Raw genomic sequence first — 44,294 nt, 5'->3', positions numbered from 1 at the left:
ACCTGAACATTCAACGTTGAGTCTTTGGGAATGAATTTTCATTCTTTTTGTATGAATCTTTACTCTCCAACACTAAAAGTTAACTCCGCTTTTCAAGATTTTTAATCCTAAACCAATTTCATTGGATTTTCAATCCTAGTAAACAGAGAAACAGATTAATTAAGAAGATTGTAAATCTTCAGATAAAGCTTCGAGATTATTAATCTAGAAAAGCAGATATTCCTATTTTCAATCAAGCCGAATGGTCTTTTAAAATTCTAAAATGTTATTTTCCAGAAAATTAACTCCTTTTAAAAACCTATTCTTATACCCTCAACCACCTTTCCATGGAATTAGAAAAAATTGTCCAGGTTTTAATTTACCTCCATGCTGGGTTAGGTGGCATTGCCTTAATGGCCGGAGCGATTGCACTATCAGTCAAAAAAGGATTTCGGACACATCGGAAATCAGGAATTATCTTTTACTATTCCATGCTGATTTCCGCCTTGATTTCTTTAAGCATCGCCATCCTACCAAACCATGAAAACCCATTTCTGTTCTCTATTGGTCTATTTAGCATCTATTTTATTTTGATGGGAAAAAGAAGTCTTTCCTTCAAAAAGCAGTCTTTCGATCTCAGAATAGATAAGCTCATTTCTACCCTGATTATATTCATAGGGTTGACAATGATCCTATACCCTCTCCTACTTGAAAAGAATTTGAATATCGTTTTGGCCGTTTTCGGGGCCGCCGGAATAGTATTTGGATTGCGGGATCTAAAACTTTTCCGTGATCCTGCTCAGCTAAAAGAAAAATGGCTTAAACTTCACCTTGGTAAAATGACAGGTGGATACATTGCGGCAGTCAGCGCATTTTTGGTAGTGAATCAGGTTTTGCCGGGAGTTTGGAATTGGTTTGTGCCAAGCTTTTTTGGGAGCCTTTTAATCGCTTTTTGGATTAGAAAAGTAAATTCCAGTAAAAAGCTGTCAAAGCTCTGAGTTTTTGAAATGAACTTTTGCTTGGTTAAGATCGCAATACACCATCCGCTGTTCAGGATTTGTAATCCTGAACAAATCTCATTGGATTTCTGATCTTGGAAAAAAGAGAAACATTTAAATTTTGAAGATTGAAAATCTTCAGATAAAGCTTCAAGATTATATATCTAGAAGAGCAGGTTCAGAATATGTGAACTTTTATTTTTCAGTCAAGAAGGATTTCAAAAGCATCCGAAAATCTACTAAAGCATTGACGGTATTGTAAGCGTGTGTACGGGTTTTTAATAGAGGTGGGAAAAATCTCTGAATGAATTCATGTTGATGAATGATTAGTGTGGGCTTGCCCAAAGCCATTGCAACTGCTAATTCCAAGCAGGCATTGGGATTGAGTAATGTGATATCAGCCACGATGAAATGAGAAGCGGTAAGATCTTTCCAGATTGCAGGAATAATTTCAGGGTCTAGGCTGTCATACCCCACTCGGTAATACACATCTAATTCCTGGCAGACAGATTTAAGTGTATTCTCAGTGTCCTTGCTCCAAGCTCTAAATGCAGTCACATGGAACAGTTGTTTTCTCCCTGTACTAGTAGGATAAGTACCCGCAAAAGGCGGAAAAAAAATCATATGTTTTTCTCCAGTATCTAGGTTAAACAATGATTTGGCAGCCAGCTTAAGTAGCGTGGCATCTTCACTATTTGCTTCAATCGTTTGAAAGATGTCTTTGGTTTTATCGGACGGTAAGCTAGTAGCAATTAGCTTTAAATTTTCAAAAGATTTGGGGAGCAAATTTTCTTTTGAAATTCTTGGCTTTCCGAACATCGCTATTTGAATAGCCTCAATCAACCGATAAAAGTCGTCTTCATCGTTCTTGAGAATGCAGGGGTGGACATCAATGTCGAAGGGAGGAATTTGTCCTTCTGTCAAGAGAATAACCATAGGTTTTCCTAAGGTTAGTGCCCATCCGCATTCGAAGGCTGTGACGGCCGTTTGCGAAGCTGCCAGCAGAGCATCAATTTCGACTTCTTTTGCACCTTGTTTCCAATCTTTTGGATCGGATATACTGGGATTAAAACTGCTGAAATCAAAAATGCTTAGCCCAGATTCACGCAGCTGAATCCATCTGTCCTCCAGACTAGTGGTATTAGACTTTTGAGTGGCTAAATGTAGTCCACATTCGGCACAGGAATTTTCCAGAATACTTTTCACCAATTCGCTTCCGCTGAAAAATACTTGATTTACCTGCAAGATAACATTGTGAGTAGGAAGAGAACTTTGCGAGAAATAAAGCAACTTTCTTCGCTCAAATTGCCCAATGTCATAAGCAATCTGGCGTAAGCCGAATTGTTGATGCTGAATAAGCTGCTTGATTGTGGTAGCTGTCCGAAGCAGATTCATTGTATCTTCTCTAGCCGCCTGAATTCGATCAAACTCTTTTTCGTCCTTTCCTTTCAGATTTTCATTGAGAGCCATCATGCGTGTCGCCAATTGCGGGAAGAGGTCAATGAACTGTTTTATCATCCTATTCTTTTCGAATTCGGGAGAAATTGGTAGCAGATTCGCTGGACTGATGAATCGCTGACTAACTTCTTCAAGGCTTTGCATTTCAAGATCACTTTGCCATTCCGGATTGTCAATCTGATCCATGAATGTTGTAATCTGAGAATAGAACTGCTGAAGTTGAGGGTAAAAAGGGCGCATTTCTTCTGTTACATGTTTTTCTATCACACGTAAAAATGCTGGGATAAATAGTTTGAAAATTTCCGCGATAGGAGCTTCCTCATTTTCGGACATGTTTTCGAATTTAAGAGCAAGCAAATTAAACTTATTGAAAAACCGAGTGAGCACAACACTGATAGATTGACCTGATTCCAATTGAAGATCCATTTCGGAAATGCTGTTTTCCATTTCCTTTTTCAGATCCTCAGCAACCACAGAGGCTTGCGGATTTTCTACATACTGTTTCATCTCATGAAGCCCATTGACAACTTCTTCAAGAGATTCGTTAATCTCTTTTGTTGCATTGTTTCGTGAACAACTAACTAATTCTTGAACAAAATCAATATAGCCATCCAGATCGAGGGACTCGTCATCCAATTTTTTCCTAACCAAAGCGATCGCTTCATAGAAGGCATGCTCCGAAAAGCCCTCTTTCGCCATTCGTTTTTTATAGCGTTGAATTATTTCAGGAGCGTCTATTTCTTCGTTTGGCTGAATGGCTGGGGAATCTTCGGTTTGAATTGATGACAAATAAATTTGGATGGATAGCGCATGTTCTTCACCCATTTTTTCAAGTAGCGGGGTGTATTCTGGGTCAAAATATAGGACCAAGCCGACCAGCACATTGAAATAATAAGCATACTCCTGCTCAGAATACTTCGGCTTTAATACATTCAGTTCTTCCACGGTTTTGAGCCAGTCTGCATATTCAAACCCCTTTTCTTGAAATTGGATGAACCGATTTGCCAGAAGTTGTTCGGCCTCGTTTTTACCTGCATGATCTTCTGGATAAGTCTCCGCAAACTGGATCAGGATTTGCAAACTTTTCAGTTGAAGAATTAGTGTTTCAAAAGGGGCGTTGTTTTCTTCGTTGGCAGTAAATTCCCAACTTGCCAATGTGTGAAAGGAATCTACAATTGTTTGCAGTGACACCTCGTATTCTTGTTCGTGAATTCGCTGGGAGACATGCTGCAAAAATAAATGACAGCGCAAACCCATGGAGTCCGGCGCGTTTTGGTTTTGATAACTGTACTGAATGTTTTTTCTTATCTCCAGAACTTCAGCTTCATGTGGGTATCCGAGATAGTTTTTTAGGTATAAAGCAGTAATCTCTAAGAATGCCAGTTGGAGCTTATGCATTTCTTGTCGAGTGAGAACTTCATAATTACAGAGATAGGTGATGACCTGAACCAACAAAGGCTCATGCTCAGGCAGGGAGAAGTCGACCTGACGAGCTTGTTCCAATAAACTTTCGAGTGGTATAACTGGTTGATCCATAAGGGAAGATACAAGAAAGCGGTTTCAATTTCTAGCTTATATCGCAAGGAAATAAGGAGTCACTCCAATTAAATTTTTCCTCAGTAGGGATATAGTGCTTACTTAAATATAGTCCGCAATAAAAATCTGGAGAAACTAGTTCCACTCCTAAACCCTCTCTGGAAAGTGTTAATCACTTAACTTTTGCTCCTTAAGACTTAAAGCTAAGTGTACGTCACTATAAATTCACTCTTAAAGACCCAGGGTAATATGTCAAATACATTAATTAAAGTTTCCGCTGTTCAGGATTAGAAATCCTGAACTAATTTCATTGGATTTCTGATCTTGGAAAAAAGAGAAACTTATAAATTTTGAAGATTGAAAATCTTCAGATAAAGCTTCGAGATTATATCTCGAAGAGCATGAAACACTTTCTTCTTTTTTAGAATTTGAAACTCAATCCCTAATAAAATCTTCATCGCTATCAGCGTCGCCACTCAGACGGTCAGACTTAAGTCTGAGAGCAGTTTTTTCTACTTCAAATCGACACGAGATATTTTGCTAACCTATTTTTGAATTGGCACGTTGAAATGAATGAAATATTGACCTAATTAATTAATAGGCAAAAATCCTCAAAATTCTTAGAAATGAAAAAATTTAAGCTCTTTGTAACTTTACCTCTCCTTGTTGTATTTTTATTTATTAGCAACTATTCACCTGCTCAGGACTTTAACTATTCTTATGCATTAATTTCGATCACAGGCAAAACACTCTCCAATAAACTGATTGTGGAGGTGGATTTAGGAGACAGTCCAGATCAACTTATTGAAGGGGAAAATCTCTCGAAACTTTTGACAAATAAGGAATCACATGCCTCCATTTTAAATTATATGTCAGGCCTAGGGTTTGAACTTGTAGAAACGATGGTAACAACTAACCAACATAATGGGGATGGTGGTACATCAGGCTTTGTTTTTATTATGAGGAAAAAGGGTTAAAAGACTTATTTTAGGATGAATTTATTTAGAACTATAGAATTTGTTTGCTGTTCAGGATTTGTAATCCTGAACCATTTTCATTGGATTTTCAATCCTGGTGAAAAGAGAAACATTTAAATTTTGAAGATTGAAAATCTTCAGATAAACCTACGAGATTATTAATCTCGAAGAGCATGCATTCTATTAGAGAATCAAATCCTCATCGCCGTCAACGTAGCAACCCACACAATCAGGCAGGAAATCAAAATTCCAATCGCATTGGCGAAGAAGGCTTTTTTGCGATCCAGCCCAAAAAGATATCCGGCGATGGTTCCGGCATAGACTCCAGTTCCAGGTACAGGCATAGCCACAAAAACCATCAAACCCCAAAACCCATATTTCTTGACATTTTTTCCCGCTCCAGCCTTTGCCCTGCGCCCCACAAAAAGTGCGGCTTTTTTGTAGTAATACCACTTCAGGAAGTATCGGTTGGCCTTATCGAAAAAGAAATTCATAAAAGGGAAAACCAGCAGATTGGCCAAAAAGCTAAAAATCAAAGCCAGATAGATATTCACTCCATTTAATAAGGCATACGGAATTCCAACTTTGGCTTCTCCAAAAGGAGACATGCTCCAAAGCATGGCGGTAAGTAAATCTAAAAACATTTAGCAGGATTCAATGCGGCAAAAGTAACCAGATTAGGAACGTAAATAACGCTTCACTCAGGACTTATTATTTACTTGAATTATCTGTGCTAAAACGAGTCCTTCTCTGTTTGGGTTTTGCTCTTTTCAGTCTTATTTTTCTCAGGTTCTCATTTCCAGTCCTTTCCGATTTTCTTGAACTTTAGCTTTGAAAGAAAAAACCTTCCATTTCCCCAATTGAAAGAAGAAAATTCAGCCTTTGCAAACTAAAAATACCATCCTTTGGTTGATTAAATTCTAAAGTTCCTAAAACCGAACCGCCATGTCTATCAGCAATGACTCAGAATTAATCGGAATGAAAAAGGCCAGCGAAGCTGTTGCCTGTACCTTGAAAGAAATGACAGCATTTGCCCGTCCCGGAATTTCCACCAAGGAATTAGATGAATTTGGGGCAAAAGTAATGGCGGATTTCGGCGCAAAATCAGCACCCTATTTGACTTACGGTTTTCCAGGCTGGACTTGCATCAGCGTGAATCAGGAGTTTTGTCATGGCATTCCATCCCAAAAAAGAATCCTTCAGGAAGGTGATTTGGTGAATATTGACGTTTCCGCTGAGTTGGACGGTTTCTGGTCTGACAATGGAAATTCCTTTGTTTTGGGACCTGACATTCATGGGCATCAGGATTTGGTTGACGCTTCCAAAGACATTCTTCAAAAAGCCATTTCGGCCATCAAAGGAGGAATTCGAATTTCGGATGTAGGACATTTAATGGAGACAGAAGCCAAGAGACGTGGATACAAAGTGATCAAAAATCTTACTGGACATGGGGTGGGAAGAAGTCTGCATGAAGAGCCTTCCGAAATCGCCAATTACCGAGATAAGTTTAACCGAACCCGTTTTAAGAAAAACTCAGTGGTGGCGATCGAAACTTTTATTGCCACGGATTCCACTTTTGCAGATACCCTTTCGGATGGCTGGACGATGGTGGGAAATAAAGGCGGTTTTATGGCTCAGCACGAACATACCATTTTGATTACCGACCGCGAACCGGTGATTTTGACTGGAATGAATGGAATTTGGGATTAATGTGATTCTCTTTCCAATTCATTTTTAGGAGATCAAGGTTTGTAGAAAGGGCATTGGTGATTTAGGATTGACTTTTCCCAATATCGAACAAAATTGTCCGAAGAAATTTTTGAGAAAATCCAAAAAACCTTCCTGAATGCTTCCAAAGTGGATTTCAGGAAGGCATGCATTTTGGATTTTGCATAGCTCCAAAAGAAGAAAGATCTTTATTTCTTCGAATTTGAAATTTCTATGTGGAAGAATTACATCAAGACCTCTTTTCGAAATCTTAGAAGAAACTCCGGCTATACGCTCATCAATATTCTAGGTCTTACTTCGGGAATCGTAGCCAGCATTTTTATTTTTTTATGGATCCTGGACGAGGTCTCTTTTGACAAGTTTCATGCAAATGGCGACAGGATTTACAGCGTTATGATCAATAGCGAGCGGCCTGATGGCACTATCGATACTTATGCCGCCAATCCCTCCCGCTTAAAAGAGACGCTAGTCAATGAAATCCCGGAGATTAAGTTGGCGACGCAATACAGTTATGAAACGGCTCACTTGGTAAAATACAAGGAAGAAGGATTCAATGAAGTAGGGTTGTATGCCGATCCCAACTTTTTTCAGTTATTCAGCTTTCCCCTGGTCAAAGGAAGGATTGATCCTGTTCAGGATAGTAAAAACACGATCTACATTTCCGAGGAACTTGCACAAAAGCTTTTTCACGGAGAAGACCCGATAGAAAAAACCATTCAATTGGGAGAAGGTCAGGAAATGATCATCGCAGGTGTTTTTGCAACTATTCCTGAAAACTCCTCTTTACAATTTGATTTTATTGCTCCTTTTGCGCTTTATCTGGAGCAAAATCCTTGGATGCAAAACTGGGCAAGCGGCGCTTCCAGAACCACGGTTTTGCTGGGTGAAAACGCCGAAAATCCATCCGATAAAATAGGCGACCTGATCCAGAAAAACTGTTCTGAGTGTACAAGTCGACCCTTTCTTTATCCTTACCAAAAACTCAGACTTCAGGGAGAATTTGAAAACGGAATTCCGGCTGGAGGAAGAATTCAGCAGATTTATCTATTTGGTGTGATCGCCATATTGATTCTTGCGATGGCTTGCATCAATTTTATCAATTTAGCCACCGCAAGATCGGGCTCAAGAGGTAGAGAAGTTGGAATCCGTAAATCTATTGGTGCCAATAAATCCGAATTGGTTCTTCAGTTTATCACCGAATCCGTACTGCTCTCTTGGATGGCTTTGGGATTTGCATTGATTCTGGTCCAGCTGCTCCTACCCTTTTTTAATCAGCTGACAGAAAAGACACTTCAACTGGACTTGTCAAACCCTCTTTTCTTGCTGGGCATTTTCACCATTACTATTCTTACCGGAGTGCTTTCGGGAACTTATCCTGCATTTATTCTATCAAGATTCAACCCAATTACCGTACGCAAAGGCGACAGTCGCTCTATTCTCAAAGGGCAGGGTTTGCGTAGAATTTTGGTTATCACACAGTTTACGACTTCAGCAATATTGATTGTCAGCAGTATCGCCATTTACAAGCAAATCAGCTTTATCAGCGAGAGAAATCTAGGTTTCAATAAAGAAAATATCATTGTGGTAGATCAAAACGAGGGCATTGTCAAAAGCTATGATGGGATAAAAAATGAATTACTGCAGCTGTCAAGCGTAGAGAATATTGCCTTTGGGGGCAACAGTATATTTTCTGTACCTATCACCACCAATGATCCAATCTGGGCAGGAAAATCAGAACGATCAGACATCAATTTCAAGATTTTCCGATGTGATGAAGCATTTATTCCAACGCTGGATATCCCGCTGAGCAAAGGGAGAAATTTCCTAGGAACACAAGATGCTTCGAACTATATCATCAACAAAAAAGCTGCAGAGGCGATGGGCTTGGACCTTGAGACGGCGGTGGGAACAGAGTTGGAAATGTGGAATGGAAAAGGGCAGATTATTGGGGTCACAGAAGACTTCCATAATGACAATCTAAAATTTGATATTGAACCGATGATCTTTATGTTTTCAGAAAATCTGGGTTCGCACTATTTCATCAAACTATCCGATCAAAACTCCATGACTGCCTCGATCGATCAGGTCAAAGCAGTTTTCAAAAAATACAATTCGGACTATCCTTTTGAGTTCACCTTTTTGGAGGAGGTTTTTGAAAAAGAATACCAAAATGAGCAGGTCATCGGAAAACTGGCACTTTCCTTTACGTTGATTGCCATTTTAATTTCCGGACTTGGGCTTTTTGGTCTAGCCTCATTCACCGCAGAAAGAAGAACCAAAGAAATCGGCATCAGAAAAGTTCTTGGCGCCTCCTCAGGAAGCCTTTCGCTCTTGCTTTGCAGCGATTTCGCACTGTTGGTATTGGCTAGCTTGGTGCTTGGATTTCCTGTTGCCTGGTATATCATCCAGCAGTTCCTATCATCTTTCACTTTCCATACCGATATCAGTTGGACACTTTTCTTTTTCACCGCCTTGCTGATGCTAGGACTGACCTTCATATCTGTAGGCTATCATGCGATCAAAACTGCTTGGACCAATCCTGTCAATTCGCTTCAGAATGATGAATAGGAACTGGAAATTTAGATTCATGATTTAGGCTTGATAGAGGGCAACCTTCAAGACAGCACAGGACGATCTAAAGAAGTGGTTTTCATAACTACTATCCTGCAAATTCCTGTTATGAAAATTTCAAGTTGTTTTCCATTCCTGCTAATCACACTCCTCCTTTTTGAATTACAGCCTTTGCTTGCCCAGGTCACAACATCCAGCGGGAAAGGGAAAACTCGAGCAGTAGATCCAGATTCACCGGTAATAAGCTTTGCACCCACTCCTAAAGAAGCCTTACTCTTGGGAGAAAAGGATGCAGGACGTCTGGTGATAATCGATCCAGAGACACTTGAAATTGTTGCACGGATTCCGGCAGGAGGAAATCTCCATGAACTAGCTACAGATGGGCGATATGTTTACATCGGTTCGAATCTTCCCGGAATCACAGTGGTAGATGCGATTGCTCAAAAGCGAGTTGAGTCCATCGACATCAGTGCATTTGGAGACCGACATGCGATTACGTTCGCTGGCAGTCATCTTTACATAGGCCATGAGACCAACCGCCTGATCTCCCGCTACGACCCTGCTACCAAGAAATTTGACGAGGTCATCGGACTTCCGGGTGGATCACACATGCTTATTGTCAATCCTGATGAACAACGGATTTTCACTGCAAGCAGCAATGGCAGATTGATTACCATTGTTGATCGGGTAACAAATGATAGAGGCAGGAAAAATTTTGTTTTCACTAATTTCCCAGGCGACACCCGCATGGAAGGCATGGCACTTTCGCCCGACGGCACCGAGTTTTGGGTCCTTCATATGCATGCGAAAGAAATATCAATCATCAACGTACAAGAGAAGAAACTAATCGATAAAATTTCATTTGAAGGCGGATTAAACAACCGTATTAAGTTTACGAAAGACGGAAAATACGTATTGATGAATGAACTTCAGGGAAATGAACTTCGGGTATGGGATGTGGCAACTCGCAAAGAAGTTAAACGCATTGACGTTGGCGCTGGTGGGGAAGGCATTTTTATCGATCCGGTTCGTCCGCGGGTCTACTATGCTGTTAGCGCCGGCAACAAGCTTGTTGTGATCGACACAAACACATGGGATATAATTAAAGAAATAACCGACCTACAGAACCCCGATGGAATGGATTGGTTTATTGCGAAATAAACTTCTTGGCGCATACAGTCTGCCAAAACAGTAGAATGAAGTCCAATATTTTCTAATTTCTGCTAGTCAAGATTTTTAATTAAATGAATAATGAATTCAATTTTATCTAGTCAAAAGATAGAATTCTTAAATTGAAATTAATTGTATTGTTTGGTTCCGTGACTTTGAACCATAAATTGATTTTTGAACACTGCAAAAAAATATGAATGTGATAATATAATTCAATCTAAAAAATGGAAAACTACACCACTTTCATAGGTTTAATTGTTGCGATTCTAGGCCTTGCAGCTGTAATTCTGAACCTGATAGTCAACAATAAACAAATACGCAGAGAAAATTTACTGGAAAGAAGGAGGCTAGAAGAAGAAAATGCTAAGAAATTAGAACTGCTGAATATTGAAAAAGAGGAGGAGGAAAGGAAGAATGAGGTTCTTCAAATGTCAATGAATATTATTGCTGATTATGTGGAAAATGAATTGACCAAAAGATTAAGTTCATACGTGACTACAGATGAACTCAAAATCTTGGATAGTGATTTGAAGGAATACGTTTCAGAAAAATTGAAACTATTAGATGGAATAAATACTGAAACATCAGATTCCATAAAAGACAAAGTCCAGAAAACAATTGCAGAAGCATTTGGAATTCAACTTTTTGAAAATTCTATTGACACCAGTGGCTTTGAAAATTTCTTTTCGAATCGAGTAGAAAGAAGAATAAAGGAGTATTACAAAAGAAAAGATTCCTGACCCTAATTTGAAATAGTTTATAAATAGTTGCTTAAACAAGACCGCTGCACAGTGGATTCCTGAAATAAAATATCTCAATATTAATTAGCCTATTCAATTCATTGAGCCCACTCTTGAAGACTCCTTTAGTTTCTTCCCTCTTTAAAACCATGTTTAGAAGATTTTCATTTTGGCTCCTCAGCTTTATTTTTCCTCTGATCACATTTGCCCAAATCAGCATTCCTGATTTACAAATCCCTGAAAGAAAACCTGGTGCAGAAACTGGTTCTGCCTTTATGCAAAGGATAATGCCATTGGAATTGGAAGAACGTGAAGAGGAGATTTTTAAAGCTTTGGCTTCTGGAAATATGCCTGATTTTCTAAGAAATCCGATTAGCTTGGTTGACGCTTTTACCGATTCCCAAGGTCGATCACACGAGTTGATTTACGAAATCATGCCGGATTATTTGGCAGTAGGTAGTAATGTGGATTACTGTAGGATACCGATGAACCCATATACAGCCCAGCGATTGGCAGATTTATTTGGAGGTTCCCTGATTACAGCGAAAATCTCAGATCATATTTATGAAAATGCTGAGGTCAAACTGGATCCATTTTTCTACAAACCAGTAGGTAGGGAGAATGAAAGTGTGGAAAAGTTTATCCTCCACAATGCGCAAATAGAAAAGCAAAAGGAAGAAGCCAAGGGTAAGAATGGGCAGTTGATAGCAGGAATAAAAAAGGATGTGATTTTATCTAATCGGCTAGTGGAAGGAACCGATCGAGTGGTAATTTACGGTTGGCATAAACTAGATGGCAACCCGATTCAACCGGTCTATAGCGGACATGTGGATTGGTATGTAGATTACAGTCATGGCATTCGCCTGATGAATAAACATGTGATTTTGGATGGCGAGATCACCACAGTTTCAAAGATTCTAAGCGACCCCATATTATTTCAATTGTTTAGTAATGAAACAGCTCCGATGACACAAACTGGCTATCGTGTTCCAGAGAGATAAATTTTAATCAATCGCTATTTCTTTCTCTTCAAAGCCTTTCATTCCACAAAAAATCTCTAAATTTTTAGATTGAACCTTTTCATAAATGACCTTTCGCAAGTTTATCGCTTCTATCCATCTTTATTTAGGACTGATCACGGGCTTCTTATTTTTTATCATTGCCTTGTCAGGCGCCATTTACACCTGGCAACCTGAGTTCAGCAGGATAGCTTTCCACCAAGAAGTAAAACCAGAGGATCAGCCTTTTATCTCTATTTCGGATATTAAAAACACCTTGCAAAAAAACTTTCCGGAAGGGGATTTTCGGACGGCTTTGTATCGTGATCCAGCAAGTGCCATCGAAGTGTTGATTTACGTCCCTGGCACCTATTACCATGCCTATTTGAATCCTTATTCGGCAGAATTGATCCATTTACAGGATATGAATCAAGGCTGGATCAGTAAGCTAAAAAACCTACATCGAAACCTATTATTGGGCCCTCCCGGAAGGGAAATCGTGCATTGGGTGACCTTGATTGCCATGATCATGTTGATGACAGGATTGGTGATTTGGTGGCCCTATTCTGGAAAGCCGGGAAAGGAAAAGTTTACCGTAAAATGGTCTGCTTCTCCAAAAAAACTGAATTACGACCTGCATAATATCTTAGGCTTTTATGCCACCTGGATTCTGATCTTTACCATTGGTACGGGGATTTTCTGGGGATTTGAAGTGGTAAGGGAAAGTCTCAAAGAGGTAACTGGAGAGAATGCTTTAAAATGGGATTCTCCCCTATCGATTGTTCAAGCAGGCTCACTGAATTCTCAGGATGAAGTTTTAAACAAATTAATCAAAGACTATCACAGTCGATATCCAGAAGCAGAAGTCCGGATCAACATTCCTCATAAAGAAGATGAAGCCGTTCAGCTATCCGCCATCCAACCAAAGGCTGGGATCAATGCTGTTGATTTTTATTACCATGACCAATATACCGGCGCACTGATCGAAGGAAACTTTCAAAATGGAGCTTCCGAAAATCGAAGCACTTTCAGCAAAATCAATGGCCTGGTCTATGATATTCATTTTGGAAGTGTTTGGGGAATGCCTGGGAGAATTCTGGCCTGTTTGGCATCCTTGATCGGGGCTTCCCTACCTATTACAGGTTTTTTGGTGTGGTGGAATAAGAGAAAACTGAAGAGAAAAAAACGATAAGTTATTCTTGACAATCCTTTTGGAAGGTGTATATCAGAAATACTTTTTTCAAGCTTTGGAGATTTACACAGCATCACGTCAGAATAGATTTACACCAATTATTTCTTAGAACTGATTATTCCCAGCTGCTTTCAAAGAAATTCCTAAACCACATTTTTCAAAAAAAATCCATTAGGGTGTAATAAAATATGATCTGAGCCACTAACTAAGAAAAAAACTTGAGTAGCGATTTTTATTCAGCATCAATTTTACCCTATGCCCCGATTATCATCAAAATATGTCGAGCATATACTGATACGCAGGAAGATTTTGAGGATTATTATCAGGAAGTGTGTTTACAAATCTGGAAAAGCAGGCACAATTTCCAAGGTCAATCTGAATGGTCAACTTGGGTGTATCGATTGTCGCTGAATGTGAGTATGACTTTGCTTAAGAAAAAGAAAAGCAGCCCTCAGTATACCGGTTCAGAATTCATACCAGAGGAGTTGACAGAAGATTCAAAAGCATTTTCAGACGAATCCTTGGAGCAACTTTTCCATGCTATCAGGAAATTATCCGAAGTCGACAGAGGGATTATTTTACTGTATCTGGAAGAAAAATCCTATCAGGAAATCGCTGATATCATCGGAACAAACCCGAATAATATCGGGGTAAAAATCAAACGCATTAAAGAACGACTTAAAAAATTTTTAGATGGAAAGATCAATTGAAAATACATGGAAACAAGGATTCTTGAAAAGTGACGCACTTGTAGCACCCAAGATCAATGACATTTACAACAGAAAGTCTATGCACATGATCGAGAAATTCGAGAAAATGTTCAAGATTAACATCTGGGGAATTATTATTGGCTCTTCCCTTTTGTTTGTCGTAGCAACATTGGCTGGAGCTCTTTTGGCGGGTAGCCTCATGCTGATAATGATGTTTTATGTTGCTTATACAGCATATTTAGAGTTAAAATCACTTGAAAAGTTAGACAAAGGGCAAAGCAGTTATGCCTTTTTGAAATCCTTTAAAGACTGGATTGATCGATCTACCGAGCGCTATGGCAACATGTATCGATTTGTCTATCCTGCGATGATCCTGCTCTTTTATTTTGGGATGTGGTTCTCAGATATCTTTACACCCATGCGGGAAAAAGTCATGGAAAGTACCTCAGATTTGATATTTGGACTCCATACCTACACCACCTTGGTAATAATTATTTGTGCAGGCGCCATGAGTGTTTTTAGTAAAGCAATCCACAAAGAGGATGTGAAAACTATCTATGGTAAAATACTCGATAAGCTTGATCGTGCAATTGATGAAATGGAGGAATTGCAGAAATGAAATTCTGATTGAATTTGAAGAATGGCGGTAAAGGGGAATTAAATTCGCTTTACCGCCATTCATTTTTTCACTGACTTATTTCAATATTTTTTTTCAAAGATTCTTTACCAGCTCATCACCATTCCTCAAAAATAGGATGGTAGACTCCTCTCAACTGATTAAATTCCAGTTGATAAAGAAAACCACCCTTATGAAAACCAAATCCTTACTACTCTTGCTCTGCATGAGTCTCTCTTTTTTTGGCTTTGGCCAAAACCTCACCAGCGAACTTTTAGATGGCTTAACCTTACGGAATATTGGCCCAGCCAATATGAGCGGCCGTATTGTCGATTTGGCAGTCAATGAATCGGATCCCTATACATTTTATGCAGCAACTGCTACCGGAGGCATCTGGAAAACCACTGATAATGGTATTTCTTTCAAACCAGTTTTTGAAAAAGAAAACACGCATTCTATCGGTGCCATAGCACTGAATCAGGCACATCCCAACATCCTTTGGGTTGGCACAGGAGAAAGAGCCAACAGGCAAAGTAATTCTTGGGGAGACGGCGTTTACATCTCTCATGATAGTGGGAAGACCTGGAAAAATGTAGGATTGAAAGATTCTCATCATATCGGAAGAATTGTTCTTCACCCTACCGACACGGCAGTGGCTTATGTAGCGGCAATGGGACATTTATGGGGACCGAATGAGGAGCGTGGATTATACAAAACCAGCGATAGTGGAAAGACTTGGGAACGATTGATTTATGTAGATGAAGAAACTGGAGTAGTCGATGTGGCAATGGATCCATCTGACCCAAATATTCTTTATGCTGCTACCTACCAAAGAATGCGAAAACCTTACGGTTTCCATGGAGGAGGTCCTGGAAGTGGCATTCATAAATCCACCGATGGAGGCAAAACCTGGAAAGAATTGACTAATGGACTTCCGGAGGGAGATTATGGAAGAATCGGTATTTCGATTTATCGCAAAAATCCGAATGTGGTATTTATTTCCTTGGAACAAGGCTTTCAATACAATGCCTCCACGGCTTACAATGAAAGAAGAGCAGGACTATATCGAAGCAAAGACAAAGGCGAGAGTTGGGAACTGATGAGTGATTGGAACCCAAGACCGATGTATGCTTCACAACCTTTGGTGGATCCAAGTGATGAGTCTAGGATCTATATGATGAATCAATACAGCTATTCCAGTGATAGCGGAAGGACCTTCACTGCGCCGCGTCAAACCTTGCATGGCGATGATCGGATTCTTTGGGTAAACCCTGAAGATTCCAGACATGTGATTAAAGGTGATGATGGCGGTATTGGGATTTCGTATGACAGAGGATTAAAATGGCTTTTTGTTAGCAATCTTCCAGTGAGCCAGTATTATCGGGTCTCTGTAGACCATGCTAAACCTTACAACATTTATGGAGGACTTCAGGATAATGGAAGTTGGGTAGGCCCAAGTGAAACCTATAGAACTGCAGGAATTCTAAATGAAGATTGGAAACGCCTTGGCGGAGGTGATGGATTCTTGAATTTGGTGGATAGAAATGACCCAGATGTGGTCTACACTGAGTCTCAATATTTGGGATTGTCCAGACTGAATATGAAAACCGGACAAAGGCAGGATATCCGTCCAGGTGATCCGAAAGGAAATATCAGTGCCAGAAGAAATTGGGATGCTTGGGGCCCGGGAATTCCAGAACCGGAATTGGGAAATGCCATGGCTCCTGCCAACTGGGATGGACCGTTTTTCTTGTCACATCATGATGGAAACACCATTTATGCTGGCACGAATGTTCTTTGGAAAAGCACAGACAATGGAACTACTTGGTCTTCTTTAGGAGATTTGACTACCAAAGTAAATCGAAGAGAGCTTCTGATCATGGGGCAAAGACCGGATGAAAACACTGCTTCTTTGGATGATGGAATCCCATACTTCCCGACTTTGACAGCTATTGCTGAAGATCTATTTACACCGGGAATGCTCTATGCAGGAACGGATGATGGATTGCTGCAAGTTTCTTGGGACGATGGAAAAACCTGGAATGATGTCACTGCCGCATTGAATGGGCTGCCAAAAGAGACTTGGATCAATACCTTTGAACCTTCCAACCACTTTGCGGGAACCGCTTATGTGGCCATCAACAATTACAGAAATGATGATTTTAACAATTACATCTACCGCACGAAGGATTATGGTAAAACCTGGGAATCTGTAGAAGGTGATCTACCTGCCAATCGAGTTGCCAGAACTTTGAGAGAGGATCCAAAAAACCCGAATCTGCTTTATTTAGGAACTGAATTCGGGCTGTTTATCAGTAATGATAGCGGGAAACATTGGGTGGAGTTTAAAAGCAACATGCCTACCCTCCCTTTCAATGACCTTGTCATTCATCCAAGAGACAATGATTTGGTTTTGGGAACACATGGTAGAGGTGTTTGGATTTTGGATCATGTGAATGCCCTTCAGGAATTGACACCGGAAGTGTTGAAGCAAAAAGCAGCTTTGTTCTCCATAGCTGAAGCTGAAATCATCAATTACACCAATGATGGAGCCCATACTGGGGACATGTATTATCGAGGAGAAAACCCTGATTTTGGTGCTGCGATCGATTATTACCTCCAAGATTCTGTTGCCAAGAATTCGATCAAACTTTCCATTTATGATGCTGCCGGCAACTTTGTGAACGAGGTAAAAACCGCCAATAAAGCCGGACTTCACAGAGTGATGTGGAATTTGCGATATCAATTCGAATCCGAAGGGTCTGGAAGGTTTCGAATGAATGGACCATATGTAAATCCGGGTCTATACACTGCAAAACTAGAAGTAAATGGAGCGAGCTATGAACAACGATTCCAAGTAAGCGATGATCCGAGATTGGACATTGCCATCGGTGTCAGAAAAGAATGGACTACCTCCTTGAAGAAAATTCTTGACCTATATACTGTAGTTTCTAATGATCGAAGTCCAATCCAGAAACTCGAAGAGCAACTGGAAAAATTAGAAAAAGACAGTATAAGCTATGACAAGAATAGTGCAGCTCCTCTGAAAGAAATAATCAGAAAATACGGCGAATTGAATAACAGAATAAGATCACTTTATTCACAGGTTGGTGATTATATCGGTCCATGGACCAATGACCAGAAAGAGCAATACCAATATTTTGAATCAGTTGCTCCAAAACTGAAGACCGAAAGCGAAGCGGTAATCAAAAGTGCCCTTCCAAAAATCAACAAGAGTTTGAAAAAAGAGCATCAGTTGAAAATAGAAAAAGACTAGATTTCTGATTAAAAGAAAAGAGCCTGATAAAAATTTATCAGGCTCTTTTTCCCTATTACTGTAACGCGTTATTTTTCCGAACTTCTTTCCAAGTATCCTAATATCTTTCGATCCAAGGTCCACAGTTCTAAACCAAATTGATTTGCAGCATAAATAATAACAGCATCTATTAAGCCTATCCCTCTATCCAAAAGCTTATTTGACCCAGCAAACTCTCCAGCATTCACTATCATTCTTGGATAATCCAAAACCCTCATTTGTTGGTAAAAATTAATGATTAAAGTCCTTTCACGATTGTTTTTAACTCCTTGAAGTAATTCTGCAAAAATCAATTCAAAAGTATAAATCTCTCCTTGCTCCATGATATTAACCATGGGTTGATAGAACTCTTGATTTCCTTTTAGAAACTCAATCCAAACAGAAGTATCCACTAAGACTTTTCTCATCGCTGGTTGAGATCTCTCATTTGCTCTGCTCCAAAATAGAATTCTATTGGTTCAGTCGCCACATCTTTTGCCAAGTCCAATAATTTACGTCTCGCTAAATAGTCTTTTAAAGCAATTTTTAATGCCTCAGTAATATTCTTTGCACCTGAGGTACTAACTACTTCCTGTATTAATTCATCCTCAATTAATGCTGTGATTTTCATGATGTAATAATTTACTTCAATATACGATAATCAATCGTATCAAGTTAAAAATAGTGTCACCGTATATTTTTTTTCGAATTAAATTCTAATTGAAAATAATTTTAGACACCCCATTTTTCTCTAAATTATAGATCCATTTAGCTCATAATCCATCGTGCTTAGATCCAAAATCCTTTTTCTCTTTTGTCTGACCTTATTCCTAACGATTGCAAGTTTTGCCCAGCAACGGATTTTTGAGGCTTACACCATCCGGAATTTCACTTTCCAAGGACATGCTGCCAAGGTAGTTTTCCCAAACAAGGCGGATGAAAATGGATACTGGGTTTGGAGAGCGAGATTCTGGGGGCATGAACCCCAATTGGACAAAGCATTATTAGAAAAGGGATTTCATGTGGTCTATGTGGACGTGGCAGATCTCTATGGAAATGAAGAAGCAGTAAAACTTTGGGATGACTTTTATGCCTATTGCCGAAAGGAATTCAACCTCAATCAAAAGGTAGTCTTGGAGGGAATGAGCCGTGGAGGATTGATCATTTACAATTGGGCAGCAAAAAATACTGACAAGGTTTTTACCATCTATGCAGATGCGCCGGTTTGTGATATCAAGAGTTGGCCGGGAGGATTATTCGCAAGTGCAGGAAGTCCCTCAGATTGGGAGAAATGTCTGAAAGCCTATGGACTTGATTCCAATTCTATAATGGATTTCAAAGGAATTCCGATTTACAACAGCATCGCTGTTGCGAAGGCAAATATCCCTGTTATTCACGTTTATGGAGAAGCAGACGAGGTCGTTCCAGCAGCAGAAAATACCGCTTTATTGGCAGCAGAGTTTATTAAAGCCGGTGGAAACATCAAACTTATCGGTAAACCAGGTGTGGGCCATCATCCACATAGTTTGGAAGATCCCACGCCGATTTTGGAATTTATTTTAGAGTCCATCAGGAAAGCGAATTAAAGTACACTTTATATATTTGGGCAAATGACCAAAATATGATCAGAATTCTTCTTGCTTGCCTACTATTTGGAAGTTTATCTATTAAGCCTTCTTTTTCCCAAAGCCAAGTACCGATCCCAACTCCGGCTCAACTGAATTGGCAAAATGCTGAGATGGCAGCCGTATTTCATTATGATCTTCATGTTTTTGATGGGAAAGTTTACAATCAAGCTTACAATAGAATTACCCCGATTCCTGATTACAATATTTTCAATCCTGAGAAACTGGACATAGACCAGTGGGTTAAATCTGCCAAAGATGCCGGAGTCAAAATCGCGATTTTGACCGCAACTCATGAAACTGGTTTCGCCTTATTTCAAAGTGATTTCAATCCTTACAGCATGAAGGCCTTGAAGTGGCAAAATGGAAAAGGTGATTTGCTTAGGGATTTTAAGGAAGCCTGCGAAAGGCACGGGCTTCAAGCGGGGGTTTACATTGGAATCCGGTGGAATTCATTTTATGGGATCCATGATTTCAAAGTGGAAGGAGAAAGTCAATTTGCCAAAAACCGCCAGCAACATTACAATACCATGGTAGAAGGAATGGTCAAGGAGATTTTCACGAATTATGGCGATTGGGCTATGGTTTGGTTTGATGGAGGCGCGCATGGACCAGAACAGGGAGGGCCGGATGTATTATCGCTTTTTGAAAAGTACCAGCCAAATGGTCTTTTTTATCATAACCTGCAGCGTGCTGATATGCGCTGGGGAGGAAGTGAATCCGGTACAGTTCCTTATCCAAGCTGGGGTACTTTCCCCTATCCTGCCGTTGGTTCTGGCGAAAGCACAAGGGCCGAAATCAGTAACAACAATTTTGCTTTGCTGAAAACCGGAGATCCTGATGGAAGCTATTATATGCCGGCAATGAGTGATGCGCCATTGCGGGGACATGGTGGCCATGATTGGTTTTGGGAGCCGGGAAGAGATGAGATAATTTACCCTTTGTACAAATTGGTAAACATGTATTACAATTCTGTTGGACATAATTCCACTTTGATTCTGGGTCTCACCCCTAATGCGGAGGGTTTAATACCAGATGCTGACGCAAAACGATTGAAAGAATTGGGTGATGAAATCAATAGAAGATTCAGCAATCGAATTGCAACAACGGCTGGAGCTGGAGAAAAAATCAATCTTAAACTACCAAAAAATCCGCAAGTCAATCAGCTGGTACTGATGGAAGAAATTTCTAATGGAGAGAGAGTCAGAAAATTCTTGGTGGAAGCCAAAACCAAGCAAGGTTGGAAAACGATTTTCGAAGGATCAGTAATCGGTCATAAGTTTATCCATCAGTTTGATGCGATTGAAGCCTCTGAATTCCGATTGAAGATTTTGGAATCTAAGGGAGAAGGCCAAATCAAGGAGTTTAGTATTTATTCGTTTTAACAGATCAAAGTATGGGGAAAACCAAGATTGCTTGTCTTGAATTTTATTAAATTCCCTTTCAATAACAATCAACCCCAGTTACCATGAAATCATTAAGTCTGTTCATTTTACTATTTGGTTTGTCTTTTTTTACTGCTTTTGCCCAGCAAAGCTGCATGACAGAAGCCAATATTAAAGCGCTGGATGCTCAATGGGAAGAAGCACTTCTCCATCCAGATCCTGATTTTTTAGAATCAATTTTAGCAGAGAATTTCATTTGGGTGCATAATCACTATTCTATGGTTGACACAAAAAAATCAACCGTGGAAAGTAGAAAAAAGCAAAAAGCTAACGGTGGCAGCAATATTAAATCTAGAACTCAAAGTGATGTGAAAGTGGCAATTACTGGCAATACTGCCATTGTAACTGGATTTACAGAGGTGGACAGACCTGTTGATCCAGCTAAGTATCACTTTATGAGAACCTATGTGGAAGTAAATGGAAAATGCCTTTTGGTTGGAAATCACACCATGGCTATTCCGAAGGAAGAATAACTTATTGGATTGGACCTTCGGGTCCTAACTTTCCTTTCGCTTCATTTTTCAGCTGCATAGAAGAGTAAATCTTTCCCCCTTTGATCACGGTATGAACAGACCGGGTTCTGTAAATGTCATTGATCGGATTTCCATTGATGATCATTAAATCAGCCCATTTTCCCGGAGTTATGCTTCCTGCTTTCTCTCCAATTCCTATCGCATCAGCATTCTGTTGGGTGGCAAAGTAAAGAACATCTCCTGCAGGGATTCCTATTTCTACCATAGCAGCCATTTCTTTATGGATGAAAAACCCTCCTATTCCTCCACCGAGGTAATTGTCCAATAAAAGAGGACGATCAGTCCCAACAGTTATCAACCCGCCTGCATCATAATAACGCTTTAAAATTCCCTGCTTCACAGGATAAATCAAGGCACAAAGCTCATTGAAACTCGATGGCTTTACAGCCTTGATCACATCAGCAGCAAAAGGAGTGAAATATTGAACTTCGTAAGCAAAATCAAAAAACACCGGAGAATCGACCATACCGATAGCCCCATAGGTAGCCAATGTCGCATCGAAATAGACCCCATTTTCAATAAATAACTGAATAATTTCCTCCAACCTTGGGTCCGCCGGATCGATTTGTTTGAGACTTTGATAAGCATCGATGGAATCAGCTAATAAGCGTCCTCCCAGAAAATGCTCTACCCGGTCGATCCCCATTTCTATGGCTTCTTGAGGATTGACAGAATTTCTATAGCCAGAGTTGAGATGGCCTGTAACAGTCAAATCATGCTTATGTGCCTGACCGATCAAGACTTCTAGATGCTCCGGAGTAATTCCTTTTGCTTTAATACCATAAGCTCCCCTTCCTGCCCAATAATCCACACGTTTGCGAATATCCTGTTCTGTAAATTCAGGATTCCAATCTGGCGCTGCAGTACCAAAATAAGGTCCTGAATGCAGGATTCTTGGCCCAGGGATTCTTCCTGAATCGATTGATTTTTGTAAAGCCCACATTTTCTCAGGCTCGATTTCACCGGCTGGAAAAGTACTTGTGATGCCATTGGCTAAGAAGATTTTCGGCATAGCCAAAGTATCATCATAGGCAACTCCATCATAACTCACACGATAATGCGCATGCAAGTCGATCAAACCGGGTAAGATGTAATCCTCATCGGTCAAACTCTTCACTTCCCAATTCATCACATTCTCACTTCCTGTACCAATTAGCCCATTGACTAAATATAAACCAGTGTTCTTTTTGAAAGTTTTTGTCGAGGTATCATAAACCCATCCTCCTGTAATTATAGTATTTTGACAATATGCAGACTGACTTAAAAATAGGAAAAGTAAAAAGGTAAAAAGAGGTTTTGAGCTCATGAACTTCGGATGAAATATTTAATCAATTTTATTCCAATTTAGCTAATTCTGAATGACTTAAAATGGAATTGAAATAGAAAAAACCAGATTTTATTCTGGTTTTTCAAATTCAGATTTTCTTATTCATATGGGTAATATCATACCCAAAATACAATAATTCGTTTTCAGCAGTTTGAATAAAAAAAATCTGAAATTTTTTCTGTAATAGAAAAAATATCAGAAATTTCATTTTACTTTGCAATTCAAAGTACTTTTAATTATGCGAAAACCTGAACAAGAATTAGCTGAGATCAAGGCCATGATGGAGCGAAGCACTCGCTTCCTTTCACTTAGTGGGCTTTCTGGAATATTAGCCGGAACCTATGCATTGATTGCTGCAGGACTGGCTTATGCCTGGGTTTACTTTCCTGAAATGCCATATGGAAGCAATATCAGTGCAAATAGACAGGAAAATATATTGGAAAAATTACTCTTGGCAGGTGCCATTGTTCTACTTCTTTCCATCGGTACAGCATGGTTTATGAGTCAAAGTAAAAGCAAGAAAAAAGCTCACAAATTCTGGACGCCTGCCAGTAAGCGATTTATTCAAGCGCTATTTATACCAGTCGTGGTTGGCGGAATATTTTGCCTGGCATTACTATCACGCGGTCATTTTGGGATCGTTGCTCCAGCTACTTTGATATTTTATGGACTTGGTTTGCTGAATGCATCTACCTACACCCTGAATGAGATCAAATACTTGGGCTATTGCCAGCTTGTTCTAGGGGTAATTTCAGCTTTCTTTCCTGGATATGGCTTGATTCTTTGGTCAATAGGTTTTGGAGTGCTGCATATCATCTATGGGTCCATGATGTATTATAAATACGACAGATAAGTGAAGGGGAATTACGATAAAGCTTTTGAAAATGTGGTTCGGCTACGGGTCATGTCCATCCTGATGGTCAATGAAGACTTTGATTTCAATTCTTTCAAGGAGATCCTTGAAGTAACTGATGGGAATCTTGCGTCTCATTTGAAAAACCTAGAGAAAGCTGAATATATCTCAGTGAATAAAAGCTTTGTGGGCAGAAAAACCATGACCACTTATAAAGCCACTTCCCAAGGGAAAAAAGCTTTTGAGGATCACCTTGAATTCCTTGAAAATTTGATCAAAGAAAATAAAATATAAAAAAATTTACCCATTCACTTTGAACTACAAAGTGCTTTCAAATAATAAAGTAATGAACACAAAGGTTGAATTTCTTAAAGGCTTCCAGTTAAAATCTGCCTTGGCGGCAGGAATCATCGGAGCAAGCATTCCATTTTCCTGGCTCATGTTTCTCATCCTAGTCAAAAGCGAAATATTCGAATCCTGGATGTGGGTTCCTTTGACCTTTATCCCTTTAGGAGGAGTATTCGGAGGATTGTTTTTCTACTTGATGGGATTCGTTTGGTTTCCTACTGGTCGTCAAAAACTGGCCGCAATCATCGTCAGCACGCTGCTCTACTTTGTGGCAATCTGGCTAAGTGCAGTTTTTTCATTCAGCCTGGTTGGACTTTGGGATTAAAATAACACCACTCCACAACTAACTATAATTCACCACATACTTTATCTCACTAATCATGGAAAAAGAAACAAACCTTTCAATCCTGGAAAAATTTCAGGATTGGATTTCCCGGTCTACCAGTTTAAAACTCTTAGTTATTGGTTTCATTGCTCTGCTACTATTAATTCCCCAAGCGTTGATCACCGACCTAATTGACGAAAGGCAAACCCGTCTACAGGAAACGGAGAATGAAGTAACAAACAAATGGTCTCGAGCACAAACTGTCATTGGACCCTACCTGGCATTACCCTACCATGCCTACCGGGAAGTCTTGAGCAATGGTGAAAGCAAGGTAGTTAAGGAACTAAAAACTGCCTATTTCTTACCTGATCTTTTAGATATAAAAGGAGACCTTCAGGCTGAATCTCTTCATCGAGGTATTTTCAATGTGGTCGTTTATCGAGGCGATTTAGATTTAAAGGCTGACTTTAGCTCGATTGCACTTGAAAAACTTGACATAACTGCTGAGCAAGTACTTTGGGATCAAGCTACTTTTCTAATTTCCGTCAGTGATCTTAGAGGAATTGGTGAAAATCCAGACCTGAAGCTTAATAACGTCTCATTAGTTTCGGAGCCATTTACAGATACTCAGAGTAACCTCAGGGGACTGCAATTTCCCGCTTCATTAGATCCTGTTTCAAAAGACTTTACCATTTCAGGAAAAATAAAACTCAAAGGAAGTAAAGAATTTCATATCGTCCCTTTAGGCAAAACTACCTCACTGAAACTTAGTGGCAATTGGCCCAACCCAAGTTTTCAAGGAGACTTTTTACCTGAGGATAGGGTTTTGAACGACGAGGGTTTTGAGAGTACTTGGAAGGTACTTCATTTCAATAGACCATTTGGTCAGGAGTTCATTAACACCCTCCCAAATTTTCTTGAAAGTTCCTTTGGGCTAAGCCTGAAAATGCCTGTTGACCAATACCAACAAAGCATACGCACATCCAAGTACGCCATCTTGATAATCGTTTTGAGTTTCCTGGCTTTATTCCTTATGGAAACCTTTACCAAAAGAAGGATTCACCCTCTTCAATACACATTGGTTGGATTTGCGCTTGTCCTTTATTACACGCTACTGATTGCACTTTCTGAGCAATTCGGCTTTTCCTTAGCCTACCTTATTTCAAGTTTCGCTACTGTAGGCCTGCTAGCCTTTTACTCAAAAAGCCTATTCTACCAATTTAAAACCACCGCGATTTTCACGGGAATTCTATCGGCATTTTACCTCTTCATTTTTGTCATAATAAAGCAGCAAGACTACGCCTTATTAATTGGAAGTATCGGGCTTTTCGTGGCTCTGGCGCTGACTATGTTCATTTCGAGGAAAATCGATTGGTATAAAAAATAGGCTTAGAGATTCAAATAGAAAACAAATGACAGCATCTAGCCTTTCAACTAAATTAGAAAACTACTATTTCAGCATCAAACAAAACCGATGGTATTGGTTACTACAACTTGGATGTAGAATTCTGCTTGCCTACGCCTTTATCGTAGCAGGAATGGTTAAAATTATGGATGAAAGATTTGCCAGTGGATTATCAGAAATCCATCCAATGGGAGCCTATTTGACTGCCCTGTACCACACTGGATATTATTATACTTTCATCGGGTACGCACAAGTATTGGCGGCTATTTTATTGCTTTTCCCAAGAACAGTTTTGATGGGAGCATTACTCTATTTGCCTATCATTGTTAATATCTGGATTTTATCCTTTGCGGTACGATTTGTAGGATCATATATCACATCGCCTCTGATGGTTCTGGCAAACCTTTACATCCTTGCCTGGCACTATGACAAACTCAGGTACATTTTACCATTTAATCGTCATTCAGAAGAGGTAAGCCTTCCAAAGGCTAAAAAATACAGCTTAAAATTCCCTTATCTATTTGCTACCGGAGTTTTATCGACCATGGTCTTTTTCGTGGTATACTCCCGATTTGGCCATGAAGTGATGCCTCAAAATTCATTGGAATCCTGCCAAAAACAGTTTATCGGCACTGAAAATGAAGCAGCAGGATTTGAATTCTGTGAATGCATTCATACCCAAGGAGGTTCCTTAGACTACTGTCTAGAAGATTTTGAAAATTCAAAACCTCAATCCCAACCTTCGATTTAACATGACTTTATCTATAAATCCCAATTCAATGAAAGAAGAAATTTTATCTCATCTAGACGATCCAGCCACACTGGAAAAGCTCTACCGCTCCAATAAGTCTATTTTCAAAGAATCACTTCTGGAAGTCAGCAAGGAAGTTGAAGGCAATCCAGCAATCGAATTCTGGAAAGCCAGACTGAGCTATGATAGCAACTCAATTTCATGGGGTGTGAAAAATGAATTGATTTATGTCGTAATCGGCTGCTTCATAGCAGGACTAATTGCAAAGCTTCCTGACATTTTCTCTATTTCCAAAGATTTTTATTTCCCCAGAAATATTGGATTTATAGTCTTCCCGGTACTCATCGCTTACTTTGCTTGGATAAATAAACTCTCAAGACAAGTCGTCGGGTTCTTTGCGGGATTTATCAGCATTTGTATTATTTACATCAATTCACTTCCCAATAATCTCGAGAGCGATACCCTGATTTTAGCTTGCATCCACTTACCCTTACTTCTTTGGGTGGTTTTGGGTGTTTCATTCGCAGGAGAAAAATATAAAAACATAAATCCAAGGTTGGAATTTCTTCGCTTCAACGGGGAGGCTGCCGTGATCTGTGCTGTCATTGGAATTGCCGGAGCTTTGTTAACTGCGATTACCTTTGGACTTTTTGAATTAATCGGGATCAACATGGAGCCGATTTTTGAGAAGTACATAATCGTTTTTGGCCTTCCTTCTGTTCCAATTCTAGCAGCATTTCTGACTCAAACTAATCCTCAACTTGTCAATAAAGTAACTCCAATCATTGCCAAGCTTTTCAGTCCGGCGGTTTTGATCATGTTGACAGCCTATTTAATCGCCATTTTTTATACCGGAAAAGACCCTTACAATGACCGTGAATTCCTTCTTATTTTCAACATCCTACTCATCGGAGTGATGGCGCTGATTTTCTTTTCCATTGCTGAGCATTCTGTCAAGGGTAAAATCTCTTTAGATATATGGGTTCTAATGCTCCTTTCCCTGGTGACCATTATTGTCAATGGAATTGCACTTTCGGCTATTTTATTCAGGATTTCAGAATGGGGAATTACTCCGAATCGAATGGCTGTTCTTGGCAGTAACATCCTCATGCTCGTACATCTTTTGATGATTGCATTTAAAATTTTCAAGACTATTAAAGGAAAAACTCAAGATCTGGAAGTAGGAAAATCTATCGCATCCTTCATCCCGATATATGCTATCTGGACAATCATTGTTGTATTTCTATTCCCTCTTGTTTTCAATTTTCAATAATATCCCAAAACATGCAGGCATCAATTAAAGCTATTGATGCCTGCATTTATTGATGCATTCCATAAAATCGTTGTATTTTGGCGTAAGCCATCAAAACCAACTTTAGTCAATGGATATTTTTAGCATCATAACCATTCTCATCGTCCTTTCTGCAGTTTTTGCATTTATCAACACCAAATTCCTCAAGCTGCCTTTTACTATTGGTTTGATGATCATAGCGATCGCATTTACGGTTGGAATCACGCTTTTAGGAAAAATCAATCACTTTTTCATAGACGAGGCGGAATTGCTGATTCAGTCTATTGATTTTGAAACAGCCCTGCTGGATGTGATGCTGAGTTTTTTACTATTTGCCGGCGCACTTCATACTAAACTAGATGCATTAAAAACTCTGAAAGCTCCTATTGCCACTTTTGCCACGATTGGCGTCGTTTTGTCCACCTTTTTGGTGGGAACCTTGATGTATTTTGCCTTTTTGATATTTGGTCATGAGATCAATTACATCTATTGTCTTTTATTCGGTGCCCTGATCTCTCCGACAGATCCAATTGCTGTATTGGGGATTTTGAAAGAGGCAAATGCCCCAAAAAAACTCGAAGTGAAAATCGTCGGTGAATCACTCTTCAATGACGGAGTGGGTGTGGTGGTTTTTCTAGTGATTTTCAAAATTGCCCAGCAAGGATTGGACGCGGTCAATCCCGGGGAAGTTGGACTACTATTTCTGGAAGAAGTCGCAGGCGGGATAGCACTTGGATTACTTGCTGGTTGGTTGACTTTTAGGCTGATGAAAGTGATAGATCATTATGAAACAGAAGTGATCATCACCCTTGCTTTGGTTATGGGACTATCGATTTTGGCACATAAAATCCATGTTTCCGGTCCTTTGGCAGTGGTGGTAGCAGGGATTTTCATTGGGAATAAATCCCCTAAAATCGCTTGGTCAGACACCACTCAAAACTATGTCGATAAATTCTGGGAATTGATTGACGTTCTTCTAAATGCAGTTTTATTTGTTTTGATCGGACTGGAACTCTTAATTATTTCTGCAAAAGAAGAGTATTTGATGGTTGGGATTATTGCCATTCCTATCGCTTTACTTGCTCGCTATATCTCCTTGGCAGGACCTATTGCCATTTTTGAGAAAAAATTGGATTTCATCCCCAAAACAAATTTGCTGATGACTTGGGGCGGAATCCGAGGGGGAATTTCTATTGCTTTGGCACTTTCACTTGAGCCTCAAATGGAACGTGAACTCTTCTTGACAGTCACCTATGTGATCGTTGTATTTTCAATTATTGCACAAGGGCTGACGATAGGACCGTTGGTGAAAAGAGTATTATCAAATTACCCAACCACAGATTCTTCTTCGAAATCGCATTAATATCCTGCAACTTTTTATCAAACTCATAAAGTCATGAAAAATCAAATTGCCAGTTTTATTTTGACCTGCTTTTTAGTTTCTGCTTGTTCAGCACCAACGGAAGAAAAATCGAATACAGAGCCTTCAAACAGCCATTCTTATTCTTCCGATTATAAAAAACCTGCATTTGCCAATGACCAACGAGCTGAAAAAATCAAAGGTATTGAGGCAGAATTAAAAGTCTTAATGGAAGAATATGGGAAAGAAAATCATATTCCAGGCATTGCTTATGGAATAGTGGTAGATGACAACTTAGTCCTATCAGATGCAGTGGGATTTATGAACTTGGAAAATCAAGTTCCTGCAACAACCAATACTGATTTTAGAATTGCCTCTATGACCAAAAGCTTCACTGCGATGGCAATTATGAAATTGAGGGATGAAGGTAAGCTGGCTTTAAATGATCCAGTTTCGGATTATATACCTGAGATGGCAAACATCACTTACATGACCAAAGACGCTCCGGTTATTGACATAGAAAATCTACTGACGATGACAGCAGGTTTTCCAGAGGACAATCCTTGGGGTGACCGACAGCTGGATGAGACGAACCAGATGTTATTGGATATGATTTCGGAAGGAATCACATTTTCCAATGTCCCTTCTTTTCAATACGAATACAGCAACACCGGTTTTGCGATGCTAGGTTATATTGTTTCTCAAGTATCTGGAAAGCCCTACCAAGAATATATTAAGGAAGAATTCCTTAAACCTCTCGGAATGAACCAAACCTATTGGGAGGTTGATGATGTACCTGCCGAGCAGTTGGCAATTGGATACAGATGGGAAGATGAAGAATGGAAGCTGGAGCCTATGCTTCACGATGGTTCCTTTGGAGCAATGGGCGGTTTGATCACGACGATTGAGGATTTCAGCAATTATGTGAGTTTTCACCTATCTGCCTGGCCTCCTAGAAATGAAGATGAAGTTGGCCCGCTAAAGAGAAGTTCGCTGAGAGAAATGCAGACCCCACAATTCCCAAGACTAAATAACAACGCTAAAAATTACCGGGATGAACCTTGTCCCATTGTTTCAGGATATGGTTTTGGCTTGGGGATTTATCAAAATTGTGAGGGTCAAAAATGGGTTTCCCACGGAGGAGCACTTCCTGGATTTGGTAGCAATTATGTGTTTTACCCAGAGTATGGAATCGGGATTATGGCCTTCTGCAACTTGACTTATACTACACCTTGGCCACTTCAAAAAATCCAACAATTACTTTTTGATAAACTGGAACTTCAGCCTAGAACTCTGCATGTTTCAAACATTCTGGCATCTCGAAAAAAACAGGTACAAGAATCTTTTCTAAAGGGTGAAAATGCTCTAGAAGAGGATATTTTCTCTGAAAATTTCTTCTTGGATCAAAGCAAAGAGCATCGAATCAAAGAAATCAATGATGCATTAAATGAAATTGGAACCGTTCAATCTGTTTCAGAAATAACTCCTCAAAATCAATTGAGAGGCACTTTTAGGATTCACGGAGAGCTAAAGGACATCATTATTTACTTTACCCTAAGTCCGATGAAAGATGCTAAGATTCAACAATTGCTATTTGCAGTGGTAGAAAAAGAAAATCAATAAATGAAGTCATCAAATCCAAAATTGGAAGGATTAACTCAGTTAATTCATGAAAGTATATTAGGTGATTCAGACTTGAAGTACATTCCTTTATTCGAGGCTTTTAATGAAAAACACCCATCAAATGAGCAAGTAAGAATTTCCTGTCAAAGTCAAATTGGCTTTATATATTTTCACCACCAAATGCACAGGGAAGCCCTTAACCATTTCCTCCCACTAATCGACGAAAGTGAGAAGATAGAGGATTTCCAATTTTCTAATTTGTTATTACAAACACTTCAAAGCCTTGCCCAAGAGGATCGTTTGGCTGAGGCTAAAATCTTATTTGAGAGATTCATCAATGATCGATGCAATAGTAATTTTTACCATCTTGAAGCTATGCTGGTCTGGTTCACTTTATTCTTAAAACCGACCGAAGAAGAGCTTCAGCCATACAAGTCCAAAGTCATACAGCTTATGGATGAACTTGGATATTTATCCCAAAAACCAACATTGAAAGAGCAAATTTTAGATATCAAAGAGGTGCATCTTAAAGCGAATAAAGAATTCTCCGAAATACAAATTGCCTATAAAAAGGATCAAAAATCAAAAACCATCCAACGCCTGATCAATTTTATTGATTCTGATCCTCCTGAATTTTACATTAAACTTGCAGAGGATTTTAAACTGCAAATAGAAAAACTTTAACAGTATATAACCTGCTTGTTTTACTACTCAAAAGTTATGGCATCTGGTTTCGCTCCCAGTTTTTCTAGTGTTTTGCTAATAGCTTTCACCATTGGATCCGGACCACATACATAGAAATGTTGCGAAAAATCGGAAACATGCTTCTTCAAAAACTCCTCATCGACCCTGCCACTTTCATGACCCGAAGCTTCTTCTTCATCTAAGATGGAAACGAAATTTTCAGCCAGATTATCTCTAAAATAGCTTTCCAAGATCACATCCTTTTGAGTTTTGTTTGCGAAAATCAAGCTATTCCCATCGAGTTTCCCTTTGCTTTTTAGGGATTTGATGATCGCAATAAAAGGTGTGATTCCCGCACCCCCAGCAATGAAGACACCAGTTCCTTTGTAATGAATTGCTCCCCAAGAATCATCGATAAGCAATTCATCTCCCGGTTTCAAATGATCCAACTGATTGGTAACACCATCTTGGTCATGATAGGATTTAATGACAAATTCCAAATGTTCATCTTCAGGTAAAGAAGTAAAAGTAAATGGCCTTTTCTCTTCTTTCCATTCTGATTTATTGATCGCAACTTCCGTAGCCTGCCCTGGAGTAAATTCAAACCCCGACGGCTTTTCTACTTTGTATTGCTTCACATCGTGTGTCAGTTTCTTTATTTCTAGAATTTTAACTGTATTCATCGTAGTATTAAGTTGTATGTATTTATTAAAACGATTCAACAGCGATTTGTTTATTTATCTTGAAATTTCTAGGCAAAATAAGTTTCCACTTATTAATATGAGGCTCTGCATATTCTGATGATTTGGCTATCTTGTAGCCTTTAAAAAACAACCCTTATGAAAAAATATTTCAATTTAACCTTATCACTGGTAATGATGGCTGCAATTGCATTTACAGCATGTAGCTCCAAAACCAGTTCTGAAGAAAGTACAGAAACCATGGAAGCTGTAGTTGCCGAACCTGCAAGCTTTGGTGGGTTGGCGCTTTACACCGTTCGGGATTCTATGGCAAGCAATCCAAAAGCTACTCTTCAAGCTGTTGCTGACGCTGGATACGCCTATGTAGAAGCCGCAAATTATGAGGATGGGAAATTCTATGGAATGACTCCTTCAGAGTTTAAGGCTTATTTAGAGTCATTGGGAATGACCGCAAAAAGTGCCCACATGGGCATGGTAACCATGGAAAATGCAGACCAATTGATCGCTGATGTAAAAGCTGCCGGTATTGAATATTTTGTAATTCCTGTTCCGCCAATGGGCATGTTTACTTTTGGTAAAGATGGCATGGGAATGAAAGGTACTGCAGATGAGTTGGTAGCAATCATGGATACATTGGGTGAAAAATGTAAGAATGCTGGACTTCAGCTTCTTTATCACAACCATGATTTTGAATTCAAGCCGATGGCTGATGGCACTATCATTGAAGAAATCCTTCTTGAGAAATGCAATCCTGAGTTTGTGAACTTTCAAATGGACTTATTTTGGGTAACAAAAGCTGAGGTTGATCCTTTGACTTACTTCGAGAAATACCCAGGAAGATTCAAGGCTTGGCACGTGAAAGACATGAATGCTGAGGGAAATTTTGCTCCTGTAAATACTGGAAGCATCGATTTCAAGAGAATTCTTGACGAAAAAGAAAAGTCTGGTATGGAGTTTTACTTGGTAGAGCAAGATCAAACTTTCGGTCTTGATCCAATGGAAGCGATCAAAATCAGCCACGATGGACTCGGAGAGATCGGTTTTAAATAAATCTCGATTTAAAAAATTAAAAAATACCACCTCAGAACATCTGAGGTGGTATTTGCTTTTAATAGCTAGTTGATTAAACCAATAGCGTCAAATTTCGGTGAGTTGAATTTTTCCCGATGTAAGAATATCCATTCGTAGTCCTTGCAGTTGCCACCACAATAAAACTATAAGCACAGGATTGAGGAGGCCTCCAATTTCCAGAAACAGGAATCAGTTTATTCGTAAAACCTGCCCAATTACCCATACTTGGGCTATAGGATTCTGAATATATCGAAGTAGATAAACCTGCTCCGTAGGTTGCATAAAAACTGACACCTCTCAGATTACCTTCCGGATCATTGGCGGTTATTCTAAATGTCAACCCATCTGGCGCGGCTCCAATTGTCTCAATCGCACAAGCTGAAACTTCGTTTGCTCCATGCTTCACGCTTTCAATATTGGTAGCAGGCAGATGATTGTCAATATAAATTTTCAGCTCCTGTTCTGCCGCAATACTGGTATAGCCCGAGCCCACATAAAAAGTCACTTTGATCTTATACAAACCCGGCAGCAAAGCAGTGGTAGGAAACTGAATCAGCAAATCATCAATTGAATAATCAATTCCGGGGTTTGCCAATTGATAATATCCATACGAAGATGGTGCAAAGGACTCTAGTGCATACGTGCTCCCGGTCCATCGATAATTGGACCAATTACTGATCAGCTTAGTGTAGGATCCTCCCGGAGCAGCAATTTCTACTTTATATTTTTTGTTATTAGCTGCCCAAAGTTGTTGAAGTTTCGTACGATTACCGATTAGGTTTAAGGTCCCTCCAAAAGCGGCATTTTGCACGTGAACATAATATCCCGGATCTGTAGTTGCTCTTCCTGAAGCTAAAATTTTTGTTGTTGGAATCAAGCCGATACTTCCTACAAGTGGTCCTAAGTCAGTGCTAGGAATACTTGGCTTTCTAGATAAAATCAGCTGTCTGAGTTTTGTAAAATCTTTGTAGAAATTTCCAGGGAAGTCAGATGTAAATGCTGGATTGCTTGATCTAACTCTAAATCCAAAATAAGTGTAAGGAGTGCTCAGTGGCCATGAAAGCGCCACATTAATTTCTTTTAGATCAATCTTGAATTTCCAGATTCTATGGCTTGTATCCGAGTTGGGACTTGGCCCAAACTCCTGAACTACTTCAGATTTTGGAGGAACAGTTATCCCAGTCCATTTGCCGGGACCAAGGTATTTCTGAATCCCCAGTTTATTGGGATAATTCGGATAATTCCCGTAGTTGACATCTACATTACTGGTAATCGCTCTATCACGGTTGTAATCAAAACTCAACCAAAAATAGTCATTGGTTCCATTGTCATTTCCGGTATCATAAACGACATCTAAAGCTAAGTAAAGAAAATTAGCATCGTTTTTAGCCATTACGAATCCTCTGGAAAATTTCAGAGTGCCAGCATCCTCCCAGCCACCTGAGTTGATCGGGGCAGCAGGGTCAATTGGGGTAATTGCCCATTCACTTTTCAGCGGAAAAGCAAAAAGCAATGGAGTAGTAATCGAAAGATTTCTAAGTTTTGCCATGGTAAAATGGGTTTAAAAATGAATGCATTTGTAAATAAGTAGCATCCGGATAAAAAATGAGGCGAATGCCAAAATCCCTTGCGGGAACCGAGATTCAATAGGTTATCTAAATATACAAAATACTGAATAACAACTACTTACAAAGTAAAAATATTTAACCCAAAAAGATGAAAATATAAAACAAAAAGGCTTCTAATTGTATTAATAGAAGCCTTTGTAGTGATATATAAAGTCGTTTCTTATTTCGCTGGTAGCAGCTGGGATCTTACTTCCCCAAATCCTACACGGATCCCATCCTTTTCTGCAAAGCCCTTCATGATCACGGTATCGTTATCCTCAAGGAAAGTTCTTTCCACTTCAGGTTCCAATTTGATAGGGTTTTTACCATTCCATGAAAGCTCAAGCATGGAACCAAAAGAATCAGGAGTTTCTCCTGAAATGGTACCTGATGCCATTAAATCTCCCACATTAATATTACATCCATTGACTGTGTGATGTGCTAATTGTTGAGCGACATTCCAATACATATTCTTAAAATTGGATTGGCAAACTTTTGATGACTTCTTGCCATCAGGTTGAATATAAACTTCCAAATTGATATCAAAACTATGAGCTTTTTCACAGCTTAAATAAGGAAGAACCTGCGGCTCCTGAACCGGACCTTCCACTCTGAAATATTCTAGGGCTTCTAAAGTCACCACCCATGGAGACATGGATGATGCAAAGCTTTTCCCTAAAAACGGTCCCAAAGGCACATATTCCCAAGCTTGAATATCTCTTGCTGACCAATCATTAAACAAGGTGAAACCGAAAATATAATCTTCTGCATCTGCAGTACTGATCGAATCTCCCAGTTTGGTCGGCTTACCAGTGATAAATGCCAGCTCCAATTCAAAATCCATCTTTTTGGATGGACCGAAACCAGGAGTTTCCATGTCAGGGGTTTTGAACTGGCCTTTTGGTCGGTACACAGGCACGCCAGAAGGAATGATACTCGATGCTCTTCCATGGTATCCAACTGGAAGGTGTTTCCAATTTGGCAACAAGGCATTTTCAGGATCACGAAACATTTTTCCAACATTGGTAGCATGCTCCATCGAACTGTAGAAATCTGTATAGTCACCGATTTTCACCGGTAAAAGCATCTCAGCTTCTTTCCGATTGACCATTACTTTTCCTCTTACAGAGTGGTCTCTTAGCTTTTCATTGTCTGCCAAAAGCAAATCCTGAACTCTTTCGCGGATCTTTTTCGTCTGAACTTTACCCAGAGAAATCAATTCATTCAACGAATCATTCAGAAAAATCCCTTCTGGCAGGAATAAGTCAGAAAAGAATCCTTCCTGATCCAAAATGCTCAAATCAACTATTTTATCTCCAATCGCAATACCGGTTCTTGGACTCAATCTTTTGTTTTTGAACACCCCGAAAGGCAGATTGTAAATAGTGAAATCAGAATTCTTGGGAACTTCCACCCAGGTACTCAAGGTGTTAAATGTACTTTCGCTCATGTGTAAAAATCTTTCAAGAGACAAATTTAGGGTTAAATGATGAAATCAAAAGCCATTAATTTCCGAAATCAATTTTTGAAAAGATCCAAAGTCAGTATACCTCTGAATACCTTTCCTTTAGGCGTTTTATGTTTAAAATTAGTTCAGGTGAAATTATATTTATCTCCAACCAAATACCTTAAAAATCCTTTAGCTATCATTTCATAATCTTATGAAACGAACTCTAAAAGTATAAGACTCCTTTTTTAATGCTTCAAATTGAGATACATTAAGTTAGCCTTTACTTTAACCGCTATTTCAAATGAAGAAGCTCCTGATAATTTCGATTTTAATCTTAAGCATTCATCCAATTTTTGGGATGCAAATTATAGATAAGACCCCAATTCAGATTGTAGAGAATTTGATATTTATAGAAGTTAAAATAAATGACAACTCACAATCGTGGAATTTCATGTTTGATTCGGGCGCTGGAGTTACAGCAATTGACCAAAGGCTAGAAGATAAAATAGACCTTTCTTATTCTGGCGAAACAAAAATTGGAACTGCAGGAAAGCCACTAGTTTCAAAAACTTCAAAAAACAACCACTTATCAATTGGAGAAGATTCCGAACTAAATGACGTCACATTCTATTTGATGGATTTATCTCATTTAAGTGAGTACCTTAAAACAAATGTTGATGGTATTTTGGGATTGGACCTGCTCAATCAACTAGTGGTAGAAACAAACATTGATGCTATGGAAATGCGTTTTTTCTCCCCTGCCAATTATGAGTATTCTGGTAACTCAAGACCTCTAAAAATAATTAATCTGGAATCGGGACATTTTGGTTTACCTGTGAGTGTTACTCCAAAAAAATCAAAAGAAAGTCTATCCATGATTTTAAAAATTGATACTGGTGCTGCCAATCACATAACATTACACAACCAAGTGACTACTAAATATGACTTATTAGACCCTCAAAAAAAATACAAAAGTAGAAAAGGGTTCAGTATAGATTCAACCATTACCAACAATCTAAGAGGCAAAATTCGTTCTGCTGAACTTGGAACAAAAGAATGGAGAAATATTCCAGTTGTTTTTGAAGTCGATCCTTTAAATGAAATTTCAGAAAGAATAGGAGATGGGCTTATAGGACAAGCTTTATTGCTCGATTTCAATATGACTTACCATTTAGATCAAGAAGTGGTTTACTTAGAAAAAAGGGAATAAGCCTATTCTTTTGAAAACTCCTTTCCAGCATGTTTAATGAAACTTATTCCTTCCTAAACTCCTTATTTATTTTTGAAAGTTGAATATCCAGACCATGAGCAGAGGATTTGTAAAAGAAGAAGATCAGGAAGAAACCCCGTTAGTTCCACCAAGAGCTGATTTACCAAATGGAATCACCAACTATGTCACTGAAAATGGATTAGCTGAATTGCGAGCCGAAAAACAGGGTCTCATTAAAGAGAAAAGCAACATCACAGCTGCTACAGAACAAGAAAAGCGGATCGCTTCTAATTTCATTAGTGCAAAAATTAAGTTGCTGGATGAGCGAATTGCCACTGCCAAAATTGTGGACTTAAACGATCAACCAAAAAATGAAATCCGTTTCGGAGCGAAAGTAACACTCAAAATCGGAAAAAGTCCTAAGGCAATGACCTATCAACTAGTAGGCGTAGATGAAGCAGATATCTCTAAAAACAAAATCTCTTTTATTTCTCCAATTGCCATGATTTTAATTGGCAAAAAAGTGGGTGAAAAAGCCACCTTAAGTTTAACCAAAGGAGATCGAATATTTGAGGTATTGGAGATTAAATATTGACTCAAAAAACACAATAATAGGTATTAGCAAGTCTAACTTCTTTAAAGGTGATACGACATCTAGTCTAGCTCTTCGGGGTAAAAAACACCGAATCCATTCAGGATGAAAAAAGTATGTTAAGTCACTCACTCACTTGCCTGATACAATAGAGTCAATACTATTGCTCTGATCCAGCTATTTTCCCCACTTCCAATAATTGATCACATAATCATGCCTCCAAAATAGGCTTTTTCCCTATTTTTGCACCTCAATTAATTATCCGATTTATGTCTATTGCCAGCAAATACGATCCAGCCTCAGCGGAAGCCAAGTGGTATGCTTACTGGATGGAGCACAAGCTTTTTTCTTCGAAAGTTGATCCGAATAAAGAGCCCTACACCATCGTAATCCCTCCACCTAACGTCACCGGGGTCCTTCACATGGGTCACATGCTAAACAATACCATTCAGGATGTATTGATCAGACGTGCCAGAATGCAAGGCAAAAATGCGTGCTGGGTACCTGGTACTGACCATGCCTCTATTGCAACTGAAACAAAAGTTGTAAACATGCTGAAAGAACAGGGAATTGATAAAAAATCTATTTCCCGTGAAGAATTCTTGAAGCATGCCTGGGAATGGAAAGAAAAATATGGTGGAATCATTTTAGACCAACTCAAGAAATTGGGTGCATCTTGTGATTGGGACCGAACCGCCTTCACCATGGATGAAGGCTTGAGCGATGCGGTGATCTCTGTTTTTGTGGACTTACACAAAAAAGGAAAAATCTACCGCGGCATCCGTATGGTCAACTGGGATCCAAAAGGAAAAACCGCCCTTTCAGATGATGAGGTAATCACCAAAGAGATAGCTTCAAAGCTTTACTATATCAAATATAAAATTGAGGGAACGCAAGATGAATTCCTGACGATTGCTACTACTCGACCTGAAACAATCATGGCCGATGTGGCGATCTGTGTCAACCCAAATGATCCTCGTTTCACCCACTTGAAGGGAAAGAAAGCAATTGTTCCTCTGATCAATCGTCCTATTCCAATCATCGAAGATGAGTACGTAGATATGGAATTTGGCACCGGTTGCTTGAAAGTAACACCTGCCCACGATATCAATGACTACGAGCTAGGATTGAAGCATAAATTGGAGGTCATCGATATTTTGAATGACGATGGAACATTAAATGAGAAAGCTCAAATCTTAGTTGGTGAAGATCGTTTTGTCGCCAGAAAAATGATTGGGAAGAAGCTGAAGGAAATCGACCAATTGGATAAAATCGAAGATTATAAATCTAACGTTGGTCATTCTGAAAGAACAGATGCAGTCATCGAGCCAAAACTTTCTTTGCAGTGGTTCCTGAAAATGGATGAAATCACCAAGCCAGCACTCAGTTCTGTGATGGATGACGTGATCCAATTGTACCCACCAAAATTCAAGAACATGTACCGCTCTTGGATGGAAAATGTACGTGATTGGTGTATTTCCCGTCAACTCTGGTGGGGACATAGAATTCCTGCATACCACCTTCCAAACGGTGAATTTGTTGTTGCAAAAACTGCCGAAGAAGCTCTTAAAATCGCAAATGAACAATTTGGCAATCAGTTTACTGCAGCTGATTTGAATCAGGATGAAGATGTATTGGATACTTGGTTCAGCTCTTGGCTATGGCCGATTTCTGTGTTCGACTCGGAGGTCTTCACTACAGGCAAGCCAAATGAGGATTTGAAATATTACTATCCTACGAACGATCTGGTAACTGCTCCTGAGATCCTTTTCTTCTGGGTAGCTAGAATGATCATTGCTGGATACGAATATATGGGTGAAAAGCCTTTCAGGAATGTTTATCTAACAGGTATCGTACGTGATAAGCTGGGTAGAAAAATGTCTAAATCCTTGGGCAATTCTCCTGATCCTTTAGATCTAATTGCTCAAAACGGTGCAGACGGCGTACGTACTGGAATGCTGTTCTCTTCCCCTGCTGGAAATGACTTGCCTTATGACGATAAATTAGTCGAGCAAGGAAGAAACTTCGCCAATAAAATCTGGAACGCTTTCCGACTGGTAAAAGGATGGGAAATCGACCCGAAATTGGATGGAAGTGAAAATGCTTCCAGCATTGAATGGTTTGAAAATAGATTCAACCAAGCATTGGTAGAGATCAATGAGCATTTCGACAAATTCAGAATTTCTGATGCTCTGATGACTACTTATAAGTTGGTTTGGGGAGATTTCTGTTCTTGGTACCTTGAGATGATCAAACCGGAATATCAGCATCCTATCGACCAAGCGACTTACGATAAGACCATTGCGATATTTGAAGACATTCTGAAAATTCTTCATCCATTTATGCCTTTTATCTCGGAAGAACTTTGGCATCAAATCAAAGAAAGATCGGTAGAAGAGTCTTTGATTTTGGCATCCTGGCCGAAAGAAAAGGCTTTTGATAGTAAGATTATAGAAGAAGCAAATCAGATTTTCGAAGTAGTTTCTCAAGTTAGAAATCTACGTGCATCTAAAGGAATGTCTCCAAAAGAAGCTCTTGATCTAACTGTGAATGCCAAAAATGAAGCGATGTACACACGCTTCAAATCAGTTTTGATAAAGCTGGCGAACCTTTCTTCTTTGGTTTTCGGAGTCAAAGTAGAAAATGCAATCAGCTTCGTGGTTAAATCTGATGAGTGCTTTGTACCGATGGGAGATTCCATCAACGTGGAGGAGGAAAAAGCCAACATCCAAAAAGAACTGGATTATACGAAAGGCTTCTTGAATTCTGTGATGAAGAAACTCAGCAACGAACGTTTTGTATCTGGAGCTCCAGAAAAAGTGATAGAGATGGAGCGAAAGAAGCAAGCCGATGCTGAAGCAAAAATCAAAGCTTTGGAAGAGAGCTTATCTAAGCTAGGATAAATGCAGGTCAAACTGCTTGATTCAATCCAAATTGGAGCAATAAAAAAATCCGACAGCTATAATGATTGTCGGATTTTTTATTGGATTGGGAGTATCAAGAAAAATCCAAAAAGGATTTACTGAGCCATTTCTCCTCAAGACTGATTTTACACCAGCCATTTACTTCCTGAGAAATAAACACTTCTTCATTTTGCATGAGGTTGTCAACGATAGAAAAATTGGTTCCTGGCCCACTTCTTACCCGCAAGACATTCGCATTGACTGTGGCACGTTTCACATCGGTTGTATATCTCCCATAAACCCAGTGGGATTGGCTGTTAGAGATTTTCAGCCAACCGTTTGACTCATCATAAATTCTCAATACTGCTCCCAACTGAGCAGGTTCCCGATTCGACACTTTCGATGAACTCCCAGAAGGAAGTTCTCGGACATTTAGAGCAGAAGCGGTGACAACCACATATTTTTGGATCGCATCCGGTGGAGTTGGAGCTGGTCTTCCTAGAAGCTGCTGAGCCACCAAAGGCAAAAAGTTTGCATTAAAATTATCGACCTTATTTCCTCCAAAGAAATTGGTACCAGGACAGGATTTATTGGTACCGGTTCCATTATTTCTCTTTCCGGTATTCAGGTCAAACCAATGATGGTAAATAATGCTAAAGCTATTGAGGGGCAATCTGAATTTGTCGCATAAAGCTGCAGTCATCTGGACAATAGTGTCCCGATGTGCATTTGTCATAGTATCTCCATTGAGATCAAAGTTGCCAAAGTGCTCAATACAAATCGAATCTCTATTGGCTCCATAAATACAGGCCGGCGTGGATTCCAATGACCTTCCTGTAAGTATTGTTCCATCTGGGAAAGAGGTGAAATGTTGTCCTATATCCTGCCAGCCATTATTCCTGACATGATAATTTTTCATCGCAGCTTGTCTTTCGAAGTGGTTATTTCCATTAAAATGGGTATAACTTGGGCTCCAAGTATGATGCTGCTGGACTGTCAATATGGTTCTAGCTATCCGCTGTTCTTGAATCCAAACAGCAAATTCTGCCATTGACATTTTTAAAAATCCGTGTTTTGATTCCATGGTTTCCTTTTTATAAAGTGAAAAATCTCTGACCATTTAATTTAGGCAGAATTTTTCATTCCAAAGAAAACCTGAATTTATAGTTCTTTAATTCTTAGATCTCTGAATAATACCCCTTGACCTTCACTCTGAAGACCGATGTAGCCTTCTTTGAGAAGTTGACCATCTACTTTTATGGCTGGGTCAAATCTGTTAGCTGTCCCTCCTCCAATTTGTGGTTTGGTGTATTGCAAAACAGTATCTCCATTCACTAAGTGAATAACCAACGAGTCTGCAAAAACGATGAGATCTGCTCTTACCCATTCATCCCATTTGTAAGTATCCGAAGTAGAATTGATACAGTGACGAGGGTCTTTTTCCCCTTCGAAAAACACGTCTGTTCCTGGAGAGCACATATTTCCTGTAGGTCTAGGAACACCCTCCTCCTCTTCGGCAAGCATTTGCCATTCTACAGAAATCGGCCAATCCTGCTCCTTTAGAATGGAGTTGGGAGCCTGTGAGTGAAACATGACGCCGCTGTTTCGATAAGTGTAGCTCGCAGCATCTTCCATCCACTGATCGGTAAATCGATATTCCCAAGTCATATGAAATGAGGAAAAAGGTTTCTCATAAAACAAATGACCATAGCGATCATTAAAACCTTCATTATAGTCATCGTAATTCACCTCAATAATGCCATCTTCTACTCGAAATGTATTCGCATAATTCTCTCCAGTTTCATGATGTTGGATTTTGGGAATCCAGCTGTCTAGGTTTTCACCATTAAACATAGTGATCCACTGCGAATCCTGCTTCTCAGATGAATTAGTAGAAACTTCTGCTTTGTTTTGGGTACATGCTACACAAACTATAGCAAGAGAAAAGAATTGAATAACTTTCTTGATCATGGGATGAGAGAATATTGAAAAAGGAAGATATACAAAACTCTTAAATTTTGGGGCAATAACTTTATAAAGTCTAGGAAAGATCCTTTTGGCAGGCTGCATATTGTTTGGATGTCAGAAACTGAAATGCAGCTTTCTCAATTTTGGCAATAACTTTTGAAGGTTTCCCCATTGTTTCGCCATCAATTTGAAACTCAACTTCCTCCGGATTTTCTATTTCACAGGTTTCACAGCGGAAAACATTGGAGGAATTTTGTTCTTCCAAATCTCCTTTAAACATTGCCAAAGTCATTCGGATGTAGTCTTTCGCAGATTCTGGATTAAGGGCAATGATCTCAAATTTCCCATCATCCATTTTACCTCTACAATTGATCAAAGCACCGGTTCCATATTGATCGCCATTGGCAATCACAAGCATTTTGGCAGCGACTTCACGACTTTGACCATCGATATTCAAGCGATAGACTTTTGGTTCTGTCGTGAAAATCTCAGAAAGAGAACTCTTGATATAGGCCAGCATTCCTCTGCCATCGACACTTTCAAACTTTTTGACCAAGTTGGCATTGAAGCCAAAATCTGCCATATGAAGACAAATCTCATCATTGATTCGAATCGCATCGATTGGATGTAAATTAAAATTACGGATAGCCTCCCATGCATCCTCCACTGTATTAATTCCCATGCATTTTGCCAAACCATTGGCAGAGCCAAGCGGCACAATACACAAAGGAACTTCTACCTCTTTTAAGGCCATTGCCACGAGCTTCACAGTACCATCTCCTCCACCGATCATTACCAGATCAGGCCTAACTCGATCAAATTCCATTTTGATCTTTATGGCATCATCTTCACCAGTAGTTTCAAAAACCTGGGCTTCGTATTCAGGAAGTTTCAGATCAAGCTTTTCGATCAATTCTTCCCTCTCTATTGTGTTGTCCCCCGAAATCGGGTTGTAAACAAACAAACATACTTTTCTCATACTCTTATTTTTTAATAAACTGATGCTTATTTGCCAATTCCATCGCCTGCTCTGAGGTCTCCACAAAGAAGAATTTCTCCATTCCAACCTCCGCATCGAGTTTGGCTTTTCTATCTAATTCCAAGTCACCCACAATCCGGATAAAGACTGCAATTACCCGACCTGGAAATCTTTTGATCACTTCCGCATATATTTCCGGATCATGCTGTCCACTATCCCCTATCAAGAAAAATCGCATCTGTGGATATAGGTTAAACAGGAAAATTATTTTATCC

Annotated in this window: 39 protein-coding genes (1 of these 39 only partly in view); 27 read left to right on the top strand and 12 right to left on the bottom strand. The window is 39.4% G+C overall.

Features of this window, described 5'->3' with window-relative positions:
• The first annotated feature begins 326 nt into the window (after positions 1-326).
• Positions 327-977: a DUF2306 domain-containing protein gene (locus FHS59_RS14815; RefSeq protein ID WP_184496202.1), complete on the top strand. Its 651-nt coding sequence runs from the start codon at positions 327-329 to the stop codon at positions 975-977.
• Between the two features lie 195 nt (positions 978-1,172).
• On the opposite strand, the gene FHS59_RS14810 is transcribed toward FHS59_RS14815, so the two are convergent.
• Positions 1,173-3,971: a hypothetical protein gene (locus FHS59_RS14810; RefSeq protein WP_184496201.1), complete on the bottom strand. Its 2,799-nt coding sequence runs from the start codon at positions 3,969-3,971 to the stop codon at positions 1,173-1,175.
• A 626-nt stretch (positions 3,972-4,597) separates the two neighbouring features.
• Between FHS59_RS14810 and FHS59_RS14805 the strand changes: the two genes are divergently transcribed.
• Positions 4,598-4,948 carry a hypothetical protein gene (locus tag FHS59_RS14805; protein WP_184496200.1) on the top strand — a complete coding sequence of 117 codons (351 nt, stop codon included), beginning with the start codon at positions 4,598-4,600 and terminating at the stop codon, positions 4,946-4,948.
• A gap of 191 nt (positions 4,949-5,139) precedes the next feature.
• On the opposite strand, the gene FHS59_RS14800 is transcribed toward FHS59_RS14805, so the two are convergent.
• Positions 5,140-5,592, bottom strand: coding sequence for a COG2426 family protein (locus FHS59_RS14800; protein WP_184496199.1), 453 nt, complete (start codon positions 5,590-5,592; stop codon positions 5,140-5,142).
• Positions 5,593-5,893: 301 nt separating this feature from the next.
• Between FHS59_RS14800 and map the strand changes: the two genes are divergently transcribed.
• The 9 genes from map (at position 5,894) to FHS59_RS14755 (ending at position 17,950) form a co-directional block, all read left to right on the top strand.
• Positions 5,894-6,658 (top strand): type I methionyl aminopeptidase, encoded by a 765-nt coding sequence (gene map, locus FHS59_RS14795; protein WP_184496198.1) that lies wholly within the window; start codon positions 5,894-5,896, stop codon positions 6,656-6,658.
• Positions 6,659-6,889: 231 nt separating this feature from the next.
• Complete coding sequence (locus tag FHS59_RS14790) at positions 6,890-9,244, top strand: ABC transporter permease (protein WP_184496197.1); 2,355 nt, start codon at positions 6,890-6,892, stop codon at positions 9,242-9,244.
• A gap of 111 nt (positions 9,245-9,355) precedes the next feature.
• On the top strand, positions 9,356-10,408 hold the full coding sequence (locus tag FHS59_RS14785; RefSeq protein WP_184496196.1) for a YncE family protein: 1,053 nt from the start codon (positions 9,356-9,358) through the stop codon (positions 10,406-10,408).
• 233 nt (positions 10,409-10,641) lie between these two features.
• The gene (locus FHS59_RS14780; protein ID WP_184496195.1) at positions 10,642-11,157 is read left to right on the top strand and encodes a hypothetical protein; all 516 of its coding nucleotides are present in this window, start codon (positions 10,642-10,644) and stop codon (positions 11,155-11,157) included.
• A 149-nt stretch (positions 11,158-11,306) separates the two neighbouring features.
• The gene (locus FHS59_RS14775) at positions 11,307-12,158 is read left to right on the top strand and encodes a hypothetical protein (RefSeq protein ID WP_184496194.1); all 852 of its coding nucleotides are present in this window, start codon (positions 11,307-11,309) and stop codon (positions 12,156-12,158) included.
• An 85-nt stretch (positions 12,159-12,243) separates the two neighbouring features.
• Positions 12,244-13,347: a PepSY-associated TM helix domain-containing protein gene (locus tag FHS59_RS14770; RefSeq protein ID WP_184496193.1), complete on the top strand. Its 1,104-nt coding sequence runs from the start codon at positions 12,244-12,246 to the stop codon at positions 13,345-13,347.
• Positions 13,348-13,565: 218 nt separating this feature from the next.
• Positions 13,566-14,057, top strand: coding sequence for an RNA polymerase sigma factor (locus FHS59_RS14765; protein ID WP_184496192.1), 492 nt, complete (start codon positions 13,566-13,568; stop codon positions 14,055-14,057).
• A complete protein-coding gene (locus FHS59_RS14760) occupies positions 14,041-14,676 on the top strand; it encodes a hypothetical protein (RefSeq protein ID WP_184496191.1) in 636 nt (211 codons plus the stop codon). Before FHS59_RS14765 ends, FHS59_RS14760 begins: the two co-directional genes overlap by 17 nt.
• Positions 14,677-14,866: 190 nt before the next feature.
• Entirely contained in the window at positions 14,867-17,950 is a 3,084-nt protein-coding gene (locus FHS59_RS14755) for a sialidase family protein (RefSeq protein ID WP_184496190.1), read from the top strand.
• Between the two features lie 68 nt (positions 17,951-18,018).
• On the opposite strand, the gene FHS59_RS14750 is transcribed toward FHS59_RS14755, so the two are convergent.
• Both FHS59_RS14750 and FHS59_RS14745 read right to left on the bottom strand, forming a co-directional pair.
• On the bottom strand, positions 18,019-18,396 hold the full coding sequence (locus FHS59_RS14750; RefSeq protein WP_184496189.1) for a PIN domain-containing protein: 378 nt from the start codon (positions 18,394-18,396) through the stop codon (positions 18,019-18,021).
• Entirely contained in the window at positions 18,393-18,599 is a 207-nt protein-coding gene (locus FHS59_RS14745; RefSeq protein ID WP_184496188.1) for a type II toxin-antitoxin system VapB family antitoxin, read from the bottom strand. The genes FHS59_RS14750 and FHS59_RS14745 overlap by 4 nt, the downstream gene beginning before the upstream one ends.
• Before the next feature lie 154 nt (positions 18,600-18,753).
• On the opposite strand from FHS59_RS14745, the gene FHS59_RS14740 reads away from it, so the two are divergent.
• The 3 genes from FHS59_RS14740 to FHS59_RS14730 all read left to right on the top strand — a co-directional run bounded on the left by FHS59_RS14740 (position 18,754) and on the right by FHS59_RS14730 (position 21,511).
• A complete protein-coding gene (locus tag FHS59_RS14740) occupies positions 18,754-19,554 on the top strand; it encodes an alpha/beta hydrolase family protein (RefSeq protein WP_317168202.1) in 801 nt (266 codons plus the stop codon).
• Between the two features lie 35 nt (positions 19,555-19,589).
• Positions 19,590-20,978 carry an alpha-L-fucosidase gene (locus FHS59_RS14735; protein WP_184496187.1) on the top strand — a complete coding sequence of 463 codons (1,389 nt, stop codon included), beginning with the start codon at positions 19,590-19,592 and terminating at the stop codon, positions 20,976-20,978.
• Positions 20,979-21,061: 83 nt separating this feature from the next.
• Positions 21,062-21,511, top strand: coding sequence for a nuclear transport factor 2 family protein (locus FHS59_RS14730; RefSeq protein WP_184496186.1), 450 nt, complete (start codon positions 21,062-21,064; stop codon positions 21,509-21,511).
• 1 nt (position 21,512) lies between these two features.
• On the opposite strand, the gene FHS59_RS14725 is transcribed toward FHS59_RS14730, so the two are convergent.
• Positions 21,513-22,877, bottom strand: a complete 1,365-nt coding sequence (locus tag FHS59_RS14725) for an amidohydrolase family protein (RefSeq protein ID WP_184496185.1) — start codon at positions 22,875-22,877, stop codon at positions 21,513-21,515.
• A gap of 259 nt (positions 22,878-23,136) precedes the next feature.
• Here FHS59_RS14725 and FHS59_RS14720 point away from each other — a divergent pair, with 259 nt between their 5' ends.
• The 9 genes from FHS59_RS14720 to FHS59_RS14680 all read left to right on the top strand — a co-directional run bounded on the left by FHS59_RS14720 (position 23,137) and on the right by FHS59_RS14680 (position 31,538).
• Positions 23,137-23,751: a hypothetical protein gene (locus FHS59_RS14720; protein ID WP_184496184.1), complete on the top strand. Its 615-nt coding sequence runs from the start codon at positions 23,137-23,139 to the stop codon at positions 23,749-23,751.
• Complete coding sequence (locus FHS59_RS14715; protein ID WP_184496183.1) at positions 23,752-24,045, top strand: winged helix-turn-helix domain-containing protein; 294 nt, start codon at positions 23,752-23,754, stop codon at positions 24,043-24,045.
• 52 nt (positions 24,046-24,097) lie between these two features.
• Positions 24,098-24,424 (top strand): hypothetical protein, encoded by a 327-nt coding sequence (locus FHS59_RS14710; RefSeq protein WP_184496182.1) that lies wholly within the window; start codon positions 24,098-24,100, stop codon positions 24,422-24,424.
• Positions 24,425-24,479: 55 nt separating this feature from the next.
• Entirely contained in the window at positions 24,480-25,811 is a 1,332-nt protein-coding gene (creD, locus tag FHS59_RS14705) for a cell envelope integrity protein CreD (RefSeq protein WP_184496181.1), read from the top strand.
• Positions 25,812-25,836: 25 nt separating this feature from the next.
• Complete coding sequence (locus FHS59_RS14700) at positions 25,837-26,580, top strand: DoxX family protein (protein WP_184496180.1); 744 nt, start codon at positions 25,837-25,839, stop codon at positions 26,578-26,580.
• 28 nt (positions 26,581-26,608) lie between these two features.
• The gene (locus FHS59_RS14695; RefSeq protein ID WP_184496179.1) at positions 26,609-27,853 is read left to right on the top strand and encodes a hypothetical protein; all 1,245 of its coding nucleotides are present in this window, start codon (positions 26,609-26,611) and stop codon (positions 27,851-27,853) included.
• Between the two features lie 109 nt (positions 27,854-27,962).
• A complete protein-coding gene (locus tag FHS59_RS14690) occupies positions 27,963-29,234 on the top strand; it encodes a cation:proton antiporter (protein ID WP_184496178.1) in 1,272 nt (423 codons plus the stop codon).
• A gap of 33 nt (positions 29,235-29,267) precedes the next feature.
• Positions 29,268-30,854 carry a serine hydrolase domain-containing protein gene (locus FHS59_RS14685; protein ID WP_184496177.1) on the top strand — a complete coding sequence of 529 codons (1,587 nt, stop codon included), beginning with the start codon at positions 29,268-29,270 and terminating at the stop codon, positions 30,852-30,854.
• Positions 30,855-31,538: a hypothetical protein gene (locus FHS59_RS14680; protein WP_184496176.1), complete on the top strand. Its 684-nt coding sequence runs from the start codon at positions 30,855-30,857 to the stop codon at positions 31,536-31,538. It abuts the gene before it with no gap.
• Positions 31,539-31,561: 23 nt separating this feature from the next.
• Here FHS59_RS14680 and FHS59_RS14675 read toward each other — a convergent pair whose 3' ends face one another.
• The gene (locus tag FHS59_RS14675; protein ID WP_184496175.1) at positions 31,562-32,221 is read right to left on the bottom strand and encodes an FAD-binding oxidoreductase; all 660 of its coding nucleotides are present in this window, start codon (positions 32,219-32,221) and stop codon (positions 31,562-31,564) included.
• 156 nt (positions 32,222-32,377) lie between these two features.
• Between FHS59_RS14675 and FHS59_RS14670 the strand changes: the two genes are divergently transcribed.
• Entirely contained in the window at positions 32,378-33,289 is a 912-nt protein-coding gene (locus FHS59_RS14670) for a sugar phosphate isomerase/epimerase family protein (protein WP_184496174.1), read from the top strand.
• Positions 33,290-33,362: 73 nt separating this feature from the next.
• Here the strand turns inward: FHS59_RS14670 and FHS59_RS14665 are convergent, their stop codons facing one another.
• The gene (locus FHS59_RS14665) at positions 33,363-34,859 is read right to left on the bottom strand and encodes a hypothetical protein (protein ID WP_184496173.1); all 1,497 of its coding nucleotides are present in this window, start codon (positions 34,857-34,859) and stop codon (positions 33,363-33,365) included.
• A gap of 239 nt (positions 34,860-35,098) precedes the next feature.
• Positions 35,099-36,367, bottom strand: a complete 1,269-nt coding sequence (fahA, locus tag FHS59_RS14660) for a fumarylacetoacetase (RefSeq protein WP_184496172.1) — start codon at positions 36,365-36,367, stop codon at positions 35,099-35,101.
• 358 nt (positions 36,368-36,725) lie between these two features.
• On the opposite strand from fahA, the gene FHS59_RS14655 reads away from it, so the two are divergent.
• From FHS59_RS14655 to FHS59_RS14645, 3 genes are all read left to right on the top strand, one after another.
• Positions 36,726-37,577, top strand: coding sequence for a retropepsin-like aspartic protease (locus FHS59_RS14655; RefSeq protein ID WP_184496171.1), 852 nt, complete (start codon positions 36,726-36,728; stop codon positions 37,575-37,577).
• A gap of 94 nt (positions 37,578-37,671) precedes the next feature.
• Positions 37,672-38,172 carry a GreA/GreB family elongation factor gene (locus tag FHS59_RS14650; protein WP_184496170.1) on the top strand — a complete coding sequence of 167 codons (501 nt, stop codon included), beginning with the start codon at positions 37,672-37,674 and terminating at the stop codon, positions 38,170-38,172.
• Between the two features lie 266 nt (positions 38,173-38,438).
• Positions 38,439-41,072, top strand: a complete 2,634-nt coding sequence (locus tag FHS59_RS14645) for a valine--tRNA ligase (protein ID WP_184496169.1) — start codon at positions 38,439-38,441, stop codon at positions 41,070-41,072.
• Positions 41,073-41,166: 94 nt separating this feature from the next.
• Here the strand turns inward: FHS59_RS14645 and FHS59_RS14640 are convergent, their stop codons facing one another.
• The 4 genes from FHS59_RS14640 to FHS59_RS14625 all read right to left on the bottom strand — a co-directional run.
• Complete coding sequence (locus tag FHS59_RS14640) at positions 41,167-42,156, bottom strand: SH3 domain-containing protein (protein ID WP_184496168.1); 990 nt, start codon at positions 42,154-42,156, stop codon at positions 41,167-41,169.
• Positions 42,157-42,233: 77 nt separating this feature from the next.
• The gene (locus FHS59_RS14635) at positions 42,234-43,043 is read right to left on the bottom strand and encodes a 3-keto-disaccharide hydrolase (RefSeq protein ID WP_184496167.1); all 810 of its coding nucleotides are present in this window, start codon (positions 43,041-43,043) and stop codon (positions 42,234-42,236) included.
• Positions 43,044-43,113: 70 nt separating this feature from the next.
• Positions 43,114-44,019 (bottom strand): diacylglycerol/lipid kinase family protein, encoded by a 906-nt coding sequence (locus FHS59_RS14630; RefSeq protein ID WP_184496166.1) that lies wholly within the window; start codon positions 44,017-44,019, stop codon positions 43,114-43,116.
• 4 nt (positions 44,020-44,023) lie between these two features.
• Positions 44,024-44,294, bottom strand: the end of a protein-coding gene (locus FHS59_RS14625; RefSeq protein ID WP_184496165.1) for a phosphatase domain-containing protein. The gene runs 725 nt beyond the window's last position; 271 of the gene's 996 nt are visible here — the last part of the coding sequence; its start codon lies beyond the right edge, outside the window — the gene reads right to left on this strand; it ends in the stop codon at positions 44,024-44,026.

It is taken from the genome of Algoriphagus iocasae (assembly GCF_014206875.1).
GTDB classification, from domain to species: Bacteria; Bacteroidota; Bacteroidia; order Cytophagales; family Cyclobacteriaceae; genus Algoriphagus; species Algoriphagus iocasae.
The sequence above is the reverse complement of the archived record's forward strand: the minus strand, read 5'-3'. Positions and strand labels throughout refer to the sequence as shown.

What these genes read in the sequence shown, in the direction of transcription:
- map (WP_184496198.1), top strand. Translation starts at nt 5,894, where the DNA reads ATGTCTATCAGCAATGACTCAGAATTAATCGGAATGAAAAAGGCCAGC.
- FHS59_RS14755 (WP_184496190.1), top strand. Translation starts at nt 14,867, where the DNA reads ATGAAAACCAAATCCTTACTACTCTTGCTCTGCATGAGTCTCTCTTTT.
- FHS59_RS14645 (WP_184496169.1), top strand. Translation starts at nt 38,439, where the DNA reads ATGTCTATTGCCAGCAAATACGATCCAGCCTCAGCGGAAGCCAAGTGG.
- FHS59_RS14735 (WP_184496187.1), top strand. Translation starts at nt 19,590, where the DNA reads ATGATCAGAATTCTTCTTGCTTGCCTACTATTTGGAAGTTTATCTATT.
- FHS59_RS14720 (WP_184496184.1), top strand. Translation starts at nt 23,137, where the DNA reads ATGCGAAAACCTGAACAAGAATTAGCTGAGATCAAGGCCATGATGGAG.
- FHS59_RS14785 (WP_184496196.1), top strand. Translation starts at nt 9,356, where the DNA reads ATGAAAATTTCAAGTTGTTTTCCATTCCTGCTAATCACACTCCTCCTT.
- FHS59_RS14695 (WP_184496179.1), top strand. Translation starts at nt 26,609, where the DNA reads ATGAAAGAAGAAATTTTATCTCATCTAGACGATCCAGCCACACTGGAA.
- FHS59_RS14710 (WP_184496182.1), top strand. Translation starts at nt 24,098, where the DNA reads ATGAACACAAAGGTTGAATTTCTTAAAGGCTTCCAGTTAAAATCTGCC.
- FHS59_RS14805 (WP_184496200.1), top strand. Translation starts at nt 4,598, where the DNA reads ATGAAAAAATTTAAGCTCTTTGTAACTTTACCTCTCCTTGTTGTATTT.
- FHS59_RS14790 (WP_184496197.1), top strand. Translation starts at nt 6,890, where the DNA reads ATGTGGAAGAATTACATCAAGACCTCTTTTCGAAATCTTAGAAGAAAC.
- FHS59_RS14680 (WP_184496176.1), top strand. Translation starts at nt 30,855, where the DNA reads ATGAAGTCATCAAATCCAAAATTGGAAGGATTAACTCAGTTAATTCAT.
- FHS59_RS14685 (WP_184496177.1), top strand. Translation starts at nt 29,268, where the DNA reads ATGAAAAATCAAATTGCCAGTTTTATTTTGACCTGCTTTTTAGTTTCT.
- creD (WP_184496181.1), top strand. Translation starts at nt 24,480, where the DNA reads ATGGAAAAAGAAACAAACCTTTCAATCCTGGAAAAATTTCAGGATTGG.
- FHS59_RS14655 (WP_184496171.1), top strand. Translation starts at nt 36,726, where the DNA reads ATGCAAATTATAGATAAGACCCCAATTCAGATTGTAGAGAATTTGATA.
- fahA (WP_184496172.1), bottom strand. Translation starts at nt 36,367, where the DNA reads ATGAGCGAAAGTACATTTAACACCTTGAGTACCTGGGTGGAAGTTCCC.
- FHS59_RS14760 (WP_184496191.1), top strand. Translation starts at nt 14,041, where the DNA reads ATGGAAAGATCAATTGAAAATACATGGAAACAAGGATTCTTGAAAAGT.
- FHS59_RS14700 (WP_184496180.1), top strand. Translation starts at nt 25,837, where the DNA reads ATGACAGCATCTAGCCTTTCAACTAAATTAGAAAACTACTATTTCAGC.
- FHS59_RS14630 (WP_184496166.1), bottom strand. Translation starts at nt 44,019, where the DNA reads ATGAGAAAAGTATGTTTGTTTGTTTACAACCCGATTTCGGGGGACAAC.
- FHS59_RS14670 (WP_184496174.1), top strand. Translation starts at nt 32,378, where the DNA reads ATGAAAAAATATTTCAATTTAACCTTATCACTGGTAATGATGGCTGCA.
- FHS59_RS14635 (WP_184496167.1), bottom strand. Translation starts at nt 43,043, where the DNA reads ATGATCAAGAAAGTTATTCAATTCTTTTCTCTTGCTATAGTTTGTGTA.
- FHS59_RS14775 (WP_184496194.1), top strand. Translation starts at nt 11,307, where the DNA reads ATGTTTAGAAGATTTTCATTTTGGCTCCTCAGCTTTATTTTTCCTCTG.
- FHS59_RS14745 (WP_184496188.1), bottom strand. Translation starts at nt 18,599, where the DNA reads ATGAAAATCACAGCATTAATTGAGGATGAATTAATACAGGAAGTAGTT.
- FHS59_RS14675 (WP_184496175.1), bottom strand. Translation starts at nt 32,221, where the DNA reads ATGAATACAGTTAAAATTCTAGAAATAAAGAAACTGACACACGATGTG.
- FHS59_RS14730 (WP_184496186.1), top strand. Translation starts at nt 21,062, where the DNA reads ATGAAATCATTAAGTCTGTTCATTTTACTATTTGGTTTGTCTTTTTTT.
- FHS59_RS14665 (WP_184496173.1), bottom strand. Translation starts at nt 34,859, where the DNA reads ATGGCAAAACTTAGAAATCTTTCGATTACTACTCCATTGCTTTTTGCT.
- FHS59_RS14810 (WP_184496201.1), bottom strand. Translation starts at nt 3,971, where the DNA reads ATGGATCAACCAGTTATACCACTCGAAAGTTTATTGGAACAAGCTCGT.
- FHS59_RS14640 (WP_184496168.1), bottom strand. Translation starts at nt 42,156, where the DNA reads ATGGAATCAAAACACGGATTTTTAAAAATGTCAATGGCAGAATTTGCT.
- FHS59_RS14690 (WP_184496178.1), top strand. Translation starts at nt 27,963, where the DNA reads ATGGATATTTTTAGCATCATAACCATTCTCATCGTCCTTTCTGCAGTT.
- FHS59_RS14650 (WP_184496170.1), top strand. Translation starts at nt 37,672, where the DNA reads ATGAGCAGAGGATTTGTAAAAGAAGAAGATCAGGAAGAAACCCCGTTA.
- FHS59_RS14725 (WP_184496185.1), bottom strand. Translation starts at nt 22,877, where the DNA reads ATGAGCTCAAAACCTCTTTTTACCTTTTTACTTTTCCTATTTTTAAGT.
- FHS59_RS14800 (WP_184496199.1), bottom strand. Translation starts at nt 5,592, where the DNA reads ATGTTTTTAGATTTACTTACCGCCATGCTTTGGAGCATGTCTCCTTTT.
- FHS59_RS14815 (WP_184496202.1), top strand. Translation starts at nt 327, where the DNA reads ATGGAATTAGAAAAAATTGTCCAGGTTTTAATTTACCTCCATGCTGGG.
- FHS59_RS14780 (WP_184496195.1), top strand. Translation starts at nt 10,642, where the DNA reads ATGGAAAACTACACCACTTTCATAGGTTTAATTGTTGCGATTCTAGGC.
- FHS59_RS14750 (WP_184496189.1), bottom strand. Translation starts at nt 18,396, where the DNA reads ATGAGAAAAGTCTTAGTGGATACTTCTGTTTGGATTGAGTTTCTAAAA.
- FHS59_RS14770 (WP_184496193.1), top strand. Translation starts at nt 12,244, where the DNA reads ATGACCTTTCGCAAGTTTATCGCTTCTATCCATCTTTATTTAGGACTG.